Annotated in this window: 56 protein-coding genes, 1 rRNA gene and 2 other RNA genes; 10 read left to right on the top strand and 49 right to left on the bottom strand. The window is 41.9% G+C overall.

The features are described 5' to 3' along the window. From BTO28_RS16280 to BTO28_RS16260, 5 genes are all read right to left on the bottom strand, one after another. Positions 1-103 (bottom strand): 16S ribosomal RNA (locus BTO28_RS16280); the annotation flags it as partial. Positions 104-299: 196 nt separating this feature from the next. Beyond that, positions 300-495: non-coding RNA, 6S RNA (gene ssrS, locus BTO28_RS16275), on the bottom strand. 173 nt (positions 496-668) lie between these two features. Then, positions 669-938: a DUF1292 domain-containing protein gene (locus BTO28_RS16270; protein WP_076768236.1), complete on the bottom strand. Its 270-nt coding sequence runs from the start codon at positions 936-938 to the stop codon at positions 669-671. Between the two features lie 173 nt (positions 939-1,111). Further along, the gene (locus tag BTO28_RS16265) at positions 1,112-3,019 is read right to left on the bottom strand and encodes a methyl-accepting chemotaxis protein (protein WP_158068842.1); all 1,908 of its coding nucleotides are present in this window, start codon (positions 3,017-3,019) and stop codon (positions 1,112-1,114) included. A gap of 361 nt (positions 3,020-3,380) precedes the next feature. Beyond that, positions 3,381-4,325 (bottom strand): aldose 1-epimerase, encoded by a 945-nt coding sequence (locus BTO28_RS16260; protein ID WP_076768232.1) that lies wholly within the window; start codon positions 4,323-4,325, stop codon positions 3,381-3,383. Positions 4,326-4,726: 401 nt separating this feature from the next. On the opposite strand from BTO28_RS16260, the gene BTO28_RS16255 reads away from it, so the two are divergent. Next, positions 4,727-5,737: a rod shape-determining protein gene (locus tag BTO28_RS16255; RefSeq protein ID WP_076768230.1), complete on the top strand. Its 1,011-nt coding sequence runs from the start codon at positions 4,727-4,729 to the stop codon at positions 5,735-5,737. A gap of 44 nt (positions 5,738-5,781) precedes the next feature. Here BTO28_RS16255 and BTO28_RS16250 read toward each other — a convergent pair whose 3' ends face one another. The 6 genes from BTO28_RS16250 to BTO28_RS16220 all read right to left on the bottom strand — a co-directional run bounded on the left by BTO28_RS16250 (position 5,782) and on the right by BTO28_RS16220 (position 12,548). Beyond that, complete coding sequence (locus tag BTO28_RS16250; RefSeq protein WP_076768228.1) at positions 5,782-6,972, bottom strand: M14 family metallopeptidase; 1,191 nt, start codon at positions 6,970-6,972, stop codon at positions 5,782-5,784. A 125-nt stretch (positions 6,973-7,097) separates the two neighbouring features. Continuing rightward, the gene (locus tag BTO28_RS16245) at positions 7,098-8,510 is read right to left on the bottom strand and encodes a LysM peptidoglycan-binding domain-containing protein (protein WP_076768226.1); all 1,413 of its coding nucleotides are present in this window, start codon (positions 8,508-8,510) and stop codon (positions 7,098-7,100) included. A 156-nt stretch (positions 8,511-8,666) separates the two neighbouring features. Next, complete coding sequence (locus BTO28_RS16240) at positions 8,667-9,656, bottom strand: M23 family metallopeptidase (RefSeq protein WP_076768224.1); 990 nt, start codon at positions 9,654-9,656, stop codon at positions 8,667-8,669. 113 nt (positions 9,657-9,769) lie between these two features. Continuing rightward, positions 9,770-10,000 (bottom strand): hypothetical protein, encoded by a 231-nt coding sequence (locus BTO28_RS16235; protein ID WP_076768222.1) that lies wholly within the window; start codon positions 9,998-10,000, stop codon positions 9,770-9,772. A gap of 658 nt (positions 10,001-10,658) precedes the next feature. Continuing rightward, a complete protein-coding gene (locus BTO28_RS16225) occupies positions 10,659-11,525 on the bottom strand; it encodes a TIGR03943 family putative permease subunit (RefSeq protein ID WP_076768218.1) in 867 nt (288 codons plus the stop codon). An 18-nt stretch (positions 11,526-11,543) separates the two neighbouring features. Beyond that, positions 11,544-12,548, bottom strand: coding sequence for a permease (locus BTO28_RS16220; RefSeq protein ID WP_076768216.1), 1,005 nt, complete (start codon positions 12,546-12,548; stop codon positions 11,544-11,546). A 181-nt stretch (positions 12,549-12,729) separates the two neighbouring features. Between BTO28_RS16220 and BTO28_RS16215 the strand changes: the two genes are divergently transcribed. Both BTO28_RS16215 and BTO28_RS17330 read left to right on the top strand, forming a co-directional pair. Beyond that, the gene (locus BTO28_RS16215) at positions 12,730-13,113 is read left to right on the top strand and encodes a VOC family protein (protein ID WP_076768214.1); all 384 of its coding nucleotides are present in this window, start codon (positions 12,730-12,732) and stop codon (positions 13,111-13,113) included. Between the two features lie 154 nt (positions 13,114-13,267). Next, on the top strand, positions 13,268-13,444 hold the full coding sequence (locus tag BTO28_RS17330; protein ID WP_198936788.1) for a hypothetical protein: 177 nt from the start codon (positions 13,268-13,270) through the stop codon (positions 13,442-13,444). Positions 13,445-13,630: 186 nt separating this feature from the next. Here BTO28_RS17330 and BTO28_RS16210 read toward each other — a convergent pair whose 3' ends face one another. Then, positions 13,631-14,227: a hypothetical protein gene (locus tag BTO28_RS16210; protein ID WP_076768213.1), complete on the bottom strand. Its 597-nt coding sequence runs from the start codon at positions 14,225-14,227 to the stop codon at positions 13,631-13,633. Positions 14,228-14,744: 517 nt separating this feature from the next. Beyond that, positions 14,745-15,761, bottom strand: coding sequence for a C40 family peptidase (locus tag BTO28_RS16205; protein WP_076768211.1), 1,017 nt, complete (start codon positions 15,759-15,761; stop codon positions 14,745-14,747). Positions 15,762-16,033: 272 nt separating this feature from the next. On the opposite strand from BTO28_RS16205, the gene BTO28_RS16200 reads away from it, so the two are divergent. Beyond that, on the top strand, positions 16,034-16,558 hold the full coding sequence (locus BTO28_RS16200) for a YhcN/YlaJ family sporulation lipoprotein (RefSeq protein WP_158068841.1): 525 nt from the start codon (positions 16,034-16,036) through the stop codon (positions 16,556-16,558). 109 nt (positions 16,559-16,667) lie between these two features. Here the strand turns inward: BTO28_RS16200 and BTO28_RS16195 are convergent, their stop codons facing one another. Beyond that, complete coding sequence (locus BTO28_RS16195) at positions 16,668-18,089, bottom strand: N-acetylmuramoyl-L-alanine amidase (RefSeq protein WP_076768207.1); 1,422 nt, start codon at positions 18,087-18,089, stop codon at positions 16,668-16,670. Positions 18,090-18,560: 471 nt separating this feature from the next. Here BTO28_RS16195 and BTO28_RS16190 point away from each other — a divergent pair, with 471 nt between their 5' ends. The 4 genes from BTO28_RS16190 (at position 18,561) to BTO28_RS16175 (ending at position 21,904) form a co-directional block, all read left to right on the top strand. Beyond that, positions 18,561-18,833 carry a hypothetical protein gene (locus BTO28_RS16190; RefSeq protein ID WP_076768205.1) on the top strand — a complete coding sequence of 91 codons (273 nt, stop codon included), beginning with the start codon at positions 18,561-18,563 and terminating at the stop codon, positions 18,831-18,833. A 266-nt stretch (positions 18,834-19,099) separates the two neighbouring features. Beyond that, the gene (locus BTO28_RS16185) at positions 19,100-20,002 is read left to right on the top strand and encodes a protoglobin domain-containing protein (protein ID WP_076768204.1); all 903 of its coding nucleotides are present in this window, start codon (positions 19,100-19,102) and stop codon (positions 20,000-20,002) included. A 202-nt stretch (positions 20,003-20,204) separates the two neighbouring features. Beyond that, positions 20,205-21,560: an MATE family efflux transporter gene (locus tag BTO28_RS16180; protein ID WP_076768202.1), complete on the top strand. Its 1,356-nt coding sequence runs from the start codon at positions 20,205-20,207 to the stop codon at positions 21,558-21,560. Positions 21,561-21,661: 101 nt separating this feature from the next. Continuing rightward, on the top strand, positions 21,662-21,904 hold the full coding sequence (locus BTO28_RS16175; protein ID WP_076768200.1) for a hypothetical protein: 243 nt from the start codon (positions 21,662-21,664) through the stop codon (positions 21,902-21,904). Positions 21,905-22,011: 107 nt separating this feature from the next. On the opposite strand, the gene BTO28_RS16170 is transcribed toward BTO28_RS16175, so the two are convergent. From BTO28_RS16170 to BTO28_RS16160, 3 genes are all read right to left on the bottom strand, one after another. Next, positions 22,012-22,803 carry an SDR family oxidoreductase gene (locus BTO28_RS16170; protein ID WP_076768198.1) on the bottom strand — a complete coding sequence of 264 codons (792 nt, stop codon included), beginning with the start codon at positions 22,801-22,803 and terminating at the stop codon, positions 22,012-22,014. A gap of 94 nt (positions 22,804-22,897) precedes the next feature. Beyond that, positions 22,898-23,233 (bottom strand): hypothetical protein, encoded by a 336-nt coding sequence (locus BTO28_RS16165; protein ID WP_076768196.1) that lies wholly within the window; start codon positions 23,231-23,233, stop codon positions 22,898-22,900. A gap of 54 nt (positions 23,234-23,287) precedes the next feature. After that, positions 23,288-23,530: a hypothetical protein gene (locus tag BTO28_RS16160; protein ID WP_076768195.1), complete on the bottom strand. Its 243-nt coding sequence runs from the start codon at positions 23,528-23,530 to the stop codon at positions 23,288-23,290. Positions 23,531-23,614: 84 nt separating this feature from the next. Between BTO28_RS16160 and BTO28_RS16155 the strand changes: the two genes are divergently transcribed. Then, positions 23,615-24,418, top strand: coding sequence for an STAS domain-containing protein (locus tag BTO28_RS16155; RefSeq protein WP_144289503.1), 804 nt, complete (start codon positions 23,615-23,617; stop codon positions 24,416-24,418). 55 nt (positions 24,419-24,473) lie between these two features. Here the strand turns inward: BTO28_RS16155 and BTO28_RS16150 are convergent, their stop codons facing one another. The 22 genes from BTO28_RS16150 to BTO28_RS16045 all read right to left on the bottom strand — a co-directional run bounded on the left by BTO28_RS16150 (position 24,474) and on the right by BTO28_RS16045 (position 41,100). After that, a complete protein-coding gene (locus tag BTO28_RS16150; protein ID WP_076768191.1) occupies positions 24,474-25,919 on the bottom strand; it encodes a lmo1851 family serine protease in 1,446 nt (481 codons plus the stop codon). 183 nt (positions 25,920-26,102) lie between these two features. Further along, positions 26,103-26,885 (bottom strand): M15 family metallopeptidase, encoded by a 783-nt coding sequence (locus BTO28_RS16145; RefSeq protein ID WP_076768189.1) that lies wholly within the window; start codon positions 26,883-26,885, stop codon positions 26,103-26,105. Next, the gene (deoD, locus tag BTO28_RS16140; protein WP_076768187.1) at positions 26,882-27,589 is read right to left on the bottom strand and encodes a purine-nucleoside phosphorylase; all 708 of its coding nucleotides are present in this window, start codon (positions 27,587-27,589) and stop codon (positions 26,882-26,884) included. Before deoD ends, BTO28_RS16145 begins: the two co-directional genes overlap by 4 nt. A gap of 68 nt (positions 27,590-27,657) precedes the next feature. Continuing rightward, complete coding sequence (locus tag BTO28_RS16135) at positions 27,658-28,428, bottom strand: sporulation protein (RefSeq protein ID WP_076768185.1); 771 nt, start codon at positions 28,426-28,428, stop codon at positions 27,658-27,660. Positions 28,429-28,486: 58 nt separating this feature from the next. After that, positions 28,487-28,714, bottom strand: coding sequence for a YozE family protein (locus BTO28_RS16130; protein WP_076768183.1), 228 nt, complete (start codon positions 28,712-28,714; stop codon positions 28,487-28,489). Between the two features lie 24 nt (positions 28,715-28,738). Next, positions 28,739-29,164 (bottom strand): peptide-methionine (R)-S-oxide reductase MsrB, encoded by a 426-nt coding sequence (msrB, locus tag BTO28_RS16125; RefSeq protein WP_076768181.1) that lies wholly within the window; start codon positions 29,162-29,164, stop codon positions 28,739-28,741. Then, complete coding sequence (gene msrA, locus BTO28_RS16120) at positions 29,161-29,685, bottom strand: peptide-methionine (S)-S-oxide reductase MsrA (protein WP_076768179.1); 525 nt, start codon at positions 29,683-29,685, stop codon at positions 29,161-29,163. Before msrA ends, msrB begins: the two co-directional genes overlap by 4 nt. A gap of 11 nt (positions 29,686-29,696) precedes the next feature. Next, positions 29,697-30,275, bottom strand: a complete 579-nt coding sequence (locus BTO28_RS16115; protein ID WP_076768177.1) for a YpmS family protein — start codon at positions 30,273-30,275, stop codon at positions 29,697-29,699. After that, a complete protein-coding gene (locus BTO28_RS16110; RefSeq protein ID WP_233129905.1) occupies positions 30,272-31,057 on the bottom strand; it encodes an SGNH/GDSL hydrolase family protein in 786 nt (261 codons plus the stop codon). Before BTO28_RS16110 ends, BTO28_RS16115 begins: the two co-directional genes overlap by 4 nt. Before the next feature lie 173 nt (positions 31,058-31,230). Beyond that, positions 31,231-32,079, bottom strand: coding sequence for a DegV family protein (locus BTO28_RS16105; protein WP_076768173.1), 849 nt, complete (start codon positions 32,077-32,079; stop codon positions 31,231-31,233). Positions 32,080-32,202: 123 nt separating this feature from the next. Beyond that, the gene (locus tag BTO28_RS16100) at positions 32,203-32,997 is read right to left on the bottom strand and encodes an ABC transporter ATP-binding protein (protein WP_076768171.1); all 795 of its coding nucleotides are present in this window, start codon (positions 32,995-32,997) and stop codon (positions 32,203-32,205) included. Beyond that, on the bottom strand, positions 32,990-33,916 hold the full coding sequence (locus BTO28_RS16095; protein ID WP_076768169.1) for an ABC transporter permease: 927 nt from the start codon (positions 33,914-33,916) through the stop codon (positions 32,990-32,992). Before BTO28_RS16095 ends, BTO28_RS16100 begins: the two co-directional genes overlap by 8 nt. Before the next feature lie 56 nt (positions 33,917-33,972). Then, positions 33,973-34,968, bottom strand: a complete 996-nt coding sequence (locus BTO28_RS16090; RefSeq protein ID WP_076768167.1) for an ABC transporter substrate-binding protein — start codon at positions 34,966-34,968, stop codon at positions 33,973-33,975. A 118-nt stretch (positions 34,969-35,086) separates the two neighbouring features. Continuing rightward, the gene (locus tag BTO28_RS16085; RefSeq protein ID WP_076768165.1) at positions 35,087-35,812 is read right to left on the bottom strand and encodes a lysophospholipid acyltransferase family protein; all 726 of its coding nucleotides are present in this window, start codon (positions 35,810-35,812) and stop codon (positions 35,087-35,089) included. Next, positions 35,809-36,294, bottom strand: coding sequence for a dihydrofolate reductase (locus tag BTO28_RS16080; protein WP_076768163.1), 486 nt, complete (start codon positions 36,292-36,294; stop codon positions 35,809-35,811). The genes BTO28_RS16085 and BTO28_RS16080 overlap by 4 nt, the downstream gene beginning before the upstream one ends. 100 nt (positions 36,295-36,394) lie before the next feature. Then, positions 36,395-37,348: a thymidylate synthase gene (locus BTO28_RS16075; protein WP_076768161.1), complete on the bottom strand. Its 954-nt coding sequence runs from the start codon at positions 37,346-37,348 to the stop codon at positions 36,395-36,397. Further along, entirely contained in the window at positions 37,335-38,126 is a 792-nt protein-coding gene (locus BTO28_RS16070; RefSeq protein ID WP_076768160.1) for a class I SAM-dependent methyltransferase, read from the bottom strand. The genes BTO28_RS16075 and BTO28_RS16070 overlap by 14 nt, the downstream gene beginning before the upstream one ends. Beyond that, the gene (locus BTO28_RS16065) at positions 38,123-38,554 is read right to left on the bottom strand and encodes a BrxA/BrxB family bacilliredoxin (protein ID WP_076768158.1); all 432 of its coding nucleotides are present in this window, start codon (positions 38,552-38,554) and stop codon (positions 38,123-38,125) included. The genes BTO28_RS16070 and BTO28_RS16065 overlap by 4 nt, the downstream gene beginning before the upstream one ends. A 16-nt stretch (positions 38,555-38,570) precedes the next feature. Then, complete coding sequence (locus BTO28_RS16060) at positions 38,571-39,692, bottom strand: conserved virulence factor C family protein (RefSeq protein ID WP_076768156.1); 1,122 nt, start codon at positions 39,690-39,692, stop codon at positions 38,571-38,573. A 49-nt stretch (positions 39,693-39,741) separates the two neighbouring features. Further along, positions 39,742-40,161, bottom strand: a complete 420-nt coding sequence (mntR, locus tag BTO28_RS16055; protein ID WP_076768154.1) for a transcriptional regulator MntR — start codon at positions 40,159-40,161, stop codon at positions 39,742-39,744. Between the two features lie 85 nt (positions 40,162-40,246). Continuing rightward, positions 40,247-40,423 carry a zinc-finger domain-containing protein gene (locus BTO28_RS16050; RefSeq protein ID WP_076768152.1) on the bottom strand — a complete coding sequence of 59 codons (177 nt, stop codon included), beginning with the start codon at positions 40,421-40,423 and terminating at the stop codon, positions 40,247-40,249. 20 nt (positions 40,424-40,443) lie between these two features. Further along, positions 40,444-41,100 carry a reverse transcriptase-like protein gene (locus BTO28_RS16045; RefSeq protein ID WP_076768150.1) on the bottom strand — a complete coding sequence of 219 codons (657 nt, stop codon included), beginning with the start codon at positions 41,098-41,100 and terminating at the stop codon, positions 40,444-40,446. A gap of 49 nt (positions 41,101-41,149) precedes the next feature. Between BTO28_RS16045 and BTO28_RS16040 the strand changes: the two genes are divergently transcribed. Beyond that, on the top strand, positions 41,150-41,536 hold the full coding sequence (locus BTO28_RS16040; protein ID WP_076768149.1) for a ribonuclease HI family protein: 387 nt from the start codon (positions 41,150-41,152) through the stop codon (positions 41,534-41,536). A gap of 170 nt (positions 41,537-41,706) precedes the next feature. On the opposite strand, the gene BTO28_RS16035 is transcribed toward BTO28_RS16040, so the two are convergent. The 10 genes from BTO28_RS16035 to BTO28_RS15990 all read right to left on the bottom strand — a co-directional run. Beyond that, positions 41,707-42,609: a 5'-3' exonuclease gene (locus BTO28_RS16035; protein WP_095532698.1), complete on the bottom strand. Its 903-nt coding sequence runs from the start codon at positions 42,607-42,609 to the stop codon at positions 41,707-41,709. Next, complete coding sequence (locus tag BTO28_RS16030; RefSeq protein ID WP_076768145.1) at positions 42,599-43,438, bottom strand: sulfurtransferase; 840 nt, start codon at positions 43,436-43,438, stop codon at positions 42,599-42,601. The genes BTO28_RS16035 and BTO28_RS16030 overlap by 11 nt, the downstream gene beginning before the upstream one ends. Then, positions 43,422-43,634, bottom strand: a complete 213-nt coding sequence (locus BTO28_RS16025) for a hypothetical protein (protein WP_076768143.1) — start codon at positions 43,632-43,634, stop codon at positions 43,422-43,424. The genes BTO28_RS16030 and BTO28_RS16025 overlap by 17 nt, the downstream gene beginning before the upstream one ends. Continuing rightward, positions 43,612-47,241 (bottom strand): dynamin family protein, encoded by a 3,630-nt coding sequence (locus BTO28_RS16020; protein ID WP_083711713.1) that lies wholly within the window; start codon positions 47,239-47,241, stop codon positions 43,612-43,614. Before BTO28_RS16020 ends, BTO28_RS16025 begins: the two co-directional genes overlap by 23 nt. Before the next feature lie 332 nt (positions 47,242-47,573). Continuing rightward, a complete protein-coding gene (locus BTO28_RS16015) occupies positions 47,574-48,038 on the bottom strand; it encodes a chemotaxis protein CheX (RefSeq protein WP_076768142.1) in 465 nt (154 codons plus the stop codon). Between the two features lie 146 nt (positions 48,039-48,184). Continuing rightward, positions 48,185-49,324 (bottom strand): THUMP domain-containing class I SAM-dependent RNA methyltransferase, encoded by a 1,140-nt coding sequence (locus tag BTO28_RS16010; protein WP_076768140.1) that lies wholly within the window; start codon positions 49,322-49,324, stop codon positions 48,185-48,187. A 157-nt stretch (positions 49,325-49,481) separates the two neighbouring features. After that, an RNA gene (gene rnpB, locus BTO28_RS16005) (RNase P RNA component class B) lies at positions 49,482-49,871 on the bottom strand. 55 nt (positions 49,872-49,926) lie between these two features. Next, the gene (gene gpsB, locus BTO28_RS16000; protein WP_076768138.1) at positions 49,927-50,256 is read right to left on the bottom strand and encodes a cell division regulator GpsB; all 330 of its coding nucleotides are present in this window, start codon (positions 50,254-50,256) and stop codon (positions 49,927-49,929) included. 295 nt (positions 50,257-50,551) lie between these two features. Then, on the bottom strand, positions 50,552-51,772 hold the full coding sequence (locus tag BTO28_RS15995) for a ribonuclease H-like domain-containing protein (RefSeq protein WP_233129906.1): 1,221 nt from the start codon (positions 51,770-51,772) through the stop codon (positions 50,552-50,554). A 2-nt stretch (positions 51,773-51,774) separates the two neighbouring features. Next, a partial coding sequence (locus BTO28_RS15990; protein ID WP_144289502.1) for a Zn-binding domain-containing protein occupies positions 51,775-52,705 on the bottom strand: 931 nt, incomplete at its 5' end.

Here is a 52,705-nt window from a genome sequence, read left to right as displayed (position 1 = left end):
GCCGCGGACTTGAACAGAGCAAGCGCTGTCAAGTCCGCTCGACTTGCATGTATTAGGCACGCCGCCAGCGTTCGTCCTGAGCCAGGATCAAACTCTCCAAAAAGTAGTTCGATTGCTCATTTGTTTTCAATTGAAATGACGGGCATTTCAATTGAAAGTTTAATCAAAACGTTGACGTTTTTATTGATTTTGTTCAGTTTTCAAAGATCAATTTCCTTACTGTCGTTGGTGACAGCTAAATAATAATATCATTTAACCATAATAAAAGTCAAATGTTTTTTTATTTTTCAAAGATAATGACACAAGCCGCTTTTGCCGTATTCATATAAGAAAGTTTTAAACCACCACTTCTCCAAGTGGGTGTTCACAAAAGCATTCCTGCGTGTCCTCCTTGTCATATAGACAGAGTTTTGTCATTCCTGCTTTAATTTTTAACTCCCTTTTACAGCATAAAGGTTAAAACTTAATTATTCATTACGAACAATGCAGCTCGTATGACTATATTACTTTAAATAGATTCGTTATTCAATGGTAATTGTTTCATTCTGCAGCAATATATGAAAGCAGTTAAGATTATCATTTTAAAATGATAATCTTACTTCGTTTGCACGTTAGTTGCATCCGTTTGCCTAACAAAAGAAAGAGAGGAGAAATTCATCCCCTCACAATTAGTCTTCCTCTATACTTGCGGCTTCAAATGCAGCAGACACCTTTTCAAATTCCTCGTCATCCTCGATGATGGACAATTCCTCATCCTCGTCAACTCGTAAAAAGAAGACATCTATGTCTACATCTTCTTCGCCTTGAATTTCTTCCACAAAACCAACTGCAGCATATTCTGCCCCTTCAATGTTCATTACACCGAGAACTTCGATTTCCTGCTCCTCGTCATTTTCACCCAGTAAGGTAATGATTTCGCCAACTTCGATTTTTTCCATGTTTTCCCCTTCTTTCCTACTTAAGTTCAAAATGAATCAGTTGTTATTTTCCCACTGAAAAACAAATTTCATGCCCATTTTTTTACCCATTTCGAGAACTGTGTTATCAAGTAATGTTCAGACAAAAATAAAACAGACTCAAAATATCGAGTCTGTTTTTTCCAATCCTTAATTTAATCAACTTTAAATTCCTGTACAAGTGTATTTAACTTGCTCGACATTTCAGATAAGGACGTGGCTGCGTCATTAATTTCATTAATAACATGTAATTGTTCATTAGAAGAATTTGATACACGCTGAGCGCTTTGAGATGCAATTTGCGCAGTACCGGCCATTTCTTGAACGGATGCCGCCACCTGCTCAGTACTTGCCGACATTTCTTCTGAAACAGCCGACATGTCTTCAATTTTGACTGTCACTTCACTTATCGCCTTTAAAATTTCATTGAACTTTTGTCCAACTTCATTGATTCTCTCTCTTCCTTTGTTCACATCATCAGTCCCCGCTTCAATAGAGGTAACGGACTTTTTTGTATTATATTGAATGTTTTCAATTAATTTTTGAATTTGGCTGGCTGAATTTGTCGTTTGATCCGCCAGCTTACGGATTTCATCTGCAACCACTGAAAATCCTCTTCCCGCTTCCCCAGCCCTGGCTGCTTCAATGGCCGCATTTAACGCCAGTAAGTTCGTTTGTCCCGAAATGTTGGTTATGACTGTAATGATTTGACCAATTTCCCGCGAATCATTTTCCAATAACCGAATCGATGATCTCGTTTCATCTGTTCCTTTTTGAATATCATTCATTTGGTCAATGGCTGATTGGACAAATGTATATCCTGACTTTGCGTTTTCATTCATTGCAGAAGAAGATGAAGCGATCAAAGATGCTGACTCAGCAACATGTTGAATCCCCTGTGACAATTCTTCCATTGCTCTGGCACTTTCTTCAGCGCTTTGTACCTGTACAGCTGAACCTTGGTCAACCTCTCGAATGGAATCGTTTATGTCAATGGCCATGTCGGATGCCAGCCTTGCACTTTCATTCATCAATTGAGAAGAGTGTAATACTTGTTCGGAACCATTTCTCACTTGCACAATCATGCTTTTCATACTATCTGAAATTTGATGAAACACATTGGCCAGTATTCCGACTTCATCCTTCCTTCTTATTAATTTATCAGGAACAGGATGTGTAAAATCATTCTTGCTCATATATTCACCCAGTTTTGTCACAGTGATGATTGGTTTCGTAATATTTCGAGAAATGAAAGAAATTACAGCCAAACCAATTAGCAATATAATTCCAGTCGCAATTATCATAAAGGTTCGGAGATTTTTAAGCGGAGCTAATATTTCATCTTGTTCTACTCCGACTCCAATAGCCCAATCGGTCCCATCAATAGGTGAAAAGCCAAGATATTGGGTAGTGCCGTTTAATTGAAATTCAGTTACTCCGTGATTTTCTTCTGTCATCAACGCTGTTGCCTTCGCTAATTCAGCATACGATTCATCTTTTTTTGCTAATTCTATATAATTAACTTGATCAATGACCGTTTGGCGATCCGGATTCGCTACCATCATTCCTGTTTTATTCACAATAAATGCGGTACCTGAATCCCCATGTTTAATATCATCGATCATTCTACTTAAAAATTCGGCATCCATTCTAGCGACCAGTGCGCCAATCACTTTATCTCCATCTTTGATTGGGGATGTGATCATGACGACCGGTAAGTTTGTAGCACGGCTAATAATGACATCTGAAACATTAGACTCTCCTTCAAATGCCCGCTTCACATAATCGCGGTCGCCAAGTTCCAATGTACTTTCATCCAAATATCGGGCTTTGCCATCTGGAGTTACAACTGCAAAAGCTAAGTAATCAAGCCGTTCAAAATCTTGCTGTAAAGCGAGTTTTTGAACTTTCCAATCCATTGTTTTAACCGTGTTTCTTGAGGTAATTGCATTAATTTCAGCGAGGCTTGTTGCTAGCCGTTCCTGTACGAGCAAAGCGCTGTCGTCTGCCTTAGTTAAGATCGCTCGTTCTACTTCCTTCGTTAATATTGATGAAGTATTCATATAAGTAATTGTTCCTAAGGAAAGACTTATTAAAAGCAATAAAACACCAAATGATAATAACAGTTTTCTACCGATGCTTCTCACATTCATTCTCCTTTTTTGTACTATTTGATTATTTTTTACAATAATCACCATTAATCCCCATGATAACAAAAAAGAACAAAAAAGAGTACATTTTTCTGGTTATTCAGTAGTTCAAATTTACCAATTATTTATGGTGAATTGAAACAGTGGCAATTAACTTCCGAAGCTTGTATAGATGATCGGAGAGAAATTCGTCTTATTTCCACTACAAATTTCTTTAGGGAAAAAATAAACCAGGTATGAACATACCCGGCTTTTTCATCTTTATATTAATCTTTTATATATGCTCGACCGAAATTTTTGTTGTCAATATTTTTTCTTCATTTGGCTTCAATCGATAGAGACCCGTCATTTCATCCGGAAAATCTAAATTCGGCGCATTGGTCACCCAGGAATACGGTTCGATTGCCAGTAGATCTTCTTGTCCTCCGGCTGTAAATACTACCCAATGGGTAAATCCAGTTACCGCTTCATACGTTACAGTTACTCCATGCTCAGGATGCTCAATGATGGCTTTATGGTCTTCAGTTAGACGGAATACATCATCGAATGCATGCCCTTTCATATTCATACCATTTTTCAGTTCATTTTTAAAAGGTACATCTAACAGCTTCCCCGTTGGCAAATGTCGTTCATTCAATTCCCAGTATGTATCAACATCCATGTAAAGCTTTGAATCCTCAATCGGAAAATGAAATGTTGTATGATAACCAATCCCGACCGGCATTGTTTCGTCGCTTTCATTCCTGACTTTTAATGACTGTATGATCCCTGAATCGGTTAGCTCGATTGTCATTTCCAGAACAAAAGAATGTGGAAACTGTTTTAAAATGGACGGAAAATCATTGGACTGTATTTGAGTCAATAAAATATTGTTCTTATGATCCACTCTGATGACTTTCCATTTTTTATCATGAACCCATCCATGTATATGGACGTTTTCTTTTGCTCTGTTCATCTCCAAATGGTAAGTGCGTTGTTCAAACTTAAATACAGCATCTTCTATTCGATTCGGTGGAAATAAAACAGGTGTACCATATAACATCCTGCGGTTTTCATATTCCTCTTTTGTTTTTGGCACCCGCAGCACTTCCATTTGTTTCTTTTTATCAAAAAAAGAGATAATGTTACTCCCTTCATCTGGAATAACGATTACTTTAAAGAATTCATTTTCCAACTCGTACGCTTCTTTTCCGATAAATTTTATTTTTCGTATGCTCATAACGATTCCTCCTGTAGCCGGTAATGTATTTCTATAACCGATTAAATTCTTAGCATTTTATAGTAAAGAATTATTCATTTTATCATACATGAAAAATCCGGATTCATCATTTTTCATGGGCGAATGAAAAAATACGAACTGGATATGTTAAAAAAAGAACCAACTTTTTTATCTAAATACATATAATGTGCTCTATATGTGACAGTTCTCCTCCTTACCGGAATAAAAGCGGGTCAGAAAAACAAAGGAATACGTTCATTAATCTAGAAGTAACTGATAGCCATATTCTCACTTACTGTTTGCCCCCTTTAAAGATATGAACATTACGGAGTGAAACCTTCCTATTCAAAGCGTACGTCATACCTTTAGCAGTAAAACATTAAATAAAGGAGAAACCTGTTATGTTTAAAATTGGTGCAAGGGATCTTGGAATTGACTTAGGGACAGCAAATACGGTTGTTTATGTAAAAGGGAAAGGGATTGTTGTGCGCGAGCCATCCGTGGTTGCCATAGAAAAAGGGTCAAATCGTATTATCGCTGTCGGAAATGCGGCGAAAGAAATGATCGGCCGTACACCGGAAAATGTGATTGCCCTTCGTCCCATGAAAGACGGTGTCATTGCGGATTATGATACAACTACCGCAATGATGAGACATTTTATAAAGGAAGCCCAAAAAAAGGGGGCTTTTGGGAGCAAGCCGTATGTGATGGTTTGTGTACCATCCGGGATTACTCCCGTTGAACGGAGAGCTGTTATTGATGCGGCGAAAGAAGCAGGCGCACGGGATGCCTATCCGATTGAAGAATCACTGGCAGCAGCAATTGGAGCTGATTTACCTGTATGGGAGCCGACTGGGAGCATGATTGTAGATATCGGAGGCGGAACGACAGAAGTCGCCGTCATTTCTCTCGGCGGCATTGTCACTAGTCATTCCATCCGGATTGCCGGAGATGAAATGGATCGGGCAATTATCCATTACGTTCGAAGGCATTATAGCTTATTGATAGGCGATCGAACCGCTGAAAGCGTTAAAATGGTGATCGGCTCATCTACAGATACAGAAGAGATCTCCACGATTGATATTCGCGGCCGTGATATGTTGACAGGCCTGCCAAAAATAATTGAAATGCCGAGAGAAGAAATAAGCAATGCCTTGAAAGATAAGATTGATTACATTGTCGAAACAGTGATCAAAACATTGGAAACAACACCACCGGAGCTTGCTTCTGATATTATGGAAAGAGGTATTGTACTAACCGGCGGCGGTGCTCTATTAAAAAATTTAAACAATATATTGCATGAAGAAACAAAAATCCCCGTTTTCGTTGCAGAAAATCCACTGGACTGTGTTGCGATTGGCACTGGAAAAGCCTTAGATCAGATTCATTTATTTAAAACGGCGTCAAAATAAGTAAAACAGCAATACAGTTGAAAATGAATCTGGTGAATAATTAGTTACGTATAAAGTCCCGCAAGAAAAATCCCGAGTGATTCGTTATAAATTTGAGAAAATTGTTTGATAGGGAGAGGATTTATTCCCCCGCCAAGCTCAATGGTAAATCCAGGTTTCCTCCATTCTTGTATAAACCAGTCTTTGTATCCGGCATAGCTTTCGATTGTTTGGACCGGTTGGTAGCCGCTGACCCGTCCAAACTCTTTGACAATAAGAGAGGATTCCGGAGGTTCCATCTCTCCAAATCCCCAGTAAATGACTTTTCCCTGTGTATGAAACGCTAGCACCCTGGAAAAGTCCCTTTTTCTTGTCAGTGCTGCCATCGCACTCGCTTCAGGCTCAGATAAAGGCCTTTCACCTCCATAATCTCTAGGCCCATGTTTTTTTGGATTGTTTGCCCGCTCTTCTTCCCACTTTGCCGGAAATTGATCATTTAAGTCCACACCGCGAATGTTGGCTTTCCATCCCGAAAAGTCTGTACTTCCTTCATTTAATTCAACAACCTGGCTGCGCCACGGTTCATCAGCGGGCGGACCATTCAAAACGAGGTTCACACCGTCAGGATTCACCATTGGCACAATGGATAACGTGCATTGCTCGTAAAAAGGATAAGCTGTACATCCGAATAACATTGTTCCATTGGTTATAGATAATAAGTAGTCATTTAAAAACGTCATGACCACTGTTGTTGTAATCCATTCGTTCGCGTGAAAGGAAGCATTATAATGAACCCGTTTCCCACCATGACCAATTAAGACTTCGGATATACTTTTTCCCATAACGGAATGGCCAATCGAAGGAACGCGTATAAATGGATATACCGTTTGTAGCTGGCTTAGATCATTCATCATTTCACCGTAATCGTATGATCGATTTGCCTGCACAATCGGCCAAGTAACCCGAAGCGGAACTTGAATTGTCTCACCTGATTGAAAATGGTTCGATGTAAGTCCAGGATTGACGAGAAAGAGAGAATAAATTGGGATATTCCTAGTTTTAGAGATTTTCCATAATGAGTCTCCATCCTGCCATTTATGTTCACCAATCACGTAACCCGGAATTTTCACCGTTTGTCCAATCGTAAGGTGATCCGTTTGAAGATCACGATTCGAATCTTTTATAAGCTGAATATGGATGTTAAACAATTGGCTGTAGCTCCATATTGAATCCCCCGGCCTAACGACAATATCCATGTGGTTCCCCCTGTTAATTTAAAATGGATGCGGAAAAAGGTTTAATTAGTATAGGCGTTACCGAAATTCTATATAACCCATTAAAAATAGAGGAACAATCCCCCCCTTACATTATGCAATTTACATCACAATTTTCGAACGATGAATGTATCTCCAAGTAGTGCCCAGTTTTGGGGAAATGGATATCCAAGAACCCAATAACTGAGACCTCTAAGGTTATACGTCTTGACCAGATCGAACTTCGCCTTTGCACTGCGAGCGTCTTCAAACCAGACTTCGTGTGAACGTCCTTGATTGTCTATATACGTAAAAAACGGGGACTGCGTTCTTTGGTCATATTTTATTTCCGAGTTATAATTTATGGCCCGCCTGATCGCTTCCTGCATATCAAAAGTCTCTGCCTCCTGTCCTTCTCTATGCGGAACAATCCAGTCGCGTGCATAAATTTGAAAGCCCAGTAAAATTTTCTCTCTAGGGATGACGGTTACTGCATAGTCAAGCACCCGCTTGATTTGATCAATCGGTGATATAGCTTGAGGGGGCCCTTTACGATAGCCCCATTCGTACGTCATTAACACAACAAAATCGAGAATACGTCCATGAGCCGGATAATCATGCGCCTCTACTAGCAGACCCTTTTCTTCACCGCTTGTTTTCGGAGCAAGTGAAGAGGAAACAAAAAAACCTTCTGGATGCAGTCTGTCAACCGATCTTTGGAGAAAACGATTGTAGAACTCACGATCTGCCGGTGCTACATTTTCAAAATCGATATTTAGCCCGCTGTACCCTCTTCTTTTCATCGTATTGATAATATTCGTTAATAAAGTTTCGACTAATTCTTGACTGGAAAGAATCGTATGGGCAAGTTCTGTTCCTGCTTCAGTACTCGAAAAATTGGTGATTGCCATCATCGGCACAACATTTGTGGACCTTGCAGCCTGTATCGTCGGCACATCATCGATTGATTCCAGGCTTCCATCTTCTTTCATTCTGTATCCAAACGGACTTACATATGTCAGATCATAAGCAACCTCACGCAATTGTTGTGCACCTGGCTGTCCAAAAGTGTACGAAAACGCGTTCACTTCAATTGTTGGCTTTTGTCCAGTTGGTATTCTCAGTCTCTGGCCTATATAAAGAAGAGACTGAGGGGGAATACGATTCTCCTTTACAATCGCCTGAACAGTCGTTCCATAACGGGTGGCAATTTCATAAAGTGAATCCCCCGCTCTTACAGTATGAAAAATGACCGGAATGAAAAGGATTTGTCCGGGATAAATGCTGTCGGGATTTGTTATTCGATTCGTCTGCATGATTTCTTGCACAGTGATCCCATATTGATTAGCAATTTGTGAAAGAGTATCTCCAACCCGCACCGTATACGGAAGATACGGTTCTGGAATAACCAGCGCCATCCCATTAAGCAGCTTATCAGGCTGTTCAAGACCGTTCGCCTCCACGATGCGGTTTGTGCTTATTCCGTATTGCCGGGAGATTCGCCATAACGTATCTCCTCTCCTTACAACATGAATTTTCACATTTACAGCCCCGCTTTCATTCTCATTTTCCTTTCATCCTATTCCGTGAATCTGTCATTTATGAACACTTGCCTCCAGAGGTTATTCACTGTTCTTTTTTTGAAATAAAAAACACGCCCGGCAAAGGCGTGTGATCATATTTCCGACAGAAAGTTTTTAACGGGCTTCCCTATCCTTTTTTTCCCAAACCTTCAAAGAAGGGTATGGATCATAGGCCCACTCTGTTCGTCCGTTATATTTATACGTACCGTAATGAAGATGGGGAGGGAAGCGGCCGGACGTTCCTTTTTTCCCGTACCCCGAACTGCCAACATATCCAATCACCGTTCCAGGTTCAATGATATCGCCCTTTTTAATTTCTTTAGTAAAATAAGCAAGGTGAGCAAAATAATGATACACATTGTGAATATCACGAATGCCAATGCGCCAGCCGCCAAATTTATTCCAACCTTTTATTTCAACTATACCGTAAGACGTAGATCGCACTGGTACACCATATGAAGCAAACAAATCTGTTCCTTCGTGCATTCGGTGTCCTCCCCATCCTCTGCTCGCACCCCAAGTTCCACGGTAACTAAAGTTGTGTTCAATCGGGATGGGAAAAGCATGCTTATCTAGGTCGAGCGTTTGATATTTCTTATATATTCTTGCGATGGTTATGATTTGGTTAACAGTTTCTTTTCGTTTGTAATAATTCTTTAGCGCTTTTTTAAAGTCTTTTTCTGTATTTCCGTTCTGACTTAAATAACCTGCCATTGTATACATTACATCGTCATCATTATTCGGATCCGCAATTCCATCCTGATTGCCATCACGGCCTATACCGCCAAATAGCAGGATGGATTCTGGAACAGTATCTTTTTTATTTGGATTTTGGACACCTGCCCATTTCCCCTCCGGAAATTGAATCGCGATAACCCCTTTTTTCTCGGGTATATCAGTCCGCACCTGCTGAATGTTGCGTTCAAACTGATCGACAGCAGCTAAATAATACCATGGCAGTGTTAAATTTTCATATTTTATATAGTAGCTCATTCGTGCCTCTAATCGTTCCTCTTTTGTTAACTCCTCATTCGCAGAGGCTATAGAGGAAAAAAGAAACAAGCATGCAATTAAAGAAGACGTTAAGCAAACCAAATGCCGCACACGTAAAACCTCCCTGTTATTCATCCTTTATATAGAGTTCCCCATTCGAAATTTTTCATAAATGTTTTTATCGCACAAGAAAACCCCTCAAACATATTTGAGGGGGAATCATCTCATGATAAGAGTATGTTTTTATTGATCTTTTTCAGAAACGTTTTTGGCATGATATTAATCCGTTTTATTTTATCGGTTTGAATATAATGTGTTTCGTAATTTTGTGGGATTTCAAGCCATACCGAACTGGTTTTTAATTCCTCAACAATTTCTTGTTCATCGGTGTTTTTAAATTGATATACACGACTATCGCCATTCATCATTTCAACTACCACTTGAAAATCTTCCACGCCATCTTCCTCCTTTATGTCTATATTATCGGACACCCAGGAGGATCATTTCTACAACTTTCCTTCGTCTTTTTCCGACATGCTAATAACTTTGAGATCGATTTTCAGCATCTATTCGCCTTGTGCCCACTCCCCTAAATAGTGCCGAGTGACAGGATTATTCCTTGCATCGAATTGGTCTCCTTCAATTTCTTCACAAAGATTTTTTGGTATACTGCGCTGGTTCCGTCGCTCGTAGGCAGGCCAAATAACACTATACTCCTCTCGTCCATTATCCATTACATGAAACGTCTCGTTTAAATTTTGTTCATACCACTTATTATAAACTGGGCTGGTGCGGACTATTTTCACCAGTTTGATCGTCATTCTACCTCAGCCTTCCTTTCCTCTTTAAGTTTTTTCTTTACTTTCGTTATGCCCGGAAAGGAAATGACTCATACGTTGACCATAAGATTTCTTGCTAAATTAATCATGAAATTAAAGACGAGAAACAGCCTCATAACATAAATCTAAATGTGACAAGTTGATTCCGTCATTGAATACGTAAAGGTACCAGAAACAGTCACTGTTGAATTAAAAGGAAAACAGCCCTCCACTTAAAAGAAGGACTGTATTTTCCTTTTTATAAATTTTTTACTATCCTATTATACTGCTGCGTTTACATGATTTTAATGTAAACCGGGTACACGTAAGGGTCCTCTGGTTCCGTTATCGTGTTCCATGATGTAACTTTTAGCAGCGGCATAATCGATCCCTCGTAATTTGTCACTTCTAATTTCCCTTCTACTTCGAGCCATGTGTCCTGATCCAATTTAGCCGCTCCATCCAACTCCGTTAAAAACCCAATACTGCTCGCATCAGCAATACAATGCGTAACTAAAAATCGGGTCAGTGCAAGCTGATTCGATTGAAATCCATCTTCTTTATACACAAAACCAGTCATCTTCACTGTTCTGCCTCGATATTTTTCAGGATTTGCATTGATTTGACTGTAATACGTTTCAAACACTTCATCTTTTAAATAAATTATTTCCGCATTGTTAAGGTCTTTTAGCGTTTTGTCGTATTCATCCTTCCCGATTTCTTTCCGATCGACGGCGACTTGTTCATGATCGCTAAGTGAAGCACCAATCATCACCTCTTGAGACGCTGCAGCATTCCCTGTTAAAACAGTTCCTTTTTGTGCCGCAATGGATGCATCTAATGTTTTAGGCGGAAGGACAAAACCAGTAATCAGCGGAAAAAGCAAAATAGAGTAGGAAACCACCTTTTTTAGAGCGGAATCGTGGCGTTCATGTTGACATCCATGATGAAAATGTTCATTATGCTTGTGCTCCCTCCCCCAAATTCTGAAAAACTGAATAAAAAATAAACAAAAAAACAAGACAGCTGCCGATTGACTCAATATCCCATATTTTGGATTAATATATTTTGCGATATCCCCATTGAAATGAATATGGGCCAAAAATAAAGAAAAGGCGATTAAAACAACAGCCCGAAATGCTTGCTGTGCATGAAAAACCATTAGCGTCCTCTCCCTTCTTTAAAGCCAGTTAACGAAGCTGACGCACCCAAAGACGATGACGGAGATAAGGATAATTAACGTGAAGACAAATCTCTTTTTAAAGACACTTGCGAGCATCAATGTATTTTTCAAATCAATCATCGGTCCGTAAATTAAAAATGCAAGGATAGACGTCGATGGAAACATGCTGCGAAAAGAAGCACCGATGAATGCGTCAGCTTCCGAGCAAAGGGATAAAATGAAGGCCAGCGCCATCATGACAAGTGTAGAGGAAACCCATCCTTCTCCGACCTGCAAAAGCGATTGGGCAGATACGTACGTTTGCACAAAAGCCGCAAAAAAAGCACCCAGAATTAAATATTTTCCCATATCAAAAAATTCATCAATCGAATGCTTAAGCATGTCCCAAATTCGAAAAAAGAATAAGGATTTCCCGCGGGACTCCTGGATTAATTCTTGATTTGCCTGTCCTTTCAGCTGACTCTTTTTAAAAAATAGACTTACAATTAGTGCAATTATCATTGCGGCTGCAAACCCTACCCCCATCCGCATTAAAGCCATATTCCAATTATCCCCGAATGCGATATATGTGGAAAAGATAACGATCGGATTAATAAGGGGACCGGTTAACAAAAAACCGACACCGGCATATATTGGCACTCCTTTTGCAACTAACCGACGGACAATCGGAACAATGCCGCACTCGCATGCTGGAAAACAGGACCCCACGATACAGCTCATTGTCACCGCCGCCAATCGATTTTTCGGTATCCACCTTCGGATTTGCTCATCACTGATAAAAACTTGGATAAACCCGGCCATCAACACCCCAATTAAAACAAACGGAACAGCCTCAATAAAAATACTTAAAAAAATCGTGTTTAACTGCAAAAAAGAAGGAGGGATTTGAATGGTCATTCCGTTCCCTTTCATCACTTCACTTGTAAAAAAAACGTACATTGCCACTGCTATTGCCATAAACACCGCCACATCCAGTAAGTAAGTCCGGAACGATCGACTCATACCAGCCCCCATTTCGACGATACATTGAAGGTATACCTTCTTACAGTATGTTTTTTAAACCGGTATTATTACGATTTGTTCTTCAACCCACATAAGATTCGAGCGTTTCATTGTTCATTTAAAATTGGATATGTATGTTTTCTATTAATCAAATGTTACTATGTTAATAAGGAGGGATTTTTTGATTACATATGAAGAACTGCATCATGTTGGCATCAACGTAACCAACCTTGAAAAAGCAAAACAATTTTATCGTGAAATCCTCTGTCTTGAAGAATTGGAGCGCCCGCCGTTTGATTTTGAAGGTGCCTGGTTTGCTGTCGGCAATCAGCAAATTCACCTCCTAGTCATTCCGGAATCTCAAACAATTCGCAGGGATAAACGGTTAAGCAGTAGAGAAGGTCATTTTGCCCTTCGCGTGAAAGATTACGAAGGAACGCTTCAATGGCTGAAAAAAAATAACATTGACGTCCTTGAAAAACCTGACAGCACGAGCGGATTTGCCCAAATTTTTTGCGCGGATCCGGATGGTAATTTAATTGAGCTGCATGTCGAACGGACATAAAAATAGAGGCGCCACTATATTTTTCAATAAAATACACTCATACCTATTAAAGCGTGTAAGTCTAGAATGAAAATTTCAAATCTCCTTTTGACAGTATTATTTTTCTTATCCTGGAAATAATATAATCATGAAATATGACTAGAGGAGGAGTTAGATGGAGACTAGTATGAGTGTTGAAGAAGTGGTAAATCAAATCTCTAAGTTGATTCAACAACAAGATGGGCTGCCTCGTAAGAAACAAATAAAGAAATCGAATCCGGAACTGATGAAAAACGCATTGTTTTATTTCCCTAGTTGGGAAACTGCAGTAGAACAAAGCAAGAGTTCGTAATTCAGGGGAAATATGATCAAAAGCAACATTACATTATGCTGCCTGGCTGCCAACGACTAATGGCGCCAGGCAGTTTAGTTTCGCCTGTATTCGTTTTTACCACATGTAATGCCTCAAACGATTCAGGGGGGTGTTTTTTCCTTGTCTCACTTCACTATATCACCTGGGATAATCCCTTTTCAGCTTTTAGTCCAGGCTTTTATCGGTTGTTAATTTCAAAAGAAATGCCCAATCCGCTTCTTTTGCTATTTTCTCAAGATCGTCTCCGGACGATATATGGCCGTCTTCATTGGCAGTATATCCCCAGATGGCTTCTTCAGCTCCTTCTTTAAACTGAATGGGTTCATCCAGCTCCAAATGACCATTTGCTCGTGATGGATCGAATTTCGGAATTGAAAAAGCCGCCGAATTATAGCCATTTTCTTCTGAAGCAAATACGACTGTCACCAAGAAGTCACTTTCTTTATCCGGATCATTTTTTAAAGAAACCGTCACTTCTTCCAGTGCATCTTCAGTAATTTCCATGCCAAGCGCCCGTCCTGAATTCACCAATTTCCCATCTTCCCAGATTTCATATTTTGTATTCATCGCATGATGAGAACCCGAATACGAGACTTTTACCGCTCCGCCCATGATTTCTAGATGCGGCTCTAATCTCTTTGCATCCCCCTGAAACAACTTCGATGGCTCAACCGTCACAAACTGATCACTCTTATCTGATTCATCAGCACAAGCACTCAAAAGAAGAACAAAGAGAAATAGTAATATAAAAGGTCTTTTCATGTGTAACCTCCAATGATTTTTCATTTGAGTATAAGTACTCGCAAATTAGAAGACATTTACATCCTGGTTTTTTCCGCTTCCTTTTTCATTACTTCTTCAATTACATAAATCAGTCAACCATTATCGCCATGGTCATGGTTAACTTATACTCAATATGATCCAATTACTTTCCTCTATGCTGAAACAGTATCGAGATCAAAAGTTTTAAAAAAGATCACAATTTTTAATTTTGTACTCAAATTCAAGAATTTTAGGACAAGCAACCACATTTTGTGTATACGTCCATAGTTCGTCCATTGTCGTTTGAATAGCAGACTGAACATAACAGTTTTTGTCTATTCATTTTCAATTCACACCCTAGAAATCTTTTCCCCGAGTTTCCTTAACGTTACATAGTAATTAAAACACCAAAACCCTTTTTTTAATTAATGAGAAGGATTATAAAAAAATTTATAAAAATAGGAAGCAAGAGACCAGTAGAATTTTGGTCTCTTGCTTCCTAAAGTTCGCTTTCGTCTTATTTGGCGTTCAAAGCGTTGTAAATGCCGACAGTGAACGCTTCACGTGTCGCTTTATGTGTCCCATAAAACTTTTCCCCAGTAAAAAACCCTGTTTTATCAATGGACGCCATTGTCACGATTCCTTCATACGCCCAGTGGCTTGTACTGATGTCTTTGTAATTGACGCTCGCCGCAGCGGTTTGTGACATCGTTAAATGAAATGCACGCTGGATAATGGAAGCCATTTCATTACGGGTCATTTCTTCATCGGGACGGAATGTTTTATCATCAAATCCATTCATAATACCCGCTTCACGTATGGCTGCAATATCATAAGCAAACCGTTTTGTTTTTGGAACATCAGTAAAGTGGCTCATCACTTCCGGTTTGATATTCAGTACTCGATTAATAATGGCAGCCGCCTGTCCACGTGTTACTTTTTCATTGGGACGGAACGTGTAATCTTCAAACCCTGTAATGATTTTTTGATCTGACATTGTTTTAATGGCCGTGTATGTATTCGCTGAGTTGTCTACATCTGTAAACCAATCCGGTGTCTTTGCCTCTTGAATCACACGTTTCGCACCTGCATATCTCGGTCCCCAATATGAATCATTCATAGAGACAAGTGCGATTCCATTGCTTGATGTTGCGTTTAACACCATATTCTCGCCGGCATACACACCAACGTGTGAAATGCCTGGTTTATATGTGTTAGCGTAGAATACAAGATCTCCAAGCTGCAAATCGCTCTTCGCTACAGCTGTGCCTACTTTATACTGCTCAACACTTGTACGCGGCAGAGAAATACCGGCCGCCTGTTTGTATATATACTGTACGAATCCGGAACAATCAAAGCCATTTGGTGTCGTTCCTCCAAACACGTATTCAACTCCTAAAAACTTTTCCCCATATGTTACGACTGATTGACCAATTGAAGATGCCTCCGTTTTAAACGATGCCAAAGGAGCGAATGTTAACAAAAGAATTGCGGCGATAAACGTAATAACGACTTTTTTATAACTATTCACCATAACCCTCCCGGATTTTTTTTCTATTTTTTTATATTTTTTCTATAAATCCGATTTTACCAAAATAAAACATTACATAGTTTTACGTTGTAATTACAAATTACGTCATCTTTGTAACAAAAGAAGAATTATTTACCAAATAAAATTAAAGTTTTTTTGAATTTTGCACAATGTTTTTATTGATATTTTTTTGCATGAAACCAACCACGAAAAGCCGGTATAAAATGAATTTTAATTGGTTATTTTAAAAAATGACTGAAAGGAGGCGCGTTTTTTTGAAAAATTTTTCCGTCCTGTCTTTATTTTTTTTGCTCCTTATTTCACTTGCAGGATGTAATTTAGATCGTTGGGAAGGAGCCTCAAACAATGAAAATAATGAGAGAGCTAGAAATATGGCGTATCAAGAAAATAATCAAGAAAATCGCGTAACGGATGAATATACGACAAGAACAGGTGATCATACTCAATTAGACGCAGTAAATGATGCGGCAGAACAGCTTGCTGCATTAAAAGAAGTGGAACGTGCAAATGTTCTTGTCACAAACGGAAATGCGTATGTTGCAGTTGTCCTAGAAGATGAACAGAATGGAGAGGTCTCTAATGGCCTAAAGAAAAGAATTACTGACGAAGTTAAAGCTGCTGACAAAGATATTAAGCAGGTATTTGTTTCCTCCGATCCTGTTTTTGTAAAACAAATGAATGATTATGGAGAAAAAATCACTGAAGGCCAGCCCGTAACTGGATTGGTTGATGAATTTAATAAAATGGTTCAAAATGTGTTCACGACTCCAAATTCATAAAAATTTTGAACATAAACAGCCTGGAATGGTCTTTAAAAATGCGTTTCAAAAAAGAAAGAGAGACCGAGGTCTCTCTTGATTATCCTTACATATTTGATAGATTCGATCCTTACTTTATCGAGTAAAACGAATCAACCTTGTAGCCTTTTGCCTTATAGTAATCTAAGATGCCATCGTATATCGCTTTTGCCATCACGGTCTGCCAGTAGTCTGATTTCAGCTTTTGATTTTCGCTTTTATTGGTGATAAAACCAAGTTCCGCAAGGGCAGCCGGCACGCTATTATTATTTAGAACCCCGAGGCTTCTGCCCAGTTGTCTCGTACTTTTAATCCCCCGGTTGCTCAGTCTCCATGCTTTCACCATACGATCTTGAATTTTGGCGGCAAGCAGTTTGCTATCTGCTCCGTGCGGATTAGCAGCTGAATAATATATGGTCTCCGTTCCTTTTGCGCCAGGTGACGATGACGCATTAGCATGTATGCTGACAAATACGCTGCCGCCATTTTTTCTAGCAAAAGATGAACGCTGATTGATTGTGATAAAACGGTCATCCGAACGTGTCATTTTTACTTTAAATGGAGTTTGTTTCAACAAGTTGTTCACTTTCAAACCAGTCGAGAGCACCACATCTTTTTCCCTTACCCCAAATCCGACAGCTCCTGGATCGCTCCCGCCATGTCCAGGGTCCAAAATAATGGTCTGTCCGGCAATTCGTTTATCCACTTCAGCGGGGGGGCGTTCAGCCTTCAAGATTTCGGTGTCGCGTAAATAGGCAGTGCTCACAAAACCGGTTAGTCGGCCGGATTTTATATACGTCCATCCTGCAATGCTATGCGCGCCGATCACTTTCACATCTTTTGCCAGTTTTCCTACCGAAGCATAAGAAACAGATGGACCCGTACGGACGTTTAAGTCACCGGTATTGGTCCATAATGTTTTCTTATAACTTGAAAAAGCTTTTGTTCGTAATTCTGGATTAATCGCCCTTGCAAGGAAAACAGCAAAATCAGAACGTTTAATGTACTGATCCGCGCCAAAAGTACCGTCTGACAATCCTTTCGCTATACCTCTTGTTGTTAAAGCGTTCGCCGCACCAGAGAGTTTCCCGCCAAATTGATAGCCAAATGCTTTTGAGAGCATAACCGCCATTTCACCGCGCGTTACTTCCTTGTAAGGTAAAAAACGTCCTCCGTCATAGCCTGACAGAATTCCTGTTTCAACAGCAGATTGTATATACCCTGAAGCAAAAATACCCGAACCAACATCCTTGAAGTTTGTATTACGTTTCTTTCCGTTTAGCTGAAGCGCCCGTCCAATGAAAGCGGCCGCTTCCATCCGTGTCACTTTTTTCTCTGCACCGAACGTCGTCGCCGAAGATCCGTGGGCAATTCCTCCGGTCGATAAATACTGTACTTCTTTCGATGCCCGCGAAGGGACATCTATAAATTCCGCATGAACGGATCTATTCACTCCAAAAAGAGAAACAATCACAAAAACCGCTAGAACGACAATAATCGAACTTTTTTTCACTCTTTTTCCTCCACTTGTTAAATTAACTATTACATTCTAGCATATATTAGCATATTATCCTCAAATTTAAAACATATGTTATTAACTGTCACAAATTAGTTGATATTTGGTGAGTTTTCTACAAATTAAAATGATTCAGTCAACTCTTTAATATTATAAAGTGGATTATTATACTAGTTTTTACTTTGATTTTAATATGATAAAAGATGTTTAGGCTTATAAATATATTTAAATTCCTGTTTACCAGTTATAAATATTCAGATTCATTAAAAACAATTTGTAAAATAGCTTGAATGGACCGCTTTACAGATACTAAGTTTTTGGAACTTCTAATTCGAACTTCCTTTTTTGTTCAATAGATCAAATGAATTTAGGCATCAAATGAAAAGATTCCTATTTAATGAATAATTCCATAATCATCGTGGTATAAATTATAAGAGATGGCCAATAAGAAAGAAGGAGTGGTGGATAATGGAGCAGGTTTTTATTATTTCAGCAGTCAAAGCAGGAATGAAACCCGGACAAACATCCATTGTTCTCGAATTATCCTCAGACCAAGATGGAAAAAGCGCTTATCGATACATCCGAAAACAGTTGCCAAAAGCTAGTTTAGGTGTTTTTGTATCAAAAGGAGAAGAGCCATTTAGAAGGTCGCAGCGACCGTTAAAACATTCCCGTCTCGTTTATAACATTTCCGATTTTCTTCATTTCGCTCATACTAATGAGAGGAAAAAGGTAATGTAAGTTTATTCTAATTCCCTCGTATTATAAGCCTAAATTTAAATCCGAACCTATTTTGGTTCGGTTTTTTCACGCTCTCTGAATAGGCCCCCTTTTATGAAAGAAAAAAATTAACAAACTTCTTTTTATGCATGAACTAAAACCCAGGATATAATTGCCTGCAGCGGGAAATGTAGGTATATGTCGGTATGTGTCGATCAATTTCTGTTACTTTTTCCCCCGGAAAATGGTTATAATAGGATAAAGGTATTATAAGGGAGGAATACTAATTGATCTCATATCAGCCCGACATTGCTCGTTTGACACATGATGATTTAGTGTTACTTCAGAAGGTACATCCCGTGGTTGTTCAACACGTGGATGGGATGATTGAATCATTTACTGGAAATTTGACAAAAACAGACAAGTTTCTTAATGATGCTCACTTATCACAAAAGGAATTTAAAAGGATACTGAAGACTCATATTCCACGTTTGTTCGAGGGTGTACTGGACGAGGATTTTCTAGCGGAGTGGCGGAAAACAGCCCTCCTTTTAATTGAAATGGGTATTGACATAAAGGAATATTTTTTTGCGTTGCATCATTTGCTCGATTCCATTATGACCATTGTGGAAGAGACTAGCCACTCGCGGCAGTCAAGCATCATTCGTGTTGCATCTAAAATGATTCATCTTGAACAGCAGATTGTTCTGGCCGCTTCCGAACGGGCAGTTGAAACGGATGATCTAACAATCCTGATTGGCGAAGCAGCTGCATCGCTTCAGTACGTCAGTAGGGAATCGGCTTCGATTTTACAGACGGCAGAGGAGAGCAAATTATTCGCGGATCAATCAGTTGAAAAGTCCCTGGTCGGTCGTAACCTATTGATGAATCAAGTAGAACGCTGGTCTGAACTTCAGGAAATGATCGATGAATTGAAAATAATGACTGCAGGCACAGAATTCTTTTCCTTAATCGAACAGCTTAGCCAATTTGCATTAGAAGGACTCGAAACAATGCCAATCTGTGCTGAAAAAATAAACTGTCTGTTTGAGCTGGTCACCAAAACAAAATTCCGAAACGAACAGCTTGAAGATATCCTTAAGCAAGTTTTTGACGTTATTTCCGCAGCAGAATCCACTTCAAATGAATTAGCCCGTTCGCTTAGCAAGAATCTCCACTATACAGAATAAAGGAATCCGAACGAACAGAGCCAATCGGCGCTGACCGTTCGGATTTTTTAATACATTCCCGGGTTTAAGGCATAACAAATGATATAGACAGCGTGCATTTAAGATTTGACTTTTTTTATCAGCCTTCTCCACCCTTACATAAAAGTTTTAAAATGCAGGAAATTAAATGTGGTATACTAATGGTTTGTGAGGAGTGAGGAACTTGATAGAAACAGTGACAACGGGCGCGAAGGTGCGACAATTTTTATATATTTTAGTGCCGATTTTAGTGACGCAGATTGCCATGTTTTCGATGACATTTTTTGATACAATTATGTCGGGTCGTTACAGCGCGGAAGATCTCGCAGGCGTTGCAGTCGGGTCGTCTCTCTGGCTGCCGGTCTATACGGGGTTGAGTGGAATTTTAATGTCGATTACGCCAATTATCGGTCATTTAATCGGCGGCGGCGAACAAAAAAAAGTATCGTTTTCAGTTATGCAGGGAGTGTATGTGGCGCTTTTTATTGCGGCGGTTACATATGTGCTTGGACTGTTATGTTTAGGCCCTATTTTAGGTGCGATGAATCTTGAGGAAAATGTTCGCCGTATTGCGTTTGAATATGTGATCGGATTGTCTTTCGGGATTATTCCGTTATTTTTGACGGCTGTATTGCGCGGTTTTATTGATGCGCTAGGAATGACCCGAACGTCGATGGTTATTACATTACTGTCGCTGCCGCTAAATGTTTTGTTTAACTATTTATTAATTTACGGAAAATGGGGGTTCCCTGAGCTCGGAGGTGTCGGGTCCGGTTACGCGACGGCGATTACATACTGGATTATTTTCTTTTTAGCCGTTTGGATTATCCACCGGCATGAACCGTTTTCGATGTATCGTCTGTTTCACACTCTCCCTAAAGCGTCTTTTATAAAATGGAAGGAAATTTTCTTGTTGGGCCTGCCAATCGGGCTGTCCATTTTTTTTGAAACGAGTATTTTCTCCGCTGTCACGTTATTCATGAGTGAATACAATACAAATGTCATCGCGGCGCATCAGGCCGCATTAAACTTTGCCTCATTAACGTATATGATACCGCTAAGTGTGTCGATGGCACTCACTATCGTGATTGGTTTCGAAGCGGGAGCGAATCGTTGGAAAGACGCACGTCAATATAGTTTAATCGGTGTGTCGATCGCGGTCAGTATCTCGTTATTATGTACAGCTGGCATTTTCTTTTTCAGGGAGCAAGTCGCCTATCTTTATTCAACAGATTCAGAAGTGTTGAAACTGACAGCTGGATTCCTTATGTTCGCAGCATTATTTCAATTGTCTGATGCAGTCCAGGCACCTGTTCAAGGAGCATTGCGTGGATATAAAGACGTCAATGTAACATTTATGATGACAATGATCAGCTACTGGGTCATTGGCCTCCCTCTTGGATGGGCACTCGCGGCGTTTACCGACAGCGGTCCGTACGGGTACTGGATTGGCCTCATTATTGGTTTGACTTGCGGTGCAATAACACTATCTTTACGGCTGAGATTCGTACAAAAACGAAAATCAGCACTCCCCGCATGATAAAAAATTCATTTACATGAAAAAACGATAAAAGGAATAAAAAAAGGGAAAAGGCAAATGTTATGGATGGTTTTTCATTTTTCAAATAGGGAGAGTGAAACATGCCAAAACATACATTCCGTCCTATTCAGCAAGTACGTAGACGACAGCAGACCCCCCTTTTTCCGCCACGTGTCCGTAATGAGGAATTTGGCAGCCTCTCGAATCTGGAGGCGATCATGCAGCCAGGATTTGCCGGAACAGATCCGGCTGAAGTTCAAAAGGAAATTGCTTCAGATCTAGCCCGGGGTGACGGTGATATCACCTCTCGGGAAGCAGGTGGCTATCGCTTTCGAAGACTCTGACAGTGGCAAGCAGCACACCTCATTTGAGGATAAAGTGCTGCTTTTTTAAAAATTACATTCTTATTCCAGAACCTCCCTGATTGACCACCCTCAGACGAACTTTTTCGTTAATGCAACATTCCCCTTGCCTTTTCCTTCAAGTGCTTTCCCAGTACATCCTGCCCCCCTGTTACAGGGATTACCGCTCCGGTAATAAACGACGACTCATCGGATGCTAAAAACGCGACAACTCGGGCGATATCCTCGCCAGTCCCCGGGCGGCCAACCGGTACAAGAGGTGAATCTACACCCACGGCATCTACAACGCTTCGTTCTTTCCAGCTTCCGATAATATCACCGGGACAGACCATATTGGCTGTCACTCCACTTGCAGCTTCTTCGGCTGCAAGTGTTTTCGTCAACGATGCCAGCCCTGTTTTCGCCGCGGCAAATGCAGAACGATTCACCCAGGCTGGTGCCGTTTCTACACGATCAAATCCAAATGTGATAATGCGCCCCCATCCGTTTTCCCTCATAGACGGCAGCAACAATTTCGTTAAATAAAATACGGACGTTACATTTCCATTTATTAAATGATTCCAGTCATCCCAGCTATAATCACCCATTCGTTTACGTTCATGTATGTAAGGTCCTGCATTGTGCACAAGAATATCCACTCTCCCAAATTCTTGCAAAACGGAAGCTGAAAGCCGCTCACAATCTTCTTTTTTTGAAACATCACCCAAGATAGAAAGCGCTTTCACATCAAATGAAGTTTCAACACCCTTCACAAAACTTTCTGCATATTCTTGGTCTGAGCGGTAATTGACAATGACATTGCATCCCGAGAGTGCCAGCAATTCTACTGTTTTTCTCCCTATCCCTTTTGAACCGCCAGTAACAAGAGCTGTTTTTACCATTTGGAACCTCCTTTCAACTTCTACCTCTTCATTATATGTTAATCACTGTTACAATATGATTGCAAGTTTAAAAAGCCGGTACGATTGTACCGGCTTAACTCGTTTCACTCATGCAGATAAACCCTTTGACTTGAATACCATATTTTTTCAATAGCCGCACGGAAAAATTGCGTTCCACTGCGGTCGTTGCAGCAATGTATACTTCTTGACCGCCATATTCACCGGCACAGCGCGGAATATAACCACATGGAATATGAACAGCACCTGTGAGCGGCACATGATTTGCTTCCTGCCAATCTCGCACATCTATGACCGGATGACCTGCTGCCTCACTAGGAGAAATTCGTTTCACATTCACCGGCCAGTACCGATTATATACAATCAACAATGCAGCCATTACAACCAACGCTGCAATGATGAGATAAACCATCATTCATTCCTCCTTCATACCATACATTTATTTTATACACCAAGGGGTACTATTTCAATCATTTTCTTTCAATTTTTCCATACAGGTTATATAGGCTGAGATGAGCTCTAATTTTTCTGCATCTGTCAGCTCCGATGCATTCACTCTCCGAACGGATTCAAAAAACTTCAATTCAACCTTTTTCCTAAGCCTTGGATGGTTCATTTTATCAAGGAGCTCGTTTTCCATTGCTTCCTCAATATTGGCAATTGATCTGCCTTTCCAAAGCCGAACGTATGCCTCTTTCCAGTTCGTCACAAAGTATCCTCCTTTTATCCCGTTTATCATTTTATGACGAAATTCCTCTTTTGAACAGACACAAACAAAAGTTCCGATGATATAATGACGGAAAGACAGTTGAAAGTAGGGGATTTTATGGGGATCGGCCGTCTGCCGGATCAACTCAGTGCACTCACTGTGTTAAAACATATAAAGGAAACAATCATTATACTCGATGACAGCCAGAACATTATCTGGATGAACGACATAGCCTGCAATACGCTAGATTCAATGCTTCAGCTATATGGCCTTAACTCTGTCGAAGAGGCTGTCGGAAAATCAATTGACCATTTCCGGTCAATCAAGGATCATAATCCTCATGCAATAGACTTTCAATCCGGTTTTCGCAGCCGTGTCACTATTCAAGACCGTTACACTGCAGAAGCGATCATCAGTCCGGTACCCGTGCCGGACAATAAAGTCCTTTATATCATTATTTTGGTCGATGTAACCTCTCATGCACAGGAAGAAGAAGAACGCTCTGAACTCCTTGCCAGTTTAACAACCCCTCATTTGAAAATTTGGGACGGAATTTTGGCGATTCCGATCACCGGATTACTAACTGACGAGCGGGCAGAAAAGTTAAAGGAAGTCGTGCTATATATTGCATTAAAGGAAAAAGCGGATTATTTGCTGTTTAATGTCTCCGCACTAAGTAAAACAGATGACCGTACAAGCTTCTATTTGACGCAAATATCAGATGCACTTCGTTTGATGGGTGTGAACGTTTATTTTGTCGGCGTATCCCCTCAGCTCGCCATGAATGCTTCTGCTTCCATCGCAGAATGGCGTACGTTTCAAACAGCAAAAGACGCGTTATTATACATTATGGATTTACATGGTGTTAAAATTACCGGTAACGCATAAGTTCGCGTTAAACCCAAAAAAAGGCTGTTCCCGCAAAGACGGAACAGCCTTTTGATTATTTCAATTTTGATTTTACAGACTCAATAGCCTTTAATAACTGCGTGTCGTTTTCCTGCAGCTTGATACGGAGCTGTTCCATCAGTTTTGTGGTGGAGGCGCCCGTTAAAACGCCAGTTGGTTCAATGCCCGATTCCTCCTGGAATTCCTCGATGGCACTTTCTGTATGTTCATCAAAGTAACCATCTGCTTTACCTGGATCATAGCCAAGTGCAGTGAGCATTTGTTCTGCTGTTTTTACTTCATCAGATAACGTCTCAAGTATCAATTTGGATTCCGGATTAATGTAGGATAGGCTAGCATATTCCGGAAGTTTAACGACCGAGTCCGGCTGGATCCCTTTTTCATGAATCCATGTGCCATTTGGTGTCAGCCATTTCGCCGTTGTTAGCTTCAAGTTAGACTTGTCACTAAAATCTTCTGCGGACTGAACCGTTCCTTTTCCAAACGTTTTTTCCCCAAATAGCGGAATGCCAGCAGATTCATTTAAAGCAGCTGCTAGTATTTCTGATGCACTCGCACTTCCGCTGTCAATTAACACAGCAGCAGGAAGCTTGATTTTTTCGCCGCCTTCTGCTTTAAATACTTGCACCTCGCCGTTGCTGTTTTCTACCTGTAAAATATTCTTTCCTTCTGGCACAAATAAGTTCGCCATTTTGATCGCTTGATCAAGAAGACCTCCGGGATTTTGGCGAAGGTCAAGAACGATGCCTTCCATCCCCTTCGCTTCCATATCTTTGAGCGCCTTCGTTAATTCTTCTGCTGTATGCTCAGAAAAACTGGTAATTTGAATGTGGGCGATTTTATTATCCCCTATTTCGGAATATACAGTTTCAATTGGAATTTCATCGCGTACAATCGTGATTTCCTGTGTTTTTTCCGATCCAGCTTTCTGTACTTCAAGTTTTACTTTTGTGCCTTTTTCACCACGGATTAGCAGCACTGCTTCGGATGCACTCATCCCTTGTATGCTTTTGTTATCAACAGACAAAATCATGTCGTTTGGCTTCAAGCCCGCTTTTTCTGCAGGGGATCCTTTAATCGGTGATACGACCATGATAAAGCCGTCCTGCTCTTGAACTTCCGCACCGATTCCCTGGAAAGAACTTGATACATCTTCATGGAACTGTGATGCTTCCTCTTTATTCATATAATCTGAATACGGATCCTCAAGTGCGTCGATCATGCCATTAATTGCTCCGTTGACAAGTTTTTCCTGGTCAACATCTTTGAAATACTGACTTTCAATTGTGTCATACGCTTCATACAATTTATTAAACTCGGACCGTGCCGGTGCACCAACCTCAACCGCTTTTTCGTCACCGAAAGCGAGCGTAATTGTTGTCACCGCAGCGGTCACGAACACAAGCGCAAAGACAATCATAATAAATTGAAATCGTTTTATCCTTATGTAATGCCCCTGCTCCGGCTTTTCCTCTTCCATGCTGTTCCCCGCTTTCTATTGCTATGTACACTTATCTTTTCATTTTACCAGTATTCATTGATTTTTGAAAAGAATAAACCCCGTAGACATCGTATGGGTTTATTTATTATTTGTCAAATTAGATCGCGGCCGCTCCCTTAACAAAATTTGGTTCCACTTCTTATTAATAAAAAAAACCGGCGATTATTCAGCCGGTTTTACTTTGTCAAAGTATTCTTCGAGCGTCCAGTCATTTTCCGCAATAACTGCAGCTGTTTCCTTTCCTACGTAGCGAAAATGCCATGGCTCGTATATATAGCGGGTGATGTCTTCTTTGCCCTTTGGATAGCGTAAAATAAATCCATACTCATGGGCGTGTTCTTTTAGCCATTTTCCTTCTTCCGTCAATTCAAATTCCTGATTCAACTCAAAGCTGTTGCTTTCTGAAGAAATATCCATCGCAAGTCCGGATTGATGTTCACTCATGCCCGGCGGAGCAATGGATTCGAGCGCTTTTTCTTCCCCGTTCGCTGCTGCTCCTGCTGCTAAGATTTCTTCTTGGCGTTCATATGAACGGTAGCCGGATACAGCAAATAAAAAGAGGCCATCTTGTTTCGCTCCAGCAAATAATTTTTCAAGTGCAGCGGCTGCATCTTTCCTCATGTAGCTCTTTTCAATATCTTGGTCTCCAAATGAGTACATAACGTTTGGCCGCACAAGATCCGGCGGCGAATAATCGGACGGAAGTGCAAATTCTTTATTCACGAGCACCATCGGATTTTCCGGGTTTTGAATAACCTCTTTACCGTCCATCACTTTCACCTCATTAAAATAGGATGCATCTAGGACAGGACCAGATTCTTCTCTTGCGGCCGGTTCTTGTGCTGGCGATGTTGTTTCTTGTTTTTCTTTTACAGAATCATTATTAAAGCTGCAGCCGCCAAGTAAGACAGCGGCCGTCAAAAGACATACAGCGGATCTTTTCATTGTGATTTTACCGCCGCTTCTAATGCCACTTCGATCATTTCGTTAAATGTTGTCTGTCTTTCTTCAGATGTTGTTTCTTCACCCGTTACAATATGGTCACTTACTGTCAGGACAGATAATGCTCGACGGCCGTATTTGGCTGCAAGTGTATAAAGCGCCGCCGTTTCCATTTCAATGGCTAAAATACCGTATTGCGCCCATTTCGCAAGGTCGGCATTTTCATTGTAAAATTGGTCCGCGGTAAAAACGTTCCCGACTTTCAGCTGCAGCCCCTTTTCTGTCCCTGCGTCAAACGCATCTTTGAGCAATTCCCAATTTGCTGTCGGTGCAAAATCAATTCCATTAAACGTTTGGCGGTTCATACTTGAATCTGTTGAAGCAGTCATCGCTAAAATAACATCCCTTACTTTTACATCTTTTTGAATGGCACCACATGTGCCAACACGAATCAAGTTTTTTACATCATAACTTTGCATCAGCTCATTTACATAAATCGAAATGGATGGAACACCCATTCCTGTGCCCTGCACCGATACTTTCTTTCCTTTATAAATGCCTGTAAACCCGAGCATGCCGCGAACTTCGTTATAACATACCGGTTTTTCTAAAAACGTTTCCGCGATGTATTTTGCGCGCAGTGGATCACCTGGAAGCAGGATTGTTTCAGCGATCTCGCCTTCTTTGGCACCGATGTGTACACTCATATCTATTCCTCCAATTAGTCCAATATCCATCCGTTATTTTATGCTTTTTCAGCGGGTACTGCAACCACTCAGGAAAATTGACTGATCGATCGATTTAATTTCGATTCAAGTGTCGGGAGATCAACCTTGTTTACGCGCAGGCGGACATTCTTTTCATCCGTCCCCATCGCTTCCGACAGCAATCCGCCAAGACCTCTTGCCTTTTTGTCTACCTGAAGCAGAATCGTCACTTCATCCTTTGACTGCGTCAAAAAAGTGACTTCCAGTTCATCAAGTTTCCCCTTATATGAACCACTCACCGGCACAAACTCAAATTCCTGAACAAACGGATATTTCCCGCGTACAAGTCGTGATGCCTGCTGACATTCTACCTCACGAAGGCGGAATCCGAGCGAGCGTACCGTATTTAGTACTGCTTCGGCAATCGGCGTAGCCCGCACCTCAATGTAATCTGTATCACCTGGATCAACTGCCTGCTTAATATCAAGACCTGTTTCCACCCATATACGGGTTTTCCCTAGTGTCACTGGTGTCTCATGGGGCAGTTCAAGATCAAATTGAAATTCACGCTTCTCATCCGCACCAATTGTAAATGGTTCATTTAACTTGCGTTTAAATACGGCTGTCTGGTCGGTTACCTTTTTATCGTCCATTTCCCGCGTATATGTGGTCATCACCGACAAATAAATGGAATCAATTTGCTGCTCAACCGTGCCTCCGGTTACTTCGACCACACCACTCATAATTTCTCCCGCAGTATAACTCGCCTTTTCCAGTTTTGTATCCACCTTCGCGTTCCCTATCCCTATACTTGCAAGCACTTTATGAAATAATGCCATATTGAACCACTCCCATCAAGGTTTGTGATTCAATGTACGCACCGTTTTGAAAAAGGTTTCAAATATTTAGTTCATCCTGTTCATATTTTTCCCAGGCAGCATCAAACACAGTCATAGAGGCTATATAATCAACATCCATTTCTAAATAGCGGCTCAATGTATCATAATCATCCGCACCTTTCGGAAACGAATGATCCGCAAAAGCATGATTCGCAAACGCTGCGAGTTCATCACGGGGTGGTTCCTCTCGATATTTCATTAAATAGTGATAAAACGATTTATGCATTGTTTTCTCCTCCAAAAAAAGACCTTAAAAAAGGTCTTTAAATTCGCCGTATCCTTCCTCTTCGAGATCTTCTTTCCGAATGAAGCGAAGCGAGGCTGAGTTGATGCAGTAGCGCAAGCCTCCCGCATCACGCGGTCCGTCCGGGAAAACGTGACCCAAATGGGCATCTGCTGTTTTGCTGCGCACTTCAGTACGAATCATGCCGTGAGAGAAATCCTGCTTTTCAAGAACTTCTTCTACTTGAATAGGCTTTGTGAAGCTTGGCCATCCACATCCGGCATCGTATTTGTCTTTTGATGAAAATAACGGTTTTCCGGAAATGATATCGACATAAATACCCTCCTCAAACTCTTTCCAATATTCATTATGAAAAGGTGGTTCAGTTCCATTTTCCTGTGTAACGTTATATTGCATAGGTGTTAATTTCTTTTTTAGTTCTTCTTTATTCATTCTGCATTCCCCCAATGTTTTTGAATAAAACCTGCGCGGCCTGAGCCCGTTTGATACGCTTCATAATGAGCTTTGTTTTTCCGGTAATATTGCTGATGATACTCTTCTGCAGCATAAAATGGCTCAGCCGGTAAAATTTGAACGGCAATTGGCGCAGCAAACCGGCCGCTTTCATTGAGAGCCTGCTTTGACGCTTCCGCTTTGTCTTTCTGTTCTTCTGTTGTGTAAAAAATAGCCGGCATATATGAACGGCCCCTGTCGTAAAACTGTCCTCCAGCGTCTGTTGGGTCGATTTGCATCCAATAAACATCCACCAATTTATCATACGGGAACACATTTGGATCAAAAGTAATTTCAACCGCTTCAATGTGGCCTGTTGTACCAGAGCAAACTTCTTCATAAGTCGGATTTTCTGTGTTCCCAGCTGTGTAGCCGGAAACAACTGAGTGAATGCCAGGCTGTTCGTCAAAAGGTTTTACCATGCACCAGAAACAGCCGCCTGCAAAAATTGCTTTCTCCATTTTATCTCCTCCTATTGTGCTTCTTTTTCCGGAAGCAACACAGCAAACTGAATGTCGTCCTTTTCCAGGTTAAATGATTCGGCTTTCACACGCATGCCGTTGTCAAGTTCCATGTCAGCAAGTGATACGTATATTAGTTCTTCATTCGGCACGACACGAACCCAATCCGGAAATGCACCAGTGTTTTCAGCTGTTTTCAGCACATATGAAGCCGGCACTTCCAGCAGACCGACGCGCAGTCCTTCCTGCCGCAACACAATATTCCCGTTTTGAAGAGCTTCCGGTTCAAACGTCATGTGATAATCAATATCTGTTGAAAACACGGGGATTGAGCCGTACAATTCGACTTCATTGCCGATGTAAACATCGTAATCAAACGGCGCACTACCGGATTCTTTTTCTAAATAATAGGAAACAAGTTTATTTAATTCCGCTTTTGACGATGTTACGTGAAAGGCAGTTTCTCCTTCAATTTCCCTCATTGCCGGTTTTTCGACATCAGATGGCAAAAAAAGCAAGGCAAGGAGAGTGCCGACGGCTGCAATCACCGCAAAAAGTAATAAAAAAAAAGCCACTTTCCATTTCGTCAATTTGATCCCTCATTCGCAAAAACAATTTTTTGATTTGTCAGTCTTTCGAGCGGTGTACCGTTAATCGTATCAAATATTCGTTCCGCTATTTGTTCATAACCGAGATCATTCGGATGAAACTGGTCTTCGAAAAAAAGACCGTCACTTCCTTCTGTAAATATATTTTCAATGCTGACAAATGCCGTTTGGTCAAACTCAGCAGCAACTGCTTCACCTGTCTCGTTCCACGAGCGGACGATTTCTTCATCCTCCTCCGTTTCGACAAATATTTTGCCAAACGGATTATATATGCCGACGAGCACAATTCCTGCATCATCATTTAGATTCCGTATTTCAGTTAATATGGCATGAAGCCGTTCACCATATCCTATCTCTTCCTGCTCAAAATTCTCGATCGTTAAATTGGACCAGTTTTCTTTCATAACTTTAACGACATCGTTGCCGCCGATTGTGATCATGACGATATCTGCTTTTTCAATCTCCGCCTGTATTTCCTCTGTTTGCAGGCGTTTCAACAATTGATCCGTTCTGTTTCCTTTTTTCCCAAAATTAACGAACGATACCTCATCAATTTCATCGAGCGATTCGAGCTGCTGTTCTAAATAAGGGACATAGCCGCCAGAGTTTGTACTATCGCCTACACCTTCTGTCAGTGAATCACCGATCGATACAACATCAACATTTTGTGGTACAGGAGCGGCCGTTTCTTGTGCTCCATTTCCACACCCTGCTATTCCAACAATAAGGAAGAGACCCGCTAGTACTCTTTTCAATGCGGTCACCTCTTTTTTTCTTTATAAAATCGTATCATGCTGCAGCTTTGGTTAAAAGCAATTTGTTTACATTATATGATTATATCATGTAAAGACATTCTGCAAAGATGCTGCAGGACAGCACATCAAGCCATATACAAAAAAGTCACCGGACAAAAACCTGTCCGGTGTTTTCATCTATTTTACTTCGCCTGATACATGATACCGACCGCACCGGGACCTGCATGCGCGGAAATGATCGGTGCCGTGACACATATGTCAATATCCTTAAATCCCGTTATTTCTGTTATTTTCGCACTTAAATTTTGGGAAAATTCATGACTGTTTCGTCCGGCATGACAAATAGAAAATCGGACCAGTTCACGCCCTTTTAATTCTTCGCTAATTTGATCAACAAAAAACTTGATCCCTTTTGCATGACTTCGAACTTTTGTCACCGGAGATAATGCCCCGATGTCAAGATTTGCGATGGGCTTAATATTAAGCAATGATCCGATAAACCCCTGTGCTTTACCGATTCGGCCGCCTTTAATTAAATTCTCAAGTGTATCAACCATAATGTACAACTTCGTTTCTGATCTTACTTCTTCCAGCCGTGCCACAATTTCGTCTACTGTATTCCCGGCATCTGCCATGCGGGCCGCTTCAAGAACCTGATAGGAAAGTGCTCTTGAAATATAGCGGGAATCTACAACCGTCACATCTGATGTCGACATTTCCGCTGCCTGCTTTGCGGATTGATATGTACCGCTCATGCCGCCTGTCATATGAATTGAAATGATCTGGGTGCCATCTTTTCCGAGTTCATCATACACTTCTAGAAATTTTCCGACTGGCGGTTGCGATGTTTTTGGCATTTCTTTTGATTGATCCATTTTTATTAAAAATTCTTCCGCTGAAATTTCAACGCTGTCTAAATACGTTTTACCATCTACATAAACAGTCAGCGGTACCATCGTTATGCCCATCTTTTGCAATTCATCGCTCGTCATATCCAGCGCCGAATCTGTCACAATTTTAATTTTGCTCATTTGAAATCCCTTCTTTCTTGCCAATCCATTCTCTTCACTCATTTTACTATTCTTTAACCGTTCTTCCTACTGAATTAACGTTTTTACATAAAAAAAGAAGAAGACACAGGGCCTTCTTCCTTTTTACGATAATAGAGAACGGTCACTAAGTCCGCTGCCACCTTTAATTTTTTGAAATTCAGCAAGGAGCTTTTCAACGGTTAAATCCGATTTTGCATCTCCATCAGCCGAGAAAATAATCTGCCCTTTATCCATCATAATTAAACGGTTCCCCAAATCTAGCGCCTGCTGCATATTATGCGTGACCATCAGAGTCGTAAGCCCAAGTTTCGCCACAATCTCTTTCGTCAAATTCGTGATCAATTCCGCACGTGATGGATCAAGTGCCGCTGTATGCTCGTCGAGCAGCAAAATTTTCGGATCGGTAAAAGTGGCCATCAATAAAGATAAAGCCTGCCGCTCCCCGCCAGATAATAAGCCGACTTTCGCCTGCAGGCGGTCTTCCAAGCCTAAATGAAGCATTTCAAGCTTTTCACGGTAAAAATCACGCCGTTTTTTCGTCACACCGAAACTTAATGTGCGCTTCTTTGTCCTGTTATACGCAAGTGCCAAATTTTCTTCAATCGTCATTGTCGGTGCAGTCCCTGCCATCGGGTCCTGGAATACACGTCCAATTTTCACCGCCCGTTTGTGTTCCGCCAGTGATGTCATGTTGGCGCCATCGATCATTACCGTACCCATATCCGGAACAAGCTTTCCGGATATGACATTCATAAGCGTCGATTTTCCGGCTCCGTTACTGCCGATGACCGTCACAAAATCCCCCTGCTTCATTGACAAATTCAATTTGTTAAGGGCAATTTTCTCATCCGGTGTCCCTTCATAAAATACTTTGAAAATTTGAGTCAATTCAAGCAACAGGGCCACCTCCATCCGCGTTCAACTGTGCGAGCCGTTTTTTCTTTCGGGACGCTGCTTTTTGTTTATCAATTACTTTCGGCATAATAAGCGCAATAATCACGATAATCGCCGTAATCAGTTTCATATCGCCAGTATCCAAAAACTCGATGCGGAGTGCAAGCGTCACAATAATTCGATATAAAACCGCACCGACGACAACCGCTAGTGTCGCGCGGGCAATTTTTGAATCGCCAATCACAGCTTCCCCGATAATGACCGATGCAAGACCGATCACGATCATCCCAATCCCCATGCCTACATCGCTGAATCCATTATACTGGGCGATTAATGCGCCCGAAAACGCAACAAGCGCATTTGATAAACCAAGACCGAGAACTTTCATCCAGCCTGCATTTGCTGAAAAACTGCGAATCATTCCTTCGTTATCACCGACTGCACGCAAGCTTAATCCGACTTCCGTTTTCAAAAATAAATCCGTCACAAATTTTATAACAAGCGTTAAAACAAGCATAAATACTAGAATGCCCCATGTTGAAGGGAACCATGTGTCAATTTTTGTCATAACCGTTTCTTCTGCCAGCAGGGGCACATTCGGTTTACCCATGATTCGGAGATTAATTGAATAAAGGGCAATCATCATTAGAATCCCTGAAAGGAGCGGGTTAATCCCGCCTTTTGTATGCAAAATGCCGGTTAAACAGCCTGCCAAAAAACCGGCAAACAGCGCGGCAAACGTTGAAATAAATGGATCATATCCTGTCGTAATCATAATGGATGCAACGGCACCCCCAGTGACGAAACTGCCATCCACCGTTAAATCCGGAAAATCGAGCACCCGGAATGATATATACACGCCGAGTGCCATTATCGCGTAAATGACGCCGGATTCCACGGCGCCAAACATCGCTGTCATCATAAAAAAGTCCTCCTATATGCACGAAAAGAGCGCCTAATTAAAGGCGCACTTTTTTATTATTTTACAAACTCAGCTTCTTTTTTCCACTCTTCTTTAATCGTGATATTCATTTCTTTTGCTGCTGTCTCGTTGATAACAAGCTTCAAGTCTTGTGGTGGAAGAACTGGCAATTCACCTGCTTCTTTTTCACCTTTTAAGATTTCGGCAGCCATTTTTCCAGCTTCATAGCCAATGTCATCGTAATTAAAACCATATGCCGCAAAACCACCGCGGGCAACGGAATCTTTTTCACCGACAAACAATGGAAGGTCTTCATTATTTGCAACTTGAATAACTGACTCAAGTGCGGATACAACTGTGTTATCTGTGAAAATATAGAACATATCAACTTTTCCGATTAATGATTCAGCTGCCTGTTTCACTTCAGAAGATGTTGAAACAGTAACCGGCACCATTTTCAAGTCGTTATCTGTCAGCACTTTTTCCACTGCCTCTGCCTGCGCAACAGAATTTTGTTCACCCGCATTGTATATGACGCCTACGTTTTTGCCTTCAAACTGATCAGCCATAAATTTCACCGTGCTGGCAATGGCATCCGGATGCAAGTCCACTGTACCTGTCACGTTGCCGCCCGGATTTTCCGTATCTTTCACAAGGCCTGCCGAAACAGGATCCGTCACAGATGTAAACACAATTGGGATGTCTTTCGTTGCGTTCAATGCCGCTGTTGCACTTGGAGTTGAGTTTGCGAAGATTAAGTCTACACCGTCACTCACGAAGTTATTTGCGATCGTTTGGTTGTTATTTGGATCGCCTTGTGCGATTTGCTCATTATATTCCGCCGTAATTCCTGCTTCTTCCAACCCTTTTTTGAATCCTTCGTATGCTTTATCCAAAGATGGATGTTCCACAATCTGTGTTACCCCAATATTATACGTTTCGCCGCCGTTTTTGCCGCCTGTTTCTTTTGTTTCTTCTTCTCCGCCTCCGCAGCCTGCGAGAACCATAGCTGCAGCACCCGAGATGAGCCATCCTTTTGTCCATTTGTTCATAAAAACGCCCCCCCTGTTATACGTAAACGCTTTTCAGTAATAAAGTTATTTATATTATCTTTGAATAATAACAGAAAAGCAAGCCTTTTTCATGTAAAAAAAACCGGAAAGAATCCGGTTACGACATTTTCACCAGCTGCTTTTCAATTGTTTCTTTTACTTCGGCCGCTTTCCGTTTTAAGTCCGACTGAATGTAATCAGCCGGCATAAGCGGCGGCAAAACAGCAACATCAATTCGGGATGCCGTCAGCTTTTTTCGTCCATTCTTTTCAAACACGTCAGCGCTGCCTTTAATCGCGACAGGAACAATCGGTACTCCTGCGTCTTTCGCCATCCGAAAAGCTCCAGTCTTAAATGGTTTCAGCTCTCCGCCTTTGTTGCGCGTTCCTTCCGGAAAAATAAAGAGCGAATGTCCTTTTTCCAGTATGGCAGCCCCATCGCGAAGCATTTTTACTGCGTCTCTGCGGTCGTTACGGTTAATAAACAGGCAGTGAATTAATGACATCCATGTACTCAATAGCGGGATTTTTTTCATTTCTGTTTTCGCAACAAATCCAAAAGGCTTGTCCAAATAACCGAGCATCGCCGGCACATCAAAATCTCCCTCATGATTGCTGACAAGCATGACCGGACCATCCGGCACATGTTCTTCCCCTGATACGCATACTGTTGCTCCTGCCATTTTAATAACAGAACGGTTCCATTTTTTCACTGCCGGATGTACTATCCGGTCACGCTCTTCTGCCGGAAGTTCCGGATCAATGTTTTTATTACGGAGCATAACCGGAATTAATGCAGTTAGCGAAATAAATAAATAGAGGAAAAAAAATAATAACCGGATCATTGGCTTACCCGATGATACAGGCAAAACTCATACTTGTAAGGATTACGTTCATCAGTCAATCCTGGCGTACAGCTCCCCTTCTCAAAGTCATCCCACTGAATGGAACGGAAATATGTATCACCTTCAAACACATGATGAATGTGCGTCACATATAATCGGTCAACATGCGGCAAAAATGCCTTGAACACACCCGCTCCCCCGGTTACAAATACTTCTTCATTCTTTGCTTTATCCAATACATCTTCTACAGAATGCACAATTGTACAGCCTTCCGCTTTATACAACGGGTCACCGGTCAAAATGATATTTTCACGCCCGGGCAGCGGCCGGCCGATTGATTCATACGTTTTCCGTCCCATAACGATCGGGTGTCCAAGCGTTGTTTTTTTAAAAAATTTCAAGTCTTCCGGTAAATGCCACGGCAGACTATTGTCTTTGCCGATTAATCCATTTTCATCCTGTGCCCAAATAAATGAAATCATTGTGATTCTCCTTTTATCCTGAATAATGGGCATCAAAAACATGCCCGTTCACCCTGATTGATTCGGAACGCCAAGAATACACTCTTGATAAAGTTTTAACTTATACTGCGACAGGTGCTTTAATTGTAGGGTGAGGTTCATATCCGGTTAATGTCATATCAGACAATTCCATGTCAAACAGCGGCTTTCCTTTTGTTAGATGAAGCTGTGGAAGCGGTCTCGGATCACGTGCGAGCTGTGTTTTCACTTGCTCAAGGTGGTTTGTATAAATATGCGCATCACCCATTGTGTGCACAAATTCACCTGGTTCCAGCCCGCATTCATTTGCAATTAAATGTGTCAAAAGTGCATATCCTGCAATGTTAAATGGAATACCGAGAAATACATCACCACTCCGTTGATAAAGCTGACACGACAATTTCCCGTCTGCCACATAAAACTGAAACATCGTGTGACATGGCGGCAATGCCATTGTCGGTACGTCTTCAGGGTTCCATGCAGAAACAATCAGACGGCGGGAATCCGGTGTTTTTTTGATCATGTTGATGACATCCCCCAGCTGATCGATCGTTTCTCCCCTCGACGTTTTCCATCCTCTCCATTGACGGCCGTATACATCGCCAAGTTCACCGTATTTCGCCGCGAATGTTTCATCATCCAGCACAAGCTGTTTAAACGATTCCATCTGTTCATTGTATTGCTCCGCAAATTTTTCATCTTTTAAAGCCCTTCGGCCAAAATCGTTCATATCCGGACCCGCATACTCATCGCTTTCCACCCAGCGCTTAAACGCCCATTCATTCCAGATATTGTTGTTATGCTGTAACAAATATCGAATATTCGTGTCGCCCTTAATAAACCAAATCATTTCCGATGCAATCAATTTAAACGGCACCCGCTTCGTTGTTAATAAAGGAAAGCCATCATCTAAATTGAATCTCATTTGCCGGCCAAAGACAGAGATTGTCCCTGTTCCAGTCCGGTCATCTTTTCGATTGCCGTTTTCTAAAATATCCCTGCATAAATCAAGATATTGCTGTTCACTCCCGCTCACTGTTCCCCCTGCTTTCTATCGTTCCAAAATGAAATTTTGCCGTTTTCCGAATGTGCTGCTGAAAACCAAGTTCAGCAAAACGTTCGGAGCGAAAATGGTCTTTCAAAACTACGCGTTTTCTCGCAATGCGCTTCGCTTCATTTACCGCTTCCGTTGTTAAATCCGAATAGGATGCAAACGAACGGAGCGGCGCAATGCCATCAGAATCAATCGTTTCTTCAAACATTGGATCAAAATATACAACGTCAAACGAATTGTCCGGCACAGACTGTAAATACGTATGGTAATCCGCCGCCTTTACCTGAATCCTGCGCATCGCTTGAAGTAAATCCGCCGGTCCTTCTTCCCACTTCGACAATCCGTCTTGTACAATTTTCGCCACTGGTTCGTTTGATTCAATCGACTGTACATGCCCTTTCTCACCGACCGCAAACGATGCCGTAATGCTGTCCGCAGCCGGGCCCATCGTACAGTCTAAAAACGACATGCCAGGGCGCAAACCGGAAACTTGGACAAAAGCGTCCTGATCGCCATTCATTAGCCGCTTCACACGGAACATTGCGGACCCCGGATGGAAAAAGAACGGGGATCGTCCAGATTCATCATACAATTCCATTCTCTCTTCTGTCACAAGTAAAACCGGACATTCGTAAAAAGCAGCCAGTTTCGCGACCGACTGCTTTCCTCTTTCCACATACGGCACATTAAACGAAACCGCTTGTTGTTCTGCTCTTTTTTTTACGTCGCTGCCTGCCCGCTGTGATGTCGTAACAATCACTGACAGTGAGTATTAAACGCCGCGGTTAAATTGCCGATAATGGCACCGAGGTCGTGCCCTTCAATTTCATGACGCGGCACGAAATGAACGACTTTATTTCCTTTTAAAAGCGCCATTGATGGAGAAGATGGTTCAAATTCTGGCATCCATGCCCTCATTGCCGCTGTGGCTTCACGGTCTTGTCCGGCAAAAACGGTGACTAGGCGATCCGGGGCATGTTCGTTCATTGACGCCTGTACGGCTGCCGGACGGGCAAGACCCGCCGCACAACCACATACTGAATTAATAACGACAAGTGTTGTTCCTTCAGCATGTTCCATAAATTCATTTACTTCTTCTTCCGTTGTCAATTCCAGAAAACCGGCATTTGTAAGCTCAGCCCGCATTGGCACAACCATCTGTTTCATATATTCTTCATATGCGTTCATTCAATATTCCTCCTTTTTATTTACGCGCTTCTGTCATCTGCTTCCAAACAGAACCCTTTGCTTCTTCTCCGCCTTCAATACGTTCAATTGCCATCAACACTTGCATCTTCACTTCGAATTCTGGATCGTCAGCCGCTTCTTTTAATGCCGGCAGAGCGGCATCATCGGCTGTTTCATATAAAAACATTGCCGCGCGCCAGCGGACAATTTTGCTTTTATCTTTTAGTGCATGAATCATTTCCGGCACTGCTTCTGCAAAGCCAAGATCTGACAAACAATCCCCAGCGGTCCGTCGAACGGTTACAACCGGATCTTTTAATGCTTTATACAGCACAGGTAAAATACGCGTATCTTGAATCATGCCGGCATACACAACTGCCAGACGACGAATCGCCGCTTTTTCATCGTTTAATGCTGCATCTAAGAGGGGCATATCAGACAGTTCTGGATCAGGCATCTGCTCCAGCATTTGATATCGTTTTCGCCAATCAGATTCTGAAATCCATTCGTTTACATCCGGCTTCGTACCATGTTCCTTATGCTGGATAAGAGGGCCGCCTTTTCCCGCAGCTTCAACGATACGATCAATACGTTCTTTTGGATATGCTGCCATGACTTCTTCCAAAAGTTCCGGGGCAATCTCGTCCAGTTCACCGTAACGTATTCCGAACTCCTGCCATTTTCGCTCTAAAATATAATTATCTCCATCAGCGGCTAGTTTTCTGAATGCTTCCTGGCAATAATCAGGCAATGCCAACCGTTTTTCCTCTTCCGCAGAGACCAGCTTTAATTGAAGAGGCACCCCTTTGTATACTTGGATAAACGTTTCGACTTCGCCGAAATGGTCAAGCTCCAGTCCTGACACAGCTGATTCTTCTTCTCCTTCACCGAACGCCGCTCGTACTTTCGGCAAAATTTCCTGCCAGTCATAGCGCCCATTTCGTTCAAGCGCAATAAAATCCGCTACGTGATACACGCCTTTAACGCCTTCAATTGCCAGAATTGCCTTGATGACATCCGGAGCTCCGTCTGCTGATTCTAAATTATAGTTTGTGCTTTTACCTGCTGCCAGTTCTTCGTCCAAAATAACTTTCATCGTATTCGGACTCGGCGTCGGTTCTATTTTTAAAATCTTCATGGTGGACTCCTCCTCCCTTTGTAAAAAAACCGCCCGTACCGCGGACGGGTTATTCTTTATTTCGCATCTGTATTTCTTTTAGCGCTGTCATACGCGCCGGATCCTCTTCAAAAAATTCCATTAAATCCGCAATACGGTTAATTGAATCCCAGCTTAAATGATGCTCAATTCCTTCAACATCATTGTAAACGTGCTCTTCTTTCACCCCGATCACCGACAAAAACCGTTCGAGCAGATCGTGACGTTCGACTAAACGCCGGCCAACTTTCTGGCCTTTTGCCGTCAATACTAGCCCACGGTACCGCTCATACACGAGGTATTCATCTTTATCAAGCTTCTGAACCATTTTCGTCACAGAAGACGGGTGGACAGACAGCGCCTCAGCGATATCCGATACACGCGCATAGCCTTTCGTATCAATCAGCAAATAAATCTGTTCTATGTAATCCTCCATACTCGGTGTCGGCATGTGGATACCCCCTGACATTACTCATCATTAAAATTCTACTATAAGAGCGCAGTGCGGACAAGGAAAAAGCCGGAACAGGTCCGGCTTATGATAACTTATCTCCATACTGCTTTAACTTTTCACCAACTGTGCATTCGGTAATACAAAATTTATGAGCAGCAAGCTTGCCTTTTTCTTTCCGCAGCGCTGCTTTAACGAGACAGTCATTGCAATACGTATTTAATAAATCCTCCACTTCAAGCAATAGCTCAATTCGGCTCAACGTCCCTTTCCACCTTTCCATTATGTCCCGATTTCAGTGTGACTGTGTATATCCACTCCATCAATCGCCTGACGGGCAAGCTGGTCAGCCTCTTTATTGTGCCTTCTATCGATCGGTTTGTAAAGTGGCTTGATTTTCATTTCGGAAAATTTTTCCTCTATACGCACAAGCCAGCGGGCATGAGCCTCCTCATAACACGGCCATTCACCGCTGAGCTGGTTCAATACAGTGAGCGAGTCGCCTGATATTGTAACAGGCTGACTGCTTACTCCTATTTCTTTTAGGATATTCACCGCGAATGAAAGCGCCGCATATTCTGCCTCGTTATTCGTCTCCAGCTCATCCATGGGCGCGTTTTCACGTATGCGGTATCGTTTTCCGCTTTTGGTGTAATAAATAGCCGCGCCGACTCCTGCCTGCCCTGATTCCACGTCAAAACTTCCATCAAATAAAACAGTTATTTTTTCCGGCTCTTCATCCATTTTCTGATTTAGTTTTTTAAATTCTTTCAGCGTCCATTCATTCCCTATCTCATCTACAACTGATATTTCTTTTGCACGTCCTGTTTTCAAGAGGTCATCCGCTGTTTTGAGAACGATATCCCTATCCACAGGCTCTGATTCAAATGTCATCTGAACGCCTTTAAAGCTATATACAAAACGAATTGTCATTTGCATTTCGAACCCTCCGTCCAATAAAATAGAGGCAAGATTGGGGGAAATAATTATGTTTGAAGTATACACAGACGGCGCATCTACTGGTGATCCAGGTTTAGCCGGAGCCGGCATCGTCATTCGCCATGACGGAAAAACAGAGCGGTTTTCCATTCCACTCGGAGAATGTGATACACATGAAGCAGAATTTACCGCAGTGATTAAAGCTCTTGAAATATGCAAACAAATGGGGGCGGGAACAGTTTCACTTCGCAGTGATTCACAAACCGTTGTCGCAGCAATTGAAAAGGAATATATACATAAAGAACGTTATAAACCACTGCTGCAGACGATTTTAACGTTAGCAGAAGAGTTTCCCCTTTTTTTTGTAAAATGGATACCATCCAAACAAAATAAAGCAGATCATGAAGCAAAAAAAGCAATACGGGAAAACCGGTAAACAAGCCGGTTTTCTTCTCTATCTTATTTACCTTATTTATCTTCAAAATAACAGTAAATATGCATTCTGTTAATGTTTTATGACGGAACGCGGCGGTCTTAAACCGTTTATCGTTCAATTCTGCCGCGTTCCTGCGGAATATTTTTTATAAAATATATGCCGGCCGGGTACTATATAAGAGTAAATGGATCTTGCGTGATAAATCCAGTATGCCGGGCGAATCGGGAAAGACCTGTCATGCCATTTGCAGAGATGAAATTGTTCGCTTTTTCATCTGCACCTGTATACAGTGCGGCATCAAGCGACCAGTTAAGCGGGACGTCACAATGTATGGCGGCCAGCTTTTCAGACAATCTAAGCATCTCTACGCCGTCCAATATTTTTTTTCTGACAGAGGGAGTTAGTTCATCCAGTCCGTTCATAACACCATCAATTGTATCGAATTGCTGAATCAGTTTAAGCGCAGTTTTTTCACCGATTCCCTTTACACCCGGATAACCGTCTGCTGTATCACCCATTAATGCTTTGACATAATGAAACTGCGCCGGTTCAATGCCGTACTCTTCGATAAATATTTGTTGATCGTACGTTTTCCAATTGCCGTAACCCGTCTGCAAGAGCCATACGAAATTCGTACCGTTTAACAGCTGAAGCAAATCGCGGTCGCCTGTTAAAATATAGGTCTCTATCCCATTTGCAAGCTTTGAAATAGTACCGATGCAGTCATCCGCTTCAAAGCCCTTCACACCGGCATTATTCAGGGAAAAGGCTTCTGTCGCCTCACGTGCAAGTTCAAACTGCGGGATAAGTTCTGTCGGGGGAGCGGGGCGGTGCGCTTTGTATGAATCAAACATCTCAGTCCGGAACGTGTCTTTTCCCATGTCCCAGCAAATAGTTATATGTGTCGGCTTTATTTTTTCCGCTGCCGCAAATAAATGACGGATTAATCCATGCACTGCGTTCGTCGGAATTTGGTGCTCGTTATACATAAACCGCCCTGATGGAGCTGTTTGAAAAAAAGATCGGAATAATAGGGCCATTCCGTCGACAAGAAGCAATCGTTTAGTTTCCATGGAGGTCATGTCCTTCTGTTTCAATCGGTCGTGTTTCATCACTTGACCACTCGCTGTAGCTGCCCGGATATAGTTTTACATTCTGAAAGCCTGCCATTTTCAATGCAATTATATTTGGTGTGGCCGAGACGCCGGACCCACAATAGACAATGACTGGCTCATCTTTTTGAATGTTTTCAAAACGTGCTTCCTGCTGTGCTGCCGCTTTCCACTTCGTTCCATCCAATCCTTCAGCAAAAAAGCGGTTAATAGCGCCTGGAATATGACCGGGAACACGATCAAGGGGTTCTGTTTCACCAAGGTATCGTTCTGGCGCGCGCGAATCAATTAATAGACTGGTTCCTTTTTCAGACGCTTCTTTTACGTCTTCAATTGTTGCCGCCATCTCATTTTGTATATTCATCTGATAAGTCGTGCTTTGTCTTATTGGACGTTCTGTTGTAACGGGATACCCTTTTTCTGTCCACTCCGTAAACCCGCCGTCTAGTATAAATGCGTTTTCGTGGCCCGCATATTTAAGAAGCCACCATAGCCGGCCAGCAAACATGGACACGCCGTCATCATAAGCCACGACAATTGAGTCATTTGACACGCCACGGCTTTCTAAAAACGCCTTCCAGACTTGTACATCTGGCAATGGATGACGGCCGCCTTTGCCTTTTTGTCCTGATAAATGGTGGTCAAGATGCGCGTAAGCCGCATTCGGAATATGGCTTTTTTCATAAAGCCTCGCACCCTCTACTGGATTCGCCAGATTGAAACGGCAGTCAAAGATGATAATGTTTTTTTCATCTAAGCGTTCGTAAAGCCATTTAGTTGATACGATCATGTTTATCTTCTTCCTTTTCAATTAATTTCTTAACGTTTTCTTTCGGATCCCAGCAATTAAACCGGTAGCCCGGATTCGTTTCGAATCCGAGCCGGCGGCATGTATACTTCATTTTTCCTGCCGTTTTCAGCGCCTGAAAATGACGGCATGTTGCACATGCGTGAAAACGAGTATTAAGATGCTGATTTGATGTCATTAAGAATCAATTCCCATTCCTCAATGTTTTCGCTATGATCGAGGACATCAAGCCAGGCTGTAAACTGTTCATTCACATCAAGATAAACAGCTTCTTTTACTTCTTCAGTACCTTTTTCAATTAACCCAAATGCACTTTTTTGCAATGTTTCTTTTTGAGAGGCTAAATACGTATCCGCCATGCCTTCAAAAATTGTCTGAAGTTCCTGCATCATGATCTGTTTTTCATTTTTTTCAAAAAATGATCGTGCATTTTTAAAGAGCGAAAGCGCCTTTACAAAAGGCTCGCGCGATGCATCAGTAAACGCTGTTTCAAATTCAGGTACAGCGAGTTTTGGTGCGTCTTGATCGGACAGCAGCAATTCCGGTTCAATCAATGCCGCTTTATTTGTCAGACGCAATTGCTTTTCTTGAATCAGTTTCACACCATGATTTTCCACACGAATTGATGTCGCCCGCATTTCCTGTGCCAGGTCATATCCGACTGACTCAAGCAGTTCATCCAGCGATTTCTGGAGCTGCTGTTTCACGTCTGAATGTCCGCTTAACGTCGCAGGGTTAAAAGATTCTTTAAAAAAGTCCGAGAACCGATAAAAAACGCGCTGTTTAATGTAATACACAAGTTCATCCAGTTCCTGCGCCATCCGCTTCTTCTCAACATCTGTCTGTTCTGAATCGATTGCGGTTTTCATCCGGCTCCATTTCTCTTCCAGTTCCGCTTTTTTCTGTGTTCGATTGTCCCGGTTGTCTTTCGCCGTTTCAATTAATTTTTCAAGCTGCATAACGCCCCGCTCGAATTCCGCTTCTGCGGACTGAACCGCCATGGATGCGAGGTCATTTGATAAAAATTTGCTGAATGGCTCTTTAAATTGTTTCATGCCGGACAGCGGATAATCCCACTCTCCGCGGGATGCTTCTTCTACTGCGAGCATACTGGATACACCATGCAAACGCGGGAAACGGATGCCGTATTGAAGCAGCTGATCGCGCACATACGCCTTCACTTCATTTAGTTCATCCTCATTTGCCGCAAGGTCAATAGCATTAATAATGAAAAACATTTTATCAAGCTCAAACGCATCTTTCACACGACCGAGCTGGATCAAAAATTCGCGATCCGCTTTAGAAAACGCATGATTGTAATACGTGACAAATAAAATCGCATCGGAATTTTTAATGTATTCAAACGCAACACCTGTATGCCTGGCATTGATAGAATCTGCTCCAGGCGTATCCACCAGTGTAATGCCAAGACGGGTAAAATCGCAATCGTAATATAAATCAATCGAATCAACAAAACAACTTTTCTGCTCATTCGCGACATACTCTTTAAACGTATTCAAATCGACATTAATCGTTTCACCGGACTGTCCTTTGTAATCCTGATAACCGGCATGAAACGCACGCAGAAACGATAAATGTATTTTTTCTTTTCCTTCTCCTTCATTTACTGAAAGAACATCAGGAACTGCATCAAATGCATCATCGAGAGACCCTGCATGACGCCCGAAAAGACTGAGAGACGAGTTAACGTCCGCCAGCATCATTACACTTGATTTCAAATGGACATCTGCTGTCCGGTGTTCTTTCCCGTCTGCTACCGGGTGAATGCGGTTTACAGCAGCAGTCGTCGGATTCGGGGATACCGGCAGCACTTTTTCTCCTAAAAGTGCATTGGCAAATGATGATTTCCCTGCAGAAAACGCGCCGAACAGGGCAATCGTATACGTTCGATTTGCAAGCCGGTCTGCTTTTTGTATTGCACCATCAATAAACCTGCCAAATCCGGGTACTCCTTCAAGACGTGCTGCGAGATTACGCAGCTTTTTTACGGTCATTTCTGGATCTTCCGCTTTTTCTGTCTCATGAGGAGCTTCTTCTTCAAAAAATTGCTCTTCTTTCCGCACTTCTTCCATTTCTTGCTGACCTGTAAAGATGGCTACATTTTGAGATTCTATCTGCCATCTCTCAATCAGTTCATCCATAAGCGGCGGCATATCAGGATCCTCGATTTGCAGTGAGTGATTTAGTTCTATCTCACGTGCGTTTCGTTCTGATTCGAGCAATGCAAGCTCTTTTTTTGCTGATAAACGCTTCTTCCAGATTCGATGATCCTCGGCAAACTTTTTAAATTCTCCCTCGAACTGGCCTGTCAATATCGGTGCCGCTTCTTCTTTCCATTCTTCCGATACAGTACGGGCACGCCGTTTAATTAGACTCGCAACATCTTCACAATAATTCAAAACAGCATCGCCCGTTACACCGGCACCTGGTTTTACAGCATCCGTAATAACAGTCAAATCAACTGGTACAGTCAGTTCTTCAGCCCGTAAGGCCAGCGACGGATCATCCAGCCCGCTCTCTTTCAGCCATGATGCCGTCACCTGCCGCACATGCCATTCCAAGTGCGCTTCCGTCTGCTTTTGTAGGTCTGCCAGCAAGGTTTTCAGACGGTTTTCCCGCTCCTCATCTGTTTTCTTTTTCGCAAATAACACGCCTACTTTAAAGTCGGGACGGGTCGATTCTAGATAGCTGCGGGCAAGCTCACGTGTAGAAGCTGGCATTAAAATGGCGTTTTTTAACACATCATCACGTTTTTGTTCATACTGTTTCAGCCAAAACTCGGGATCACGCTTTTCCATTTCCTTTCGCAAAACTGCTTCCTTTTCTTCAATCGATTGATTACCCGCTTCGGATATGACTGCTTCAAATGCCGTTTTCTTTTCTTTCTGCTGCTCTGAAAGCCATTCCATATGTTCATGGACAAGTCGGTTCATCATCGTTTGCGCTGACTGCTCAGATAGCATTTCCCTATTCGCCATGCTGTCGTGAATAAGCTGTTTCACTTCATCAAAATCGTTATATGGCAAATCCCGATTGCGCAAGCTTGTAAAGAAAAACGCTTCCGGTTCTACATTCCAAGTCGAAAATGATTCGTATACAGACTGTCGAAATGCATCAAACGACAACTCTTCTTGTTTATGCTTATCAATCTGGTTGATAATTAAATAGAGTTTTACCCCATGTGACAGCAATTCTTTCGTATAAATAAAATTCAATTCTGACTGAACATGATTATAATCCATTACGTAAAAAACCATGTCAGCTAAATGAAGTGCGGATTCCGTGGAAATGCGGTGTGCATCATCAGTGGAATCTACACCCGGTGTATCCATTACAGTCACATCAGCTGGCAAATTAGATCCGGCATGTCCAATTTCAATCGATGCGACTTCATCGCCATCTTTCGCAAACCTTTTTACATGCGCGATGTCATATGGCGCGTTAAACACGAGCGGACGGCCATTATGATAATTGATCTGTGCGAAGTCTTTCTCTGCTGGTTTTATTTTAACGAGATTTGCACTCGTCGGAATCGGACTTGACGGCAAAAGCGCCTCTCCCGTTAATTCGTTGATCATTGTTGATTTCCCGGCAGAAAAGTGGCCGCAAAACGCCACAATAAATTCATTGTCATGCATCTTCCGCAAAAAGAGTGCTGCTTTATCGGCACGTTCTGTATCTTTATTATGTATAAATTGTTCATATAAATGTGCTGTGCGCGCACGGATGGTTTCCATCGTGCGACTTGCTGTCGACGTTTCCATAATTATTCCATCCCTTCGATGAGACACCTGTTTTCATTATTGTAAACGATTTTTCATAAATAAAAAAGGATACAATGAAACGTATGCTCACCACGTTTCATTGTATCCTGTTTATTTATTATTTTTTTAACAATGGCGTGCCTGATTGGTTTGCCGTACGATCCAGAACATATTTCATAACCCCGCCATACGTTAATACTGTCACCGATACAAACAACCAGATCATTTTTGAACGCCTTCTTTCTTTAATTGATAATGATTTTCATCCTTAATGATATATTACCACCCATTTTCTTGTTTGACAACAAAAAAAAGATGCCTGAATCAGCATCTTACTCAATATTTAATACTAACCTGAATTCTCCGGTATCCTGAAAAATAATCGGCATTTCAATCGCTTCTTTAAATCCGGAAATTTTCGAGTCACCAACAATAATTGTCGGTGGGGTTATATCGATTGTAATCCCTTTAGCAAACAAGTTCGAACCCATATTGCCCGCGATCATATTCACGACTTCCCCTGCAAAGGATTCAACCATTTCTCCTTCGATCGGCATGCCAAACATTTTTGTTCCCAAGTTTGAAAATGCATCTGCCGGTCCATCTAAAATAACACGGCCTGGCAGGTCCCCGGTAATTCCGATGAAGACACCAATCGCGTGATGATGAAACGAGCCAGTTAATAAGGAAGGACGGCCGACCTGGGCTTCCACTGGAATCACCGTCCGGATGGATTCAATTGTGCAATTTAAAATTTCTTTAATGACGGTATTTTTATCTTGTTGTGTATTTTCCATTATGCCCTCCATTTTTCTTTTTATTTTACAGCAAAAAATACCATTTGTCAGTACATTTTACTATATCTTTTGTACCAAAAAAAACCTTTGAAGCTGCTATGCTTCAAAGACTTCAAGTTTTAGAGTTCGATCCATTCTTTTCCTTTTTATTCAGTTCGGCGAGGCGGGCGTTTACCCCAATATTGATAGTAATCGCAGCGAATAAAGCCGTTAAATAGCTTTCGCTTCTTTGTCGCTGGTTTTCCATATACCTCTTCAAACTGTTCGTAGGACGTGAGCATGTAAATGGACCATGTATTTAAAGGCTCAAAAGCTCGGCCAAGCTCTGAATACAATTTTTCGACAGCCGGACGGTCACTTAAGCGCTCACCGTAAGGCGGATTTCCTACGATGACACCATATTCCTTATCTGTTATAAACTCTTCTGCATTACCGGGACGGAATTTTATTAAATCACCGAGTCCTGCCTCAAACGCATTGCTGCTGGCAATATTAATCATATTCGGATCCTTATCAAGCCCTTCTATATCAAGCGGCTGGTCGTAATTCGCTTTATCTTCTGCTTCCATGCGGGCATCATCCCAAACCTTTTCTCCTGTCCATGGCCATTGTTCCGAAATAAAATCACGGTTAAACCCAGGTGCAATGTTTTGCCCGATTAGCGCAGCTTCAATTGGAATGGTACCAGACCCACAAAACGGATCCACAAACGGTTTATCCGGATACCAGTTGGTTAGCTGCACCAACGCTGCCGCAAGTGTTTCTTTTAGAGGTGCTTCTCCCTGCGCAGTGCGGTACCCCCGCTTATGCAAGCCTGCACCACTCGTATCGAGGGTAATGGTCACTTTATCTTTTAACAGCGCGACTTCAAGCGGAAAAAGAGCGCCTGTTTCCGGCAGCCATGTTTCCAGCTTATAGGCCCTCTTTAATCGTTCAGCAATGGCTTTCTTCACGATCGCCTGACAGTCAGATACACTGAACAAGGTTGATTTGACCGATTTCCCCTGTACCGGGAACGATGCATCCTTCGGTAAAAACTGTTCCCATTCAATTGCTTTCGTTTTTTCAAACAGCTCATCAAACGTTCTTGCATAAAATTCAGCTGCCACGACCTTCACACGGTCCGCAGTACGAAGCCACATATTGCAGCGGGCAATGGCCGCGTCATCTCCTTCAAAATATACTTTCCCGTTTTCCGTCCGCGGTGCATAACCAAGTTCCTTTATTTCTTTTGCAACAAGAGCCTCCAGGCCCATAGCGGCGGTCGCAATTAATGTATACGTCATAACGCCCTCTTTTCATGTTTCATTCGTTTTGTTAAGTTTTATTTTAACCTATTTTTCATATTCATTCACAATATTCATTGGCAAATCTACTTTTAAATAGAACAAAAGCCCTCCTGAAAAGGAGAGCCGTGTGTCGTGTTTTATACCCTGAATAACGTTCTGTAAGCCATGTTTTGTTCCATCGTACTACAAACGGCCAGGGTATGGCCTCGTACTCCGGCGGCAATCATCTATCTGCAAGAAGCAGTTGCTTCCGCCTTTCCATTCGTTCAGTTCCGTCTGGAAAGTGCCCCTACCAAAATTTGGGTTGCTCACTCACGGGGTTTACCTCGTTCCACCTTTACTATTTCTAATAAAGCTCCGTCACTGTGGCACTTTCAAAGTAGTCACACCATATCCAAAAGGACGTAGGTGTTTTCCTTGCCGTCAGCTTGATAAGCTGCCCTGGCTTATGGTTTCGCCAGGCGTGATCACTACAGGCATCTCAGCACTGTGCGAGCATGGACTTTCCTCTGCAGTAAAAATACTGCAGCGATTACCCGAACGCTATTCATTTACCGTTCTTTATTATAAGAGAAAAACGTCTTTTGCGCAATGGTAGATTATTCTTTATGAAGACGATCCCCAAACACATGACGCTCTAAATTCGAAAGACGTTTCAAAATATCAAAGTTGGTCGATCCCGTTGCCGGCTGCTGCGCACGAATAGGCGGCTCAGGCTGCCGCTGCCGGGAGGCGATGGAACTGTTCTCTTTTTTCAAGCGGAGATTTTCCTGCTGTAATTCTTCTATCGCCTGCTGAAAGACATCGTAATCTTTAATGATTAGATCTAAAAATTGATCCACTTCATCTGGATTATATCCGCGCATGGAGGTTTTAAATTCTTTTTCTAAAATATCTTTACCTGTCAATTTAATTTTATCTGATAACATTGCCTTGCACCCACCTTCATCGAATCCTGTTTTCATACATTAATTGTTTCAAAAACAGGGTTGTTTGTCAATTGGAAAGCAGGAAGCGTATAGGCTTTTTCCAGTTTTACAAAAAAGCGTAAAAACTATCTTTTAAATTCGTCAAAACAAACGGTGTTAATCCAACAAACACGAAAAATAGAAGAAAAATTGCCCGATACAAGCCGTCATTCACCCCAAAGTTATATAGATTTTCTGTGTTAAATTCCCATTCATTATTTTACTTTGTTTACAGAAAAATTACAACAAGATGACATTAATTTTCGTTAAAAATCGACATTTTTCTTTTCAATCGTGTTAACCGGTGTTCCACCTCTCTTTTTTTCACTGAATCATTTGTCAGTTCTAATGCCTGTTCCGCTGCTTCTATTGCTTGTCCAACCTGCTTCCACCTGTGTTCATACAGTTTGGCTAATTCAATCGCGGCATCGAAAGCTCTGGTGCTTTTTGACTTGCTGACGCGCTCTAATAATGAAGCAGCTTCACTGTATGATTTTTCTCGCTTCAACTGTATTGCTAGTCTGTAAGCTGCATCATTTGAAATTTCGCCTTCGCCACGTTTGACCGACGTCTCAAACGCGGTGCGTGCTGCCGCATGATTTCCAGAGGATTCAAACCATTTCGCTATTTCAAATGCGGTACGGTCATCACTTCGGAGTGATTCATCTAACACAAGCCGGCTAATATGGGTGTACAGTGTAATTAAGCTGAGAATATCACGCTCATTATGCTTCATTACCTGCAGCACACCTTCTGGATCCCCACGCTCTACGTAATCAAAGTAAATAATTGGCGCAAGATGCCCCGGCACATCACCCGTTCGTTCAATGCCAAGAATATTTTTTTCCACATTGACGAGCTTGACCGAATCCATTGTATGCTTGAATAAACGACGTGATGCATGATACAAATCAAAATGGCCAAATGAAGGCAACGACGGCACCCGTTCACGTACAAAAGTATGGCGTGATTTTACCTGCGGCCAATCAAAGGATTTTCCATTATATGTTACCAGTGTTGTGTAATCTGTTTCCTTCAAAAATTTTGCATAAAGCGCTGTTTCATTTCCAGGCGATGGAAGAAAATATTGATTTACGGTTACGCGGCTGCCGTTTAAACGGGCCGTTCCAAGCAGAAAAATAACACTTCCTGTCCCGCTCAGACCTGTCGTTTCAATATCGAAAAAAAACAAATCTGACGGTAAAAAACCTTTCGCTGACAACGGGTGATTGCCGTTAAACGCCGCCCAGTCATGAATGGTTTTTTCCGCATCTGCAAATGTATAATGACCATGCTTATATTCAAGTGAATAATTCATTTCCCTTGTAATGCAATATTCATCTTCAAAATGAAATAACTTTGCTCCTGCTGCTTCCCATGCATCCCAGCAGCGGATTTTTTTGTCAGGTTTCACAATGGGTTCTAGTTTCTCTTCACGTACAATATGCTTTTTCATCCGCTGAAGTTTTTTTGCCATACTCACGGCTGTTCACCTGCAAATAAACGAAGAACTTTTTTCGCATCGCTTTTTACATGATCAGCAAAAACATCTGTGCCAGTGCAGGAAGGACAGCCATTTTCACAAGGGCAGTCGTCAATGATATCAATCGCCGCGTCAATCACTGCAGACATGTTTTTATAAAGATGTTCCGCAAGACCTATGCCTCCCGCATAATGATCGTACATAAAAACGGTCGGCTGCTCGTTATGTTCCGCTTTTAATTTCGGTACGACATGAAGATCTTTCGGGTCACACATCGCATAAAGGGGTGCAACTGATTGAATGGCATTCGATGCACCAATCAATCCCTGCTCAATTCGATCTTCCGCCCAATCGTGCAGCCCTTCATTTATTGTCATCCAAGCGGCATTCGTATGAATTTCTACTTCCGGCAGATGAATTGGTCCTGAACCGATATTATCATGCGTTTCAAATTTTATCTTTTTAAAAATCGTCGCCATTGCATGGACCGCTACATCACCGTAATGATAAGAGGCAAAGCCAGAAGCTTTTTCTTTATCTTCTTCAAGCACCTGCAGCTGGACAGCTAAATTTGCATCTGTAAAATAATCGACATCAACTTCCCTTACGTACGCTTTTTTCTCTTCCCAGTCCAGCTCCTCTACTTGATATTGAATGCCTTGGTGCAAATAAATCGCTTCTTCATGGAGTAACGTCATCGCGCTGAAACGGTCCATTTCACCGATTACTCTTCGATTGGCCGTTTCAGATAAATCAATGATAACGACATTTTCTTGTGAAGCGGAACGCAGACTAATGTTATGAGCAGGAAACTGATCGCTCATCCAGTGAAACTTCCCATTCAACTCTTTTAGAACACGCTCATCCACCATAAACTCCAGCACATCTTCTATGTCAATTCCGCCGAACGTCTCTCCTCGTTTAAAC

The sequence above is a fragment of the Domibacillus epiphyticus genome, assembly GCF_001975785.1.
In the GTDB taxonomy this organism is placed as follows: Bacteria; Bacillota; Bacilli; order Bacillales; family Domibacillaceae; genus Domibacillus; species Domibacillus epiphyticus.
The sequence above is the reverse complement of the archived record's forward strand: the minus strand, read 5'-3'. Positions and strand labels throughout refer to the sequence as shown.

Coding starts and splice junctions, on each gene's coding strand:
- BTO28_RS16145 (WP_076768189.1), bottom strand. CDS start 26,885: ATGAAAAGATCCGCTGTATGTCTTTTGACGGCCGCTGTCTTACTTGGC.
- BTO28_RS16080 (WP_076768163.1), bottom strand. CDS start 36,294: ATGATTTCATTTATTTGGGCACAGGATGAAAATGGATTAATCGGCAAA.
- BTO28_RS16020 (WP_083711713.1), bottom strand. CDS start 47,241: ATGGAAACGTCGACAGCAAGTCGCACGATGGAAACCATCCGTGCGCGC.
- BTO28_RS16035 (WP_095532698.1), bottom strand. CDS start 42,609: ATGGAAACTAAACGATTGCTTCTTGTCGACGGAATGGCCCTATTATTC.
- BTO28_RS16040 (WP_076768149.1), top strand. CDS start 41,150: ATGTTTGAAGTATACACAGACGGCGCATCTACTGGTGATCCAGGTTTA.
- BTO28_RS16085 (WP_076768165.1), bottom strand. CDS start 35,812: ATGATCCGGTTATTATTTTTTTTCCTCTATTTATTTATTTCGCTAACT.
- BTO28_RS16265 (WP_158068842.1), bottom strand. CDS start 3,019: ATGAATACTTCATCAATATTAACGAAGGAAGTAGAACGAGCGATCTTA.
- BTO28_RS15995 (WP_233129906.1), bottom strand. CDS start 51,772: ATGGCAAAAAAACTTCAGCGGATGAAAAAGCATATTGTACGTGAAGAG.
- BTO28_RS16150 (WP_076768191.1), bottom strand. CDS start 25,919: ATGGAAGAGGAAAAGCCGGAGCAGGGGCATTACATAAGGATAAAACGA.
- BTO28_RS16130 (WP_076768183.1), bottom strand. CDS start 28,714: ATGCATAAATCGTTTTATCACTATTTAATGAAATATCGAGAGGAACCA.
- BTO28_RS16045 (WP_076768150.1), bottom strand. CDS start 41,100: ATGCAAATGACAATTCGTTTTGTATATAGCTTTAAAGGCGTTCAGATG.
- BTO28_RS16205 (WP_076768211.1), bottom strand. CDS start 15,761: ATGGTGAATAGTTATAAAAAAGTCGTTATTACGTTTATCGCCGCAATT.
- BTO28_RS16225 (WP_076768218.1), bottom strand. CDS start 11,525: ATGGTTTTTCATGCACAGCAAGCATTTCGGGCTGTTGTTTTAATCGCC.
- BTO28_RS16175 (WP_076768200.1), top strand. CDS start 21,662: ATGCCAAAACATACATTCCGTCCTATTCAGCAAGTACGTAGACGACAG.
- BTO28_RS16260 (WP_076768232.1), bottom strand. CDS start 4,325: ATGAGCATACGAAAAATAAAATTTATCGGAAAAGAAGCGTACGAGTTG.
- BTO28_RS16135 (WP_076768185.1), bottom strand. CDS start 28,428: ATGGCATTATTTCATAAAGTGCTTGCAAGTATAGGGATAGGGAACGCG.
- BTO28_RS16090 (WP_076768167.1), bottom strand. CDS start 34,968: ATGAACAAATGGACAAAAGGATGGCTCATCTCGGGTGCTGCAGCTATG.
- BTO28_RS16210 (WP_076768213.1), bottom strand. CDS start 14,227: ATGAAAAGACCTTTTATATTACTATTTCTCTTTGTTCTTCTTTTGAGT.
- deoD (WP_076768187.1), bottom strand. CDS start 27,589: ATGAGTGTACACATCGGTGCCAAAGAAGGCGAGATCGCTGAAACAATC.
- BTO28_RS16220 (WP_076768216.1), bottom strand. CDS start 12,548: ATGAGTCGATCGTTCCGGACTTACTTACTGGATGTGGCGGTGTTTATG.
- BTO28_RS16015 (WP_076768142.1), bottom strand. CDS start 48,038: ATGGAAAATACACAACAAGATAAAAATACCGTCATTAAAGAAATTTTA.
- BTO28_RS16155 (WP_144289503.1), top strand. CDS start 23,615: ATGACGGAAAGACAGTTGAAAGTAGGGGATTTTATGGGGATCGGCCGT.
- mntR (WP_076768154.1), bottom strand. CDS start 40,161: ATGCCGACACCGAGTATGGAGGATTACATAGAACAGATTTATTTGCTG.
- msrB (WP_076768181.1), bottom strand. CDS start 29,164: ATGAATAAAGAAGAACTAAAAAAGAAATTAACACCTATGCAATATAAC.
- BTO28_RS16170 (WP_076768198.1), bottom strand. CDS start 22,803: ATGGTAAAAACAGCTCTTGTTACTGGCGGTTCAAAAGGGATAGGGAGA.
- BTO28_RS17330 (WP_198936788.1), top strand. CDS start 13,268: ATGGAGACTAGTATGAGTGTTGAAGAAGTGGTAAATCAAATCTCTAAG.
- BTO28_RS16030 (WP_076768145.1), bottom strand. CDS start 43,438: ATGATCGTATCAACTAAATGGCTTTACGAACGCTTAGATGAAAAAAAC.
- BTO28_RS16190 (WP_076768205.1), top strand. CDS start 18,561: ATGGAGCAGGTTTTTATTATTTCAGCAGTCAAAGCAGGAATGAAACCC.
- BTO28_RS16270 (WP_076768236.1), bottom strand. CDS start 938: ATGGAAAAAATCGAAGTTGGCGAAATCATTACCTTACTGGGTGAAAAT.
- gpsB (WP_076768138.1), bottom strand. CDS start 50,256: ATGTTATCAGATAAAATTAAATTGACAGGTAAAGATATTTTAGAAAAA.
- BTO28_RS16255 (WP_076768230.1), top strand. CDS start 4,727: ATGTTTAAAATTGGTGCAAGGGATCTTGGAATTGACTTAGGGACAGCA.
- BTO28_RS16165 (WP_076768196.1), bottom strand. CDS start 23,233: ATGGTTTATCTCATCATTGCAGCGTTGGTTGTAATGGCTGCATTGTTG.
- BTO28_RS16095 (WP_076768169.1), bottom strand. CDS start 33,916: ATGATGACAGCGATGTTTGGCGCCGTGGAATCCGGCGTCATTTACGCG.
- BTO28_RS16250 (WP_076768228.1), bottom strand. CDS start 6,972: ATGGATATTGTCGTTAGGCCGGGGGATTCAATATGGAGCTACAGCCAA.
- BTO28_RS16010 (WP_076768140.1), bottom strand. CDS start 49,324: ATGACGTATACATTAATTGCGACCGCCGCTATGGGCCTGGAGGCTCTT.
- BTO28_RS16105 (WP_076768173.1), bottom strand. CDS start 32,079: ATGAGCAAAATTAAAATTGTGACAGATTCGGCGCTGGATATGACGAGC.
- msrA (WP_076768179.1), bottom strand. CDS start 29,685: ATGGAGAAAGCAATTTTTGCAGGCGGCTGTTTCTGGTGCATGGTAAAA.
- BTO28_RS16025 (WP_076768143.1), bottom strand. CDS start 43,634: ATGACATCAAATCAGCATCTTAATACTCGTTTTCACGCATGTGCAACA.
- BTO28_RS16060 (WP_076768156.1), bottom strand. CDS start 39,692: ATGAAGATTTTAAAAATAGAACCGACGCCGAGTCCGAATACGATGAAA.
- BTO28_RS16065 (WP_076768158.1), bottom strand. CDS start 38,554: ATGAACGCATATGAAGAATATATGAAACAGATGGTTGTGCCAATGCGG.